Here is a 57,313-nt window from a genome sequence, read left to right on the forward strand (position 1 = left end):
GGTCGCGGTGGTCGGCGATCTTCGCCGGGTCGAGGGTCTGCGGGTCCTTCGCCTGCGGCCCGAACTTCGAGAACACCTCGGGGACCTGCGCGCCCTCCCGCACCGGGTAGACGAACATGTTCAGCGGCATGTCCTCCTGGAAGGTCTTGCTCAGCAGGAAGTCGAGGAGCGCCTTGCCGCCCTCGGGGTTCTTCGCGTTGCTGAGCAGACCCGCGTACTCGACCTGCCGGAAGCAGGTGCCGTCGGCGACGCCGGTGGGGGCGGCGGCCGGCTGCGGGTCGGCGTAGACGACCTCGACGGGCGGGGAGGAGGCGTAGGACACGACGAGCGGACGGTCGCCCTTGGCCTTCTTGCCGCCGGCCGAGCCGGAGAACTCCTCGTTGTACGCCTGCTCCCAGCTGTCGACGACCTTGACGCCGTTCGCCTTGAGCTTCTTCCAGTAGCCCTCCCAGCCGTCGTCGCCGTACTTGGCGGCGGTGCCGAGCAGGAAGCCGAGGCCCGGCGAGGAGCTGCCCGCGTTCTCGGTGACGAGGAGGTTCTTGTACGCGGGCTTGGCCAGGTCGTCGAAGGACTTGGGCGGGGTCAGCCGGTGCTGGTCGAAGTACCCCTTGTCGTAGTTGACGCAGATGTCGCCGGTGTCGATCGGAGTGACCCGGTGCTGGTCCTGGTCGACGCGGTACTCCGGCCGGACCTTATCCGAGCCCTTGGCCTCGTACGGCTGGAACAGGCCGTTGTCGAGGGCGCGGGACAGCAGGGTGTTGTCGACGCCGAAGAAGACGTCGCCCTGCGGGTTGTCCTTGGTGAGGATGGCCTTGTTGACGGCCTGCCCCGCGTCGCCGTCCTCCAGGACCTTGACCTTGTAGCCCGACTTCTTCTCGAAGGCGGCGATGACGTCCTTGGACGCGGCCCACGAGTCGTGGCTGACCAGGGTCACGGTCTTGGAGCCGCCGGAACCGCTGCCGCCGGAGTCGTCGGACGACGATCCGCAGGCGGCGAGCGTGCCGACCATGCCGAGTCCGACGGCCAGGACACTGACCTTCTTGGTGATGCTCACTGAATTCCTCCTGGGTGACCAGGAGAAGACGCGGCCCCGCCCGGAACCCGTGACGAGGGTCCCGGGCAGGGCGCAACAGCTCGAGTGGTGACCGATCTCCCTACCCAGAATGACCTGGGCCAGGTTCGGAGGGTCTGCGGCCGGTGCCGCACTCTCAGCGCTGTGGCGCTCCCCTGTCGGAATATGAAGATGTGACTGTGCTGACGTACTTCCGCCGGTCAGGTTACCGCTCGCTCGCGGCGAGCTGACCACACGCCCCGTCGATCTCCTGACCACGGGTGTCCCGGATCGTCACCGGCACACCGTGCGCCGCGATCGCCTCCACGAACGCCTTCTCGTCCTCGGGCCGGGACGCGGTCCACTTGGAGCCGGGCGTGGGGTTGAGCGGAATGAGGTTGACGTGCACGGGCCTGCCCTTGAGCAGCCGCCCGAGCCGGTCGCCGCGCCACGCCTGGTCGTTGATGTCCCGGATCAGCGCGTACTCGATGGAGAGCCGGCGTCCGGACTTCGCCGCGTACTCGAACCCGGCGTCCAGCACCTCGCGCACCTTCCACCGCGTGTTGACGGGGACGAGGGTGTCGCGCAGCTCGTCGTCGGGGGCGTGCAGGGAGATGGCGAGGCGGCACTTGAAGCCCTCACCGGTGAAGCGGTGGATCGCGGGGACGAGACCGACCGTGGAGACGGTGATCCCGCGCTGGGAGAGTCCCAGCCCGTCGGGTTCGGGGTCGGTGAGCCGGCGGATGGCGCCCACGACCCGGTTGTAGTTGGCGAGGGGCTCGCCCATGCCCATGAACACGATGTTGCTGAGCCGCGCGGGACCTCCGGGGACCTCGCCGTCCCTGAGCGCCCGCATGCCGTCCACGATCTGGTGCACGATCTCGGCGGTCGACAGGTTCCGGTCCAGGCCGGCCTGGCCGGTGGCGCAGAACGGGCAGTTCATGCCGCAGCCCGCCTGCGAGCTGATGCACATGGTCACCCGGTCCGGGTAGCGCATGAGCACCGACTCGACGAGCGTCCCGTCGAACAGCTTCCACAGCGTCTTGCGCGTGGTCCCCTGGTCGGTGGAAAGGTGCCGCACGACCGTCATCAGCTCGGGCAGCAACGCCTCCCGCAGCCCCTCGCGCGAACCGGCGGGGATGTCGGTCCACTGCTCGGGGGCGTGCGCGTACCGCGCGAAGTAGTGCTGCGAGAGCTGCTTCGCGCGGAACGGCTTCTCACCGATCGCGGCGACAGCCTCCTTGCGCTCGGCAGGCGTGAGATCGGCAAGGTGCCGCGGCGGCTTCTTGACTCCGCGCGGCGCGACGAATGTGAGTTCTCCGGGCTTAGGCATGGCTGTACCAGTGTCGCAGACATACGGAGAAGGACCCGCCGCCCTGTGGACAACGGGTCCCCTTCCGAAGAACCAGCAGGTCAGACCCGTCCTGAAGGGGTCTTCGACCGGGTCAGCCCGAGCCGACGAAGATCACCAGCAGCAGCCACACCACCGGCGCCGTGGGCAGCAGCGAGTCCAGCCGGTCCATGATGCCGCCGTGGCCCGGCAGGAGGGTGCCCATGTCCTTGATGCCGAGGTCCCGCTTGATCATGGACTCGCCGAGGTCGCCCAGCGTGGCGCTGACCGCGACCACGAGGCCGAGCAGCAGTCCCTGCCACCAGGTGCCGTCGTCGATCAGGAACTGCATGCACAGCGCGCCCGCCACCATCGCGAACGCCACCGCTCCCAGCAGCCCCTCGCGGGTCTTGCCGGGGCTGATGCGCGGGGCGAGCTTCTTCCTGCCGAAGCGCCAGCCGACGGCGTAGGCCCCGGTGTCGCTGACGACCGTCAGTATCAGGAAGACCAGCACGCGCCAGGCGCCGTCGTCGGCCGCCAGCATCATGGCGACGAACGTGGCCAGGAACGGCACGTAGAACGCGGCGAACAGGCCCGCGGTGACGTCCTTGAGGTAACCCTCGGGCGGCTCCGTCATCCGCCAGACCAGGACCGCGAGTGCCGTGAGCGCCATGGCGACCCACGCTCCCTCGGCGCCGCGCGCGTAGCCGGCGACGACCATCGCGGCTCCGCCGATCGCGAGCGGCACCAGGGGCGCCTTGATGCCCTTGCGCTCCTCCAGCCGCTTGGTCAGCTCCCACAGGCCCACCACGACCGCGACCGCGATGACGCCGACGAAGACCGCCTTGACGACGAACAGCGACGCGATGATCACCACGCCGAGCCCGACGCCGACCCCTATCGCGGCACCCAGGTCGCGCCCCGCGCTCTTCTTCTGCGGAGACGGCTGGGGCTGCGCCGGCTGCGGGGCGTCGGGCATGGGCTCCGGATTCCGCGGCACCGCCGCATACGGCTGCGCCGACGTGCTCGGGTCGCGATACGGCTCGTCGCGAACGGACTGGTCGTGGAACGGCTCGTCCCGGAACAAGGGACCGCTCAGCCGAGCGGTCCCCTGGTCGTCGTCCTGGTCTCCGCCGTGTTCGGGTACGTCGGGCACGATGGGCATGGGGCGAGTCTGCTGCGCGTAGTGCGCATCGTACGCGGGACCCGCCGGGCCGGCGCCCTGGACGGGTCCCTGGTCGGACGGCCCCCAGTACCCGGCTTGTGGCGGCGCTCCCCAGGAAGAGTCGTTCATCAGACCTCGAGCAGCTCCGCTTCCTTGTGCTTCAGGAGCTCGTCCACCTGCGCGACGTACTTGGCGGTGGTGTCGTCGAGCTCCTTCTCCGCACGGCGGCCCTCGTCCTCGCCGACCTCGCCGTCCTTGACCATCTTGTCGATGGCGTCCTTGGCCTTGCGGCGCACGGAGCGGATCGAGACCTTGGCGTCCTCGCCCTTGGCCTTGGCCACCTTGATGTACTCCCGGCGGCGCTCCTCGGTCAGCTCGGGGAACACCACCCGGATGATGTTGCCGTCGTTGCTCGGGTTGACGCCCAGGTCCGAGTCGCGGATCGCCTGCTCGATGTTGCGCAGGGCCGTCTTGTCGAAGGGCGTCACCACGGCCATGCGCGGCTCGGGCACGGAGAACGAGGCCAGCTGGTTGATCGGCGTCGGCGCGCCGTAGTACTCCGCCACGATCTTGTTGAACATCGCCGGGTGCGCACGGCCGGTGCGGATCGCGGCGAAGTCCTCCTTGGCGACCACGACGGCCTTCTCCATCTTCTCCTCGGCCTCGAGGAGGGTCTCTTCGATCACCACTTGCTCCTGCGTGTCTTGAGTAGGCCCGGCTGCGGTTCCCCTGCGGGCGGCGGCCGGCTGCGTCGCGTTCTTCCTGCACGGTTCCCGACCGGCGGGACATTGTCCATCCCCCGGCCCGGTCCCGTCCCGTCCGTCCCCCGGACAGGTGGCGTCCGCGGACGGGGGGTGTTCTCCGGTCAGTCCCGGCTGCCCTGGTCACCCACGAGCGTGCCGATCTTCTCACCCTTGACGGCGCGGGCGATATTGCCCTCCTTCAACAGCTCGAAGACCACGATCGGGAGGCTGTTGTCGCGGCAGAGCGTGACGGCCGTGGCGTCGGCGACCTTCAGGTCCCGGGTGATGACCTCGCCGTAGCCGAGCGCGTCGAACTTCACGGCGTCCGGGTTGGTCTTCGGGTCGGAGTCGTAGACCCCGTCCACGCCGTTCTTGCCCATGAGCAGGGCCTCGGCGTCGATCTCGAGGGCGCGCTGGGCGGCGGTGGTGTCGGTGGAGAAGTACGGCATGCCCATGCCGGCGCCGAAGATGACCACGCGGCCCTTCTCCAGATGGCGCACGGCGCGCAGCGGGATGTAGGGCTCGGCGACCTGGCCCATGGTGATGGCGGTCTGCACACGGCAGTCGACGCCCTCCTTCTCCAGGAAGTCCTGGAGGGCCAGGCAGTTCATCACGGTGCCGAGCATGCCCATGTAGTCGGAGCGGGCGCGGTCCATGCCGCGCTGCTGCAGCTCGGCGCCGCGGAAGAAGTTGCCGCCGCCGATGACGATCGCGATCTGCGCGCCGTCCCGGACGACGGCCGCGATCTCACGGGCGATGGCGTGCACCACGTCGGGGTCGACGCCCAGGCCCCCACCGCCGGAGAAGGCCTCTCCAGACAGCTTCAGCATGAAGCGGCCGCGTACTTTGCCGTCGTCGCTCTTCTCGGCCTTGGTGGTCATGGAGATCTCGCCTCTTTTACGTGGGTCACACACACGAAGAAGGCCACTGCCGGTGGGGGCGTGTTTCGCATCCCATTCGCGGCAATGGCCTCCTCGTCAGATCTGCTGTCGTCCGCCGCCACGCGCGTGTACGCAACGGCATACGCGAACGGCGCCGACGACTGCTGTCGACCCTACCGGGGTCGCACGTCCGTCGCGGTACGGACTCAGATGCCGACCTTGATGCGCGAGAAGCGCTTCAGGCTGACACCGGCCTCTTCCAGCACCTTCTGGACGGACTTCTTGTTGTCCAGGGCGTAGGGCTGGCCGAGCAGGGTGGCGTCCTTGAAGAAGCCGTTGAGGCGACCCTCGACGATCTTCGGCAGGGCGGCCTCGGGCTTGCCCTCGGCGCGGGTGGTCTCCTCGGCGACGCGGCGCTCGGACTCGACGACCTCGGCCGGGACGTCCTCCTTGGAGAGGTACTTCGGCGCGAAGGCGGCGATGTGCTGGGCGACGCCCTTGGCGATCTCGGCGTTGGGCTTGTCCAGCTCGACGAGGACACCGATCTGCGGGGGCAGGTCGGGCATCGTGCGGTGCATGTACGCGGTCACGAAGCCGCCGGAGAACTGCGCGAAGCGGTCCAGGACGATCTTCTCGCCGAGGTTGGCGTTGGCCTCGTCCACGTACGCCTGGACGGTCTTGCCAGGCTCGATCTCGGAGGCGAGCAGGGCCTCGAGGTCGGCCGGGGCGGCCTTGGCGACGTGCTCGGCGATGGTCTTGGCGACGGTCTGGAACTTCTCGCCCTTGGCGACGAAGTCCGTCTCGCACTTCAGCTCGACGAGGACACCCGAGGTGTTGTCGTCGGCGATGATCGAGACGACGGCGCCGTTCTCGGCAGAGCGGCCCTCGCGCTTGGCGACGCCCTTCTGGCCCTTGATACGGAGCGCCTCGACGGCCTTCTCGACGTTGCCCTCGGCCTCGTCCAGCGCCTTCTTGCAGTCCATCATGCCGGCGCCGGTGAGCTCGCGGAGCTTCTTGACGTCGGCGGCGGTGTAGTTCGCCATGATTCCGGAATCTCTCTCGAAGTCTGAAGATCTACGGGCCGGACGGCGGGGGCTGTGCGGCCCCCGCCGTCCGGCACCCGAAGGTGGTGAGGGGTCAGGCCTGCTCGGCGTCCGCGGCCGGGGCGGCCGGGGTCTCGGCGGGCGCCTCGGCGGCCGGGGCCTCCTCGGCAGCGGGAGCCTCGGCGGGGGCGGCCTCGGCAGCCGGCTCCTCGGCGGGCTTCTCGGCAGCCTCGGCGTCGTCCTTCTTCTCGGCCTTCTCGCCCTCGAGCAGGTCGCGCTCCCACTCGGCGAGCGGCTCGCCGGCGGCCTTCTCGCCCTTGGCACCGCCGGCGGCACCGGAGCGGGCGATGAGGCCCTCGGCGACGGCGTCGGCGATCACGCGGGTGAGCAGGGTGACGGAGCGGATCGCGTCGTCGTTGCCCGGGATCTTGTAGTCGACCTCGTCGGGGTCGCAGTTGGTGTCGAGGATGGCGACGACCGGGATGTTGAGCTTCCGGGCCTCGCCGACCGCGATGTGCTCCTTCTTGGTGTCCACGATCCAGACGGCGCTGGGCACCTTGGACATCTCGCGGATACCGCCGAGGGTCTTCTCCAGCTTGGCCTTCTCGCGGGAGAGGACCAGCAGCTCCTTCTTGGTGAGGCCGGAGGCGGCCACGTCCTCGAAGTCGATCTGCTCGAGCTCCTTCAGGCGCTGCAGGCGCTTGTAGACGGTCGAGAAGTTGGTGAGCATGCCGCCCAGCCAGCGCTGGTTGACGTAGGGCATGCCGACGCGGGTGGCCTGCTCGGCGATGGCCTCCTGCGCCTGCTTCTTCGTGCCGACGAACATGACCGTGCCGCCGTGGGCGACGGTCTCCTTGACGAACTCGTAGGCGCGGTCGATGTACGACAGCGACTGGAGCAGGTCGATGATGTAGATGCCGTTGCGCTCGGTGAAGATGAAGCGCTTCATCTTCGGGTTCCAACGGCGGGTCTGGTGACCGAAGTGGACGCCGCTTTCCAGCAGCTCCCGCATCGTGACGACGGCCATGGCCGTATCTCCTTGGTTTCTCGGTTGTGCCGCGCGAGCCGGGACGGCTCCCGCGCCTGACGCCCGCGATGCGCCGTGCCGCAAGGGACCGAGGGGCGCTGACACCGACCTTGGGAGGCCTCGTGTCGGGGCGTGCGAAGTCGACCCGGTGACCCGGATCGCCACCAGAAGTGTACGGGACCCGCGGGGCACCGGGTGACGCGGCTGTCCACAACCGGAGCGCGGTCCACAGGGCCGGGCGGCGAGGGGTCCTGGTGCGGGACGGTGCTCGCATGCGAACGAGGCGATGGGTGCGGGCGGGTGCCCGGGTGGCAGTGCTGTCGGCCGTCCTGGCCGTGCTGGCCGTGCTGGCCGTGCAGGGCGCGGGGCCGCCGCGCCCGGCGCCGGCGACGGCGGTGTGGGCCCTGCCGGACAAGGTGGACCCAGTGGACGCGGTGGACCCAGTGGACGCGGTGGATCCGGTGGTGCCGGCCGTGGCCCGGCACTGGCCGGTCGGCACGCGGCCTCTGGTCCTGCGGGGCTGGGAGCCCCCGGCGACCCCGTACGGACCGGGGCACCGCGGCGTGGACCTGTCCGCGGACGGCGGTGCGCCGGTACGGGCGGTGGCCGCGGGGCGGGTGTCGTTCGCGGGGCCGGTCGCGGGCCGGGGTGTGGTCTCGGTGGAACTGACGGGGACGGGTGAACCACCCCTGCGGACGACGTATGCCCCCGTCGAGGCGGCCGTGAGGAAGGGTGACGAGGTCGCGGCCGGGGAGCTGCTCGGCACGGTGGAGCCGGCGGGCCCGCACTGCACGGCCTGCCTGCACTGGGGTCTGCTGCGGGGCGAGGTCTATCTGAACCCGCTGTCCCTGCTTCCGCCGTGGCTGCTGAACGCGGGCCCGTCGAGGCTGCTGCCGGTCCTGGGCGTACCGCTGCCCGGCCGTGCGGAGATCAGCCCCGCACGCCGCGCAGCGCCATGGAGACCGCCGCCTCCGTGATCGCGGTCGGCTCCTCCGCCGCGCCCAGTTCGATCCGCCGTACGGCCGCGTCGACGACGCCCTGGAGGAGCATCGCCGCCAGCCGCGGCTGGGCGTGCCCCATCTCGCCGAGCGCCTCGACGATCATCGCGACCAGTCCGCCGTGTGCCGCGCGGATCTTCTCCCGGGCGCCGGCGTCCAGCTCGCTCGCGGAGATGGCCACGACGGCCCGGTGCCGCCGGTCTCCGACCAGGTCGAGCTGCTTGCGCACATACGCCTCGACCTTGGCCTCGGGGGCCGTCTCGCGCTCCATCGCGGTCTCGACCTCCGCGGCCCAGACGGGGAAGTCGACGGCGCACAGCTCCTCGACCACCGCCGCTCGCGACCGGAAGTACTCGTAGACGGACGACCGGGCGAGGCCCGTCCGTTCGGCGAGGGCGGGGAAGGTCAGCGCCTCCGTTCCGCCGTCGGACAGCAGGGAGCGTGCCGCGTCCAGCAGGGCGGCACGCTGCATCGACCGGTGCTCGGCCACAGAGGCCGCTCGAATCCTTGGCACGTCACCACTTTACGGACGCGGCACCCCGTACGGGAGTCGTCCGCCCGGCCGCACGTCCTCCGACCGGGTCACCGGCGAGGTCGTTTCCCTGCCGCAGGTCCAGGTCAGCGGCCGAAACCCGCCAGCTTGGCGCGCAGCTGCAGCACCGACTTGGTGTGGATCTGGCTGACCCTGCTCTCGGTCACCCCCAGCACGTTCCCGATCTCGGCGAGCGTGAGGCCCTCGTAGTAGTACAGCGTGACCACGGTCTTCTCCCGCTCCGGAAGTGTGTTGATCGCCCGGGCCAGAAGTCGTCGCAGCTCCCGGTCCTCGGCCACCTCCACCGGATTGTCGGCGGCGGTGTCCTCCAGCGTGTCCATCAGACTCAGCCGGTCGCCGCCCTCGCTCCCCGCGTGCAGCAGCTCCTCCAGGGCCACCACGTTGGCCAGCGACAGCTGGCTGAAGACCGCGTGGAGGTCCTCCACCGCGATCCCCATCTCCACGGCGACCTCGCTCTCGGAGGGGGTGCGGCGCAGTCGCGCCTCCAGCGTCGCGTAGGCGCGCTCGACGTTGCGCGCCTTCTGCCGCACCGAACGCGGGATCCAGTCCAGGGCGCGCAGTTCGTCGATCATCGCGCCCCGGATCCGGGTGATCGCGTACGTCTCGAACTTGATCTCCCGGTCGACGTCGAACTTCTCGATGGCGTCGATCAGCCCGAACACCCCGGAGGAGACGAAGTCGGCCTGCTCGACGTTGGACGGCAGTCCCACGCTGACGCGGCCCGCCACGTACTTCACCAGGGGCGAGTAGTGCAGGATCAGCTGTTCCCGCAGCCGCTCGTCGCCGGTCGCCTTGTACGACCGCCACAACTCGTCGAGCGTCGAGGGGGCGGACGGTCGCACGCTGCCACCGTCGCGGGCGGCTGGGGGGATGGCCGCCCGGTCGGACCCGGAGGTGTGCTGGGGCATTCGTCGCCTAGTGCCGTTCTGCCGTGATGTGGATCTGCCTGAGGCCGCCGGTCTGCTCTCTGGTTGTCGCCTGCTGTCGGCCGTCTGCGTGGGGGTCCTCGTGAGCGTAGCGTGACTGGACCGTCGCGGTGTGCGAAGGAGCGGGTGGTGACCCTACGCAGATACGTTCCGCCGAACGCTCTACAGGGGGGACGATGATCGCTCTGGGTGATCACTCGAATACCTCAACTGCCAGAATCCCCACGGGCGTCGGGGTTCCCCCGGACGGCCGAACACGGTGCGTCAGCACGGGCTGCGACCGCCGCGAACCGAGATCATCGCCTGGCGTGTCAACTTCCAGCCGTCGCCGTGTCGTTCGACGTAACCGAGTGCTCGAAGCTCGTACAGCCTCGCGACCGCGTCGTCCTCGGTGGTCTGGGCGCGGCGTGCCACCTCCGCCGCCGTCGCCGTTCCCCGCCCGGGCAGGCCCGCCAGCACCTGTCGGGTCCGGGGCTCCAGGAGATCGGTGGGCAGGACGGGTCCGCGCCGCTCCGGGGGCAGCTCTCCCATGTCGCCCACCAGTTCGACGACCTCCGCGGCGTCGCCGACGAGCACCGCGTCACCGCGCAGCAGCTCGTGCACCCCGGCGGAGAGGGCGCTGGTCGCCGGCCCGGGCACGCCCATCACGTGCCGCCCGAGCCGCCGGGCCGCTCGGGCGGTCACCAGCGAGCCGCTGCGGTAGGCGGCCTCGACGACCACGGTGCCCCGGGTGAGGGCGGCGATGACCCGGTTGCGCAGGATGAATCTGCTCGGCGTCGGATGGTCGCCGGGTGGCAGCTCTCCGACGACCAGGCCCTGCTCGGCGATCCTGGTGATCAGCGCGGTATGCCCGGGAGGGTAGGGGCGGTCGACGCCGCAGGCGAGGACCGCCGCGGTGGCGCCGCCGGCACCGAGGGCGCCGCGGTGGGCGGCGCCGTCGATCCCGTAGGCGCCGCCGGACACCACGACCCAGCCGCGCTCGGCCAGGCCGGCGGCGAGGGTGGCGGCCATGTGGGCGCCGTACTCGGTGCAGGCGCGGGCGCCGACGACGGCGACCGACCTGAGCGCCCACATGCGCAGACTGGGTCCGCCCCGCACCCAGAGCCCGAGCGGCCGGGCGTCACCGAGGTCGTCGAGCTGACCCGGCCACTCCGCGGTCCCCGGGACCACGAACCGCGTCCCCGTGGACCGGGCGACGGCCAGGTCACGGCGGGGGTCGGCCCGGCCCGCCCGAGCGCACAGCCCGGCCCAGCGCTTCTCGCTCACCCCCGGCAGAGCGCGCCCGCCCTCGCGCAGGCGCCGCACCACCTCCAGGACCCCGCGCTCCCGCACCCACCGACCGCCCGCCTCGTCACCGGGCTCGAGCACCCGGGCGAGGAAGACCCGCCCGAGCAACTCACCGTCCACCGGGCGGTCACCCCGCGCCCCGCTCCCGCCGGCACCCTCGCCCACGGCACCGGCGTCGCCCCCAGCCGCGGCACGTGTCCCCGCGTCCCCCTCGGGCGGACCACCGTGACCGAGGGAGACGCCCTCGGGCGGACCACCGTGACCGAAGGAGACGGCGTCGTCGCGGAAGAGGGCGGCGTCCGTCGGCGGCGGCGCATGCCCACTCAGGGCGGCGCCCTCCAAGGGCCCGGTCTCCCGGCTCACGGCGGCGTCTCCCTCAGGCGTGGCCTGCCCGCTCACCGCGCTTCCCGGCAGCGGCACGGTCCCCTCGCCCGCAGCGGCGTCCCCCGTCGGCGTGGTCTCCCCGTTCACGTCAGCACTCCCAAGGCCATCGGCACGCCCCGCGGGACTCCCGTGCGCAGTTGCAGGGCCAGGGCGACGTCCCGTGCGTCGGGGCGGTCGTGGCCGACGAGGTCCGCGACGGTCCAGGCGACGCGCAGGACCCGGTCGAGTCCGCGGGCGGTGAGCACACCGCGCTCCAGGCTGCGCTCCGCCGCCTCCAGGGCACCGGGCGCGGCGCGCCAGCGGCTGCGCAGCTCTCGTCCTGGCACCTCGCTGTTCGACCGCCACGGGCTGCCCGCGAGGCGCGTGGCCGCCCGCTCCCGAGCCGCGCGCACCCGGTCGGCGACGGTCGCGGTGGCGTCGCCCCGGGGACCGTCCCCGGCCAGCTGGCTGCGCGTGACCCGGTCCACCTCGACCCGCAGGTCGACCCGGTCGAGCAGCGGCCCGGACAGCCTGGCCTGGTAGCGGCGGATCGCCGAGGGCGGGCACTCGCACAGCTCGTCGGTCCGGGAGAACCGCCCGCAGGGGCAGGGATTGGCCGCCAGCACCATCAGGAACCGCGCCGGGAAGCGCACCACACCCGCGCTGCGTGCGATGACGACGTGCCCCGCCTCCAGCGGCTGGCGCAGGGCGTCCAGCGCGTGGCTGCTGAACTCGGGTGTCTCGTCCAGGAACAGGACGCCTCGGTGCGCCAGCGACACCGCTCCCGGCCGGGCGATGCCGGGGCCGCCCCCGACGAGGGCCTGCATCGTGGCGGAGTGGTGCGGGGCGCAGTAGGGAGCCACGTCGATCAGGGGCTTGCCCGGCGGCAGCAGACCCGCCACCGAGTGCACGGCGGTGACCTCGAGGGACTCCGCCCGGCAGAGCGGGGGCAGGATGGCGGGCAGCCGTTCGGCGAGCATGGTCTTGCCCGCGCCGGGCGGCCCCTCCAGGAACAGGTGGTGGCGGCCGGCCGCGGCGACCTCCACGGCCGTGCGTGCCGACTCCTGGCCGACGACGTCGGCGAGGTCGTGGCCGTGGTCGTGCTGGGCCGCTCCCACGCTGTGCATTCCGGTGGCCGCGCCCGTGCCGGGCATGCGCAGACCGGCCAGCAGCGGGTCGGGGCGGCCCTGCTGGTCCTGCTGCTCCTCCTCCGGCACGGGTTCGTCGGCGAGGACGGCGATCAGCTGGCGCAGGCTGCGCACGCCGAGCACCGACACGCCCGGCACCAGCGACGCCTCGGCGGCGGCACATTCCGGCACGACCACCTGTTCGTACCCGGCGTCGGCCGCGGCCAGTACCGCGGGCAGGATGCCGCGCACCGGCCGCACCCGGCCGTCCAGGCCCAGCTCCCCGATCATCACGATGTCGGCGAGCACCCGTGGGTCGATCCGCTCCGCCGCGCCCAGCACGGCCGCGGCGACCGCCAGGTCGAAGCCGCTGCCGCTCTTGGGCACCGAGGCCGGGCTGAGGCCCACCGTCAGCTTCTTCTGCGGCCACTCCGCGCCGGAGTTCACCACCGCGGCCCGCACCCGGTCGCGGCTTTCGATGAGGCTCTTGTCCGGCAGTCCCACCAGCGTGAACGCCGCCACGCCCGGTTCCAGATCGGCCTGGACCTCGACCACCACGCCCTCGACGCCGACGAGCGCCACCGAGCACGTACGCGCGAACCCCATCACGCCACCCCCCGGGCGTGCTCGACCACGGGGGCGCCGCGCTGCGGGAGGAGCACGCCGACCAGGTCGATGCGGACGCCGCCGGGCGGGGCTCCTCCGTGGGTCTGGATCCAGCGCTCCGCGAGCCGCCGCAGACGTTCGGCCTTGTCCGGAGTCACGGCGGCCATCGGGTGCTGGAAGGAGCCGCCGCGGCGCGTCTTGACCTCGCAGACGACCAGGACGTCCCCGTCCCTGGCCACGATGTCGATCTCGCCGGTCCTGCCACAGCGCCAGTTGCGCTCCAGGACGGTCAGCCCGGCCCCGGTCAGCCGGCGGACGGCGAGTGTCTCGCCGTACTTGCCCATCGCACCTCGTGCGTTCATGTCGGCACCACCTCCGGCACCAACGATCACGCAGACGAGTCGATTCCGTCACTCACGGTGAACTACTCACCGGTTGTGGAAAACTCCGTCACCCGCCGGGCAGCTCCAGGTCGCTCTTGTTCAGCTCCTCGATGTTCACGTCCTTGAACGTGAGCACCCTCACCTGCTTGACGAACCGGGCCGGCCTGTACATGTCCCACACCCAGGCATCGGCCATGGAGACCTCGAAGAACACCTCGCCCTGGACCGAGTGCACCTGCATCTCGTAGTCGTTGGTGAGGTAGAAACGCCGTTCGGTCTCGATCACGTATTTGAACAGACCGACGACATCGCGGTACTCCCGGTAGAGCTTGAGCTCCATCTCGGTCTCGTACTTCTCGAGGTCCTCGGCGCTCATGGCATGTTCCCCTTCAGCCGTGCGGTCCCCCCATTGTGCGCCAGTGCCGTGCGCCCCTAGACGATTTCGGTGTCCAGGGTCACCGGACCGGCCGGGGGACCTTCGTCGAGCAGCGTGCGCAGCAGCTCGGCGAGTCTGGTCGGATACACCGTCTCACGTGCCCGGGTCAGTTCCTCACACGTCCACCAGCGCGCTCCGGCGACGCTGCGCCGCTCCAGTTCGGTGAGGCCGGCGGCCTCGGTGGCGGTCTGGGCGGTGCGGGCCAGGTAGTACCACTCGTCCTGGTCCCAGCGGCGGCCCGCGAAGGGGAAGGAGCACCTGCGCCGCCACAGCACCGGGCCGAGTTCGACGTCGGTGATGCCGGTCTCCTCCAGCAGCTCGCGCCGGGCGGCCTGGGCACGGGTCTCGTCGCCCTCCACGCCGCCGCCGGGAGTGAACCACCAGTCGTCGGCCGGGTCGTCCGGTTCGTGGCCGTGCAGCAGCAGGATGCGGTCCTCGGGGTCGAGCAGCACGACCCGGGCGACCCGGCGCAGTCCGCCCTCGTAGGTGTCCGGTCCCGCCGGGGTCGCCTCAGCGGCCACCGGTCGGCTCCGCTCCCTTTCGGGCCCGGGACGCCCCGGCCCGCTTGGCGAGCGGACCGTAGGCCGCGCCGCCCAGGATCAGCACGGCTCCGGCGATCACCACCGCGACGACGGTCCGCAGCGGCCCCGGCGAGGAGAGGTCGCCCAGCGCCCCGAAGCCGGTGGGCCGCTCCAGCATGCCGTTCATCGGCCAGGCCACGGCGTCCACGCGGGCGTTCACGGCGCCGCGCGACACGGTGCCGCCGGCCGTGTCGGTGAGGTGGGCGGTGGAGTCCACGGAGTTGTCGCGCTCGTCGCCCAGCAGGAACAGGCGGCCATCCGGGACGGTCACGGTCCGGAAGTCGCTGATCTCGGCCGGGGTGCCGGCGGGCAGGTACGGCTCGTCGATCACCTTGCCGTTGACGGTCAGCTTGCCCTTCTGGCAGCAGGAGACGGTGTCCCCGCCGACGGCGACGACCCGCTTGACCATCGGGGCGTTGGCCCAGGTCGCGTCCTTGAACACGACGACGTCGCCCCGGCGGACGTCGGCGCCGTCGATGCGCTGCGCCAGGACCCGGTCACCGGCGTCGATCGTCGGCGTCATCGAACTGGTCGGCACGGTGTAGGGCCGGTAGACCACCGCTCCCCAGCCGAATCCGCCGAGGAACAGCACCAGTCCCAGCGCCACCGCGATGCCGGACAGCCGCTGTCCGGTCCGGCTGCCCACCGGACTCCTGTTCGCTCCGCCGCCGCGCGGGACCGTACGTGTCGTGCTCTCGCCACCCATGGAGCGGCACCTTACCCGGCGGTACGCCAACGGGGCAGCCCCCTCCCGGGGGCCGGAAGGGGGCTCTTCGAACGTCGGCGGGAACCGGCGGGCTTCAGCGGGTCTCGGCCGGAGCGGTGCGGCGACGACGCCACCAGACGACCGGGACCACACCGGCGACGGCCAGGCCCTGCGGGGCGACCGACAGCGCGGCGGCGGCCGAGGGCTGGTCCTGAAGCCCGTCCTGGCCGAAGGTGTCGGGGACCGGCAGGGTGCTCCAGCGGTTCATCGGCCAGGCGACCACGATGGCGCGGCCGACGACCTCGTCCACCGGGACCATGCCGCCGTTCTTGTCCGACTGGTTGTAGCGGGAGTCCCGGGAGTTCTGCCGGTGGTCGCCCATGACCCAGAGCTTGCCCTCGGGGACCGTGACCTTGAACCGCCCGCCCTGGTCGTCGTCCGAGCACGGCGTGTTGCCCGGGTAGACGTACGGCTCGTTCAGCGCCTTGCCGTTGACCTTGAGCGGGCCCGTCTTGTTGCACTCGACCGTGTCACCCGCGACGCCGATGACCCGCTTGATCAGGTCCTTCTCGTCGGCGGACGGCATCAGGCCGATCCAGCTGAGGACCGTCTGCAGCGCGTTCGGGTCGGGGGTCGGCTCGCCCGCCAGCCAGTCGTCCGGATCGTGGAAGACGACGACCTCGCCGCGCTCGGGCTCCGAGCCGAACCAGGGGGTCAGCTTGTCGACCAGGACCCGGTCACCGATCTGAAGGGTGTTCTCCATCGAGGACGAGGGGATGGAGAACGCCTGCACCAAGAACGTCTTGATCAGCAGGGCGAGCACCAGCGCGATGCCGATCAGGATCGGCAGTTCCTTCCAGAAGGAGCGCTGCTTCTTGGCCGCGGGAGGGGTCGCGGGCGGCGTCCCGCCGACTCCCTCGTCCTCCGTCCCGCCGTTGTGTCCGCCCTGGCCGTGCTGTCCGTTCGTCACCCTGCCGTCCTCGGTCCCGGAGCCGTACCCGGAGTCCGGGGCGCCGACCGCGGTCGGACCGGAGCTCTCCTCGGGGCGTCCGCGGTTCTCCTCGCCGTCGTGACCGGACCGTGCGCCAACCGCCACATCCCCCACGCCAACTCCTTACTCTCTGCCGCCGCCTGCCCCGGAAACGGCGCAGGCCCACCACTCCCATAACGAGCGGGAGTTCCGCAGGGGTCGGGAGTTCAATCATCGCGTTCGGATCGTAGGGGGCAACCCTATGCGACAGCTCGGGAGCGGCGGTCGAACCGGAGGCCGCGTCGGACACGGAGGCGTACGTTTCCGGTTCGTCCAGGGTGGTCCAGTGGCCGAACGGCCACGCGATCACCATGGCCCGTCCCACCACCTCGTCCTGGGACACCGTGCCGAAGTCGGTCTCCTGGTGGAAGCGGGAGTCGGCGGAGTTGGACCGGTGGTCGCCCATCACCCACAGCCGCCCCTCGGGGACGGTGACGTCGAACGGCGTGCGGGACGGGCTGTCCCCGGGGTACAGGTAGTCCTCGTTCAGGGGAACGCCGTTGACGGTGACGCGCCCCTGTTTGTCGCAGCACTTGACGTGGTCCCCGCCCACCGCGACGACCCGCTTGATGAGGTCCTTCTCGTCGTCGGACGGCAGCAGTCCGATGAAGGCGAGGCCCTCCTTGACCTGTTTGACGACGACGGGGTCGTCCTTCTTGGTGGTCTGCTCCCCCTGGAGCCAGCCGCCCGGGTCCCTGAAGACGACGACGTCCCCGCGCTGCGGCTCGGAGCCGAACCAGGGGGTGAGCTTGTCCACCAGGACCCGGTCGCCGATCCGGATGGTCTGCTCCATGGAGCCCGAGGGGATCACGAAGGCCTGCACGAGGAAGGTCTTGAGCACCAGCGCGATGAGGACCGCGACGCCGATGAGGAGCGGGATCTCCTTGACGGCGCCGCGTCTGCGCCGCCGTTTGACCTTGCGCTGGAGCTTGCGGCGTTCGGCGCGGGAGCGGCCGCCGGACGGTGCGGCGGTGCGCCGCGACCCGGTGGGCAGCAGGTTCTCCGTGGGGCTGCTGGGCGCTCCTCGCGGCTTGCCCCGGCTACCCATCGGCGTCCTTGCCGCGCGAGGCCCCCGCCCCCGCGCCGGATGCGGCCCCGGCGCCCGCCTCCGCGTCCGGCACGCGCGCGTAGCCGTCGGGACGGTCGAGCCGGGTGGCGTGGCCGAAGGGCCAGACGATCCAGTCGGCACGGCCGATCACGTCGTCCAGCGGCACCATCCCGCCTCCCGGGGAGCCCAGGTGGTCGCGGGAGTCGCTGGAGTCGGCCCGGTGGTCGCCGAGGACGAAGAGGGTGCCGTCGGGGACGACGACGTCGAAGGGGACCGTGGACGGGCGGTCGCCGGGGTACAGGAACGCCGACTCGTCGACCGACTGGCCGTTCACCCGGACCCTCCCCTCCTCGTCGCAGCACACCACGTGGTCCCCGCCCACACCGACAACGCGTTTGATGTAGTCGCCGTGCCCGAAGGTCCCGGTGCCGTCGAAGACGACGATGTCTCCCCGCTGCGGCCGGCCATCGAAACGGTACGCCAACTTGTTTACGAGAACGCGGTCGCCGATCCTCAATCCGCGCTCCATCGATCCGCTGGGGATCTGGAACGGCTTCAGCACGAAGGTGCTGACCAGCAGCAGGAGCAGCAGGAGGGCCAGCAGGACCACGGTGATCCGGCCGCCCGGCACCCAGTCCGTGATCCGCCCCGGCAACGCGGAACGCGACCGTCCCTCCGGGCCCTCCGGGTCCGAGGGCTGCTCGGAGTCGGAAGGGCGGGAGGAGCGGTCGCGCTCCGTGTGCTGTGTTTCGATGTCCATCGGGGCCAGATGCTATCCGGCCCCGGCGCGGACCTCGGAGGGCGCTCAGCTGTCGCGCTTCTCCTTGATCTTCGCGGCCTTGCCGCGCAGCTCGCGCAGGTAGTACAGCTTGGCGCGGCGGACGTCACCGCGGGTGACGAGCTCGATCTTCTCCACGATCGGGGTGTGCACCGGGAAGGTGCGCTCGACGCCGACGGAGAAGGAGACCTTGCGGACCGTGAAGGTCTCGCGCACGCCGGCGCCCTGGCGGCGGATGACCACGCCCTTGAACTGCTGCACACGGGAGCGGTTGCCCTCGATGACGCGCACGTGGACGTTGACGGTGTCGCCGGGGCGGAAGGCCGGGACGTCGCTGCGCAGCGACGCGGCGTCGACGGAGTCGAGCAGGTGAGACATTTCGTCTGCTTTCTTCGCTGATGCCACAGGTCATCAACGGAAACTAGGTGTTTCGGAATCAGGGTCGTGCGGGTCGGGACGGGCGTCGTCTCCCCCTGTGGCAGGGGCGCGCTCCGGACGGACGCACAACAGCCGCCTATTCTTCCATGCCCGGGGTCCTGCGCCAAAATCGGCCGTACGGTTCCCCGTCCGGGTCGGGCTGCCAGCCCAGGATGGAGAGCATCTCGCGGTCCTTCTTGTCGAAGGCGGCGGGATCGCACCGTTCGATCAGGTCGGGCCGGTTGGCCGTGGTGCGGCGCAGGGCCTCGTCGCGGCGCCAGCGGGCGATCTTCCCGTGGTGGCCGCTGAGCAGCACGTCCGGGATGCCGCGCCCGCGCCACAGCGGCGGCTTGGTGTGGACGGGGCCTTCCAGCAGGCCGGCCATGGCGCCGGGGGCGAAGGAGTCGTCCCGGTGGGACTCGGCGTTGCCGAGCACGCCGGGCAGCAGCCGGGCCACAGCCTCGGTGACGACGAGTACGGCTGCCTCGCCGCCGGCCAGGACGTAGTCGCCGATGGACACCTCGTACACGGGCATCCGGGTCGCGTACTCGTCGACGACGCGGCGGTCGATGCCCTCGTAGCGGGCGGGGGTGAAGATCAGCCAGGGCCGTTCGGAGAGGTGGACGGCGAGTTCCTGGGTGAAGGGCCGGCCGCTGGGCGTGGGCACGATCAGGGCGGGCTCGCCGGACCCCGTCTCGTAGCCGTCGGCCAGCACGGAGTCCAGCGCGTCGCCCCACGGCTCGGTCTTCATGACCATGCCGGGGCCGCCGCCGTAGGGGGTGTCGTCGACCGTGTTGTGACGGTCGTACGTCCACTCGCGCAGGTCGTGCACGTGGACGCCGAGCTGTCCGCGCGCGCGTGCCTTGCCGACGAGGGAGACGTTCAGCGGTTCCAGGTACTCGGGGAAGATCGTGACGACGTCGAGCCGCATTACGCCTCGTCCCCGGCGGTGTCCTCGGCGTCCGCGGCCACGTCCCCGGCGGCGTCCCGCGCGGAGGCGATCTCGGCCCGGTCGTCGATCAGTCCGGGCGGCGGGTCGATGACCGCGCGCTGCTCGTCCAGGTCGATCGCGGTGACGATCTCGGAGACGAACGGCACGTAGACCTCGCTGCCGTCGGGGCGCTCCACCACGAAGAGGTCCTGCGTGGGCAGGTGGGAGATCTCGGAGATGCGGCCCACCTCGGTGCCGTCGGCGGTCACCACGTCGAGGTCGATCAGCTGGTGGTCGTAGTACTCGTCCTCGTCCTCGGGCCGCTCGTCCGGGTCCACGTCGGCGATCAGGAGGGTGTTGCGCAGCGCCTCGGCGCCGGTGCGGTCGTGGACGCCGACGAAGCGCAGCAGCAGGCGGCCGCTGTGCACCCGGCCGGTCTCGATGGTGAGCGGCCCGGTGGAGGCGGGATCGGTGGCCAGGACGGCTCCGGGCCCGAGCCTCAGCTCCGGCTCGTCCGTGCGGACCTCGACGGTCACCTCGCCCTTGATTCCGTGGGCGCGGCCGATGCGCGCGACTACCAGCTGCACTGTGCTTGATCTCCTGTCGGTACTGCGACGAGCCGGTCGGGCTCATACGACTGCGGGCCGGGGACGGCCCAGTGGCCTTCCCCGGCCCGAGCCGGTGCTGCGATTGGCGTCAGCGGACGTGGTCCACGTCGACGAGGTCGACACGGACACCGCGCCCTCCGATGGCGCCCACGACGGTGCGCAGGGCGCGTGCGGTGCGGCCGTTGCGACCGATCACCTTTCCGAGGTCGTCCGGGTGGACCCGGACCTCGAGCACCCGTCCGCGGCGCAGGTTGCGCGAGGCGACCTGCACATCGTCAGGATTGTCGACGATGCCCTTCACGAGGTGCTCGAGAGCCTCCTCGAGCATGCTCAGGCCTCGGACGCGGAGGACTCGGCAGCGGCCTCGTCCTTCTTGTCGGCCTTCTTCTTCTGGGTGATCGCCTCACCCTTGCCCTCGTCCTCGCCACCGATCGCCTCGAAGGACGGGCGGGCCGCCTTCTCGGCCGGCTGCAGCAGCGGAGCCGGGGCGGGCTCGCCCTTGAACTTCTGCCAGTCGCCGGTCTTCTTCAGGATGGCGAGCACGGGCTCGGTCGGCTGGGCGCCGACACCGAGCCAGTACGCGACACGCTCGGCGTCGACCTCCATCACCGACGGGTTGTACGTCGGGTGGTACTTGCCGATCTCCTCGATGGCCCGGCCGTCACGGCGGGTACGGGAGTCGGCGACGACGATGCGGTAGTGAGGCGAACGGATCTTGCCCAGACGCTTCAGCTTGATCTTGACTGCCACGGGAGTGGGTTCTCCTGGTTTTGACGTGGTTGGGCACGGCGAGAGAGCCGCGTGGGGTTGCGGTACCCGAGTGCCCGATGGACGCGTCAGCCGGAGGAGAGAGGGGTCCTGTGCGACTGTCGAGTACAGCTAGCCATTGTGCCACACGCGGGCAGGCCCGTCGGACCGAGGGCACCGGGCCCGCCCGTGGGGCGGGCCGCTCGGCTCCCGACGGAACCCGGCCCCGGTCCGGCTGCCACGAGCAGCCGGACCGTCAGCTCACTCCCGCGCCGACCACCTCCGGGATCCGGAACGGCTTGCCGCAGCCGCCGCACATGATCGGGGCCTGGGCCAGCACCGACGGGACGACGCGGACGTTGCGCCCGCAGTCGCAGACCGCCTTCACGCGCACCCCTCCCCCGGAGGAGCCGTGGCGGGCGGCCGGACCGCGGAAGCTGCGGGCCGTGTCGGTCGCGGTGGCGACGGTGTGGGCCTTCAGCGCGCGCTGCAGGCGTTCGATCGTCGGGCGGTAGCGGCGCTTCGCCTCGGGGGTGAGCGTGACCAGCGAGAAGCCGCTGCTGGGATGCGGCTCCTCGGGATGGTCCAGGCCCAGCTCCTCGGCGATCGCGAGGAACCGACGGTTGTGATAGCGCCCCGCGCGGGAGGTGTCGCGTACTCCGCGCGCGGCGGCGATGCCGTGGACTGCCTCGTGAAGCAGTCGCTCGAAGGAGAGTTCGTGTCCGCAGGCGGACGACGACTCTCCGATCAGGGACTCGGGCGCGGCAAGATCGGGCAGCTCGGTGTGGTGCCGCTGAATGTCGGCCCACGCCTGCGCCAGCTCTGCGGCGAGAACAGGTGGTGTCGTGCTCACGTAATGACAACGAGCCGGGGGGCCGCTGTGTTCCTATTCCGGGGCATCCCAAATAATTTGCACGTACCAGTCAGTTGCCGCTGATGCGTCCCGACGAGGGCGGGTGCGCTGATCTGCGGAGAAGCCTCACAGCTCGTACCAAGCTGGTGCGTAGTCCGACGTACGCGCCGGCGCGTAGCCGCCGTCCAGGCGCCGGAGTGCGGGACCCGCGCGGGCGCAAGGGCCGTTTCGGCCGCTGTCGCGCCGGAGGGACGCGGTCCGAGTGGACGCGGCGACGGACGTGACGACGGACGCGACGTTACCGGGTACGCCGCCGGCGTGCGGCACCGCCCCGCCTCCCGGCCCGTCCGGGTCCCGCGCGGGCGCCGTTGACCTGGTCGACCTTGGCCGGAACCGTGCCGTCCGTGCGGCGGCCACCCTCGGTCATCGCCCAGCGACACGATCCGGCCAACCGGTCGAGGGGGCGCGACGGGGTCGCCCCGGGTACCGCGCGGTCAGACCCATGTTGCCGGGAAGTGAAATCTCGCCACGCTGCCGGGGATCGGGCAAACCGGGCCCCGCTACCACTGGACGCCGGGGCGAGCCCGGAGTTACCTGGCATACGGGGGGAGTTGCGAGCGCACTGCACGGGGGCCATGGAATCGGGCACGGCGGCAACACTCGGCGATTGGGGCACTTTCCTATGACACCTACGCTCGTGCGGCAGCACCCATCTCACGCGAGGGCGACGCCTCACGTGGACCTGCGGGCACGCGCGCGTGACTGGTCCGAGATACAGGAGCGGATGCTCGTACCGCTCTACGAGGCCGTCTACGAGCGACTGGACGTGGGCGGCGACACCCGGATGCTGGGCCTGGGCTGCGGTTCCGGTCTCGCGCTGCTGATGGCCGCCGCGCGCGGTGCCACGGTGACCGGGGTCGACTCCCGCTCCCCTGACCTCCTGGCATTGGCCCGCCGGCGCCTGCTGTCCGGGGCGTCCGAGGAGCCTGGGACGACCGCGGGACCCGGGGCGGGCGGCGCGGTGAGCACGCGCGCGCGTGCCGACGCGCCACGGATCGTCGAGGGCTCGCCCGAGGACGCGGCGGACCCCACGGCACCGGCGTTCACCCTGGTGACCGCCTTCGAACCCACCGGATGCCGCGCGGGCGACGCGGAGGAGCTCGGCGAGCTGCTCGCCCGGGCGACGCCGCTCGCCGCCCGCGGCGCGGCCGTGGTGCTGGCCGGCTGGGGCCCGCCCGAGCGGTGCGCCACGACCTCGGTGCTGCGGGTGGCCGCCAAGCTCACCGACCCGATGCGCGGCCCGGGCGGCTGGCGCCCCGCCCTGCGCGACGACCTGGAGGAGGTCGCCCAGCGGGCCGGGCTCAGGCCGGACGGCTCGGGGCGGGTGGCGTGCCCGTTCGGCTACGCCGACCCGGGCAGCGCGGTGCGCGGACTGCTGTCCACCGGGCTGTTCGACGCGGCGGTCGCGGCGACCGACCGGGAACAGGTCGACAAGGAGCTGACGGAGGCCCTGCACCCGCACCAGCGGCCGGACGGCACCGTGTGGATGCCGAACGTGTTCCGCTACCTGATCGCACGAGTCCCCTGACGATTGACTCCGACCGTTTCCGGCCGAGTATGTGCGGCGCCTGACGTGCTTCTTCCGATGCAGAGGTGAATGGTGTGAAGAAGCCGGTCCGGGGCGCGGGCGGATTCCCCCGGTGGATCATGGACCTCTCCCCTGATCCACCGTTCGGGGGAACAGACACACCTGCGTACAGGAGCCCGTAGGCGAAGAGCGGGGCGTCCGCCGCGCCCCCGCCGTCGCCCTCCCGGCCGGCCTCGGGCGGCGACCTGGCGCAGGGCGGGAGCCGCGTCTTCCGCGAGACCTACGTGATCCCGGCGGGCGCGACCAGCGTCGAGGTCCACTGGTCGGAGGAGGACGGCGAACCCTGCGTGTCTGGAAGTTCCCGCAGAAGCAGTGACCGCGCGCGGGCCCGGACGGCCGCTCACATCTCCGGGTCGTCCTTCGTCAGCCGGGTGATCCCCGCGATGCGGTACGCCTCCGCCTCGTCCAGCGTCTCGCTCGCCAGCAGCGACTCGGCGAGCGCGTCGAGCTGCCCCCGGTGGTCGCGCAGCTTGCGCACGGCCTCCTCGTAGCAGGAGTCCACGACCCGTCGCATCTCGCCGTCGATCGCGTCGAGCGTCTGCGGCGCGGCGGCGAGGCCGTATGCCTGCTGGGCGTCGCCGGGGAGGGCGGAGAGCCGTCCGACCCGCTCACTCATGCCCCAGCGGGCGACCATGCCGCGGGCGATGTTGGTGACCTGTTCCAGGTCACTCTCCGAACCCGTCGTGATCATCCCGTACACGACGTGCTCGGCCGCCATGCCGCCGAGCGCGCCGATGATCCGCCCGCGCAGGTACTCCTCCGTGTACGCGTACTTGTCCGCGTCCGGCGTCGACAGCGTCACCCCGAGGGCCCGGCCGCGCGGCACGATGGTGATCTTGCGAACGGGGTCGGCGCCCGGCTGCAACATGCCCAGCAGGGCGTGTCCGCTCTCGTGGTACGCGGTGCGCCGGCGTTCCTCCTCGGGCATCACCAGGGGGCGCTCGGCCCCCAGCTGGACCTTCTCCAGTGCCTCGGAGAGGTTCGCCTGCGTCACCCGGTCCTGCTTCCGCTTGACCGCGAGCAGCGCCGCCTCGTTGGCGAGGTTGGCGAGTTCCGCGCCGGTCATGCCCGGTGTCGTACGGGCGACCTGGGCGAGGTCGACGTCCGGGGCGAGCGGGATCTCGCGGGTGTGGATCTCCAGGATCGCCTTCCGGCCGCTTCTGTCCGGCGGCGAGACGCTGACCACCCGGTCGAAGCGGCCGGGGCGGGTCAGGGCGGCGTCCAGGATGTCGGCACGGTTGGTGGCGGCGATGACGATCACGCCCTCCGAGCCGGAGAAGCCGTCCATCTCGGTCAGGATCTGGTTCAGGGTCTGCTCGCGCTCGTCGTGGCCGCCCATGCCGGAGCCGCCGCCGCGGGCGCGGCCGATGGTGTCGATCTCGTCGATGAAGATGATCGAGGGCGCCACCTTGCGGGCCTCGGCGAACAGCTCCCGCACCCGGGAGGCGCCCACGCCCACGATCATCTCGATGAACTCGGACGCCGACGCGGAGAAGAACGGCACGCCCGCCTCTCCGGCCACCGCGCGCGCGAGGAGCGTCTTCCCGGTGCCGGGCGGGCCGGTCAGCAGGACACCCCGGGGCATCTTGGCACCCATGCGGCGATAGGCGTCCGGGTTCTTCAGGAAGTCGACGACGTCGCTCAGCTCGCCCTCCACCTCGTCGATCCCGGCGACGTCGGCGAAGGTGGTGCGCGGCTTCCCGGCCTCCAGCTCGACCGGCTTGGGCGGCGCCTTGCGGCCGAGCATGCCGCCCGCCCCGCCGCCCAGGGCACCCCGCATGCGCCGCGCGACGAAGATCCACAACACCACCAGGAGCAGCATCGGGGCCAGCGCGATCAGCAGGTTGGCCAGGAGGCTGCGGTGCTGCACGACGGGCTCGGCGGTGACCGTGACCTTGTTCTCGGTCAGGTCGGCCCAGAGCCGGTCGTCCGCGAAGGTCGGCCGCTCGGTCGTGAACTTGGTGTACGTCCCGTCGCCCTCGGGATTGTCCCGGGCCTTCTTCAGCTGGCCCTGGATCGCGTCGCCCTTGGCGTAGATCTTGCTGACGTTGCCCTCGTCGACCTGCTTGCTGAACTCCGTGTAGGAGATGGTCGGCTCGTCGCCCTCGTTGAAGAAGGAGAGCACGAGGTTGGCGATGAGGTAGACGATCAGCGCGGCCAGGACCAGGTTCCACCAGCCGCCGCGCATCCTCCTGCCCCCGGGTGGCGGCTTGGGCGGCTCGTCGGGCGTGCCCTCGGTCCGCCAGGGCGGCTCGGGTGCCTTGCGCGGCGGGGACGGATTGGTCATATCCGGACGCTACGACAGGAAAGCCGCGCGGGCATGTGGGTGTACGACGCCGGGGCGCCCCTCGGTCTCGTCGAGGGGCGCCCCGGTGCGGTGCCGCGTACGGAACGGGCGGTCAGCCCATGAACTTCTTGAACTCGTCCGGCAGCTCGAAGTCCTGCCCGCCCTGCTGGGGCAGTCCCAGCGCGCCGCCGCTCTGGGCGGCGGCGGCACGACGGGCGGCCTCCTCCTGCTCCTGCTGCTTGCGCTTCATCGGGTTGCCCGAGCGCTGCTTGCCCTTGGCCTTCTTCTGCTGCTTCTTCTGCCGCCCCGGCCCGCCGCCCATGCCCGGCATCCCCGGCATCCCGGGCATGCCGCCGCCCTGGGCCATGCGGGACATCATCTTGCGGGCCTCGAAGAACCGCTCGACCAGGTTCTTCACCGCGCTGACCTCGACGCCGGAACCCTTGGCGATACGGGCGCGGCGCGAGCCGTTGATGATCGTCGGCTCCTGGCGCTCGGCCGGGGTCATCGACTTGATGATGGCGGCCGTGCGGTCGACGTCGCGCTCGTCGAGGTTGTTGATCTGGTCCTTCATCTGGCCCATGCCGGGCAGCATGCCGAGCAGCTTGCTGATGCTGCCCATCTTCCTGACCTGCTCCATCTGGGCCAGGAAGTCGTCCAGGGTGAAGTCCTGGCCCTTCTTGGACGCCAGCTTGGAGGCCATCTTCTCGGCCTCTTCCTGACTGAACGTCTTCTCCGCCTGCTCGATCAGGGTGAGCAGGTCACCCATGTCGAGGATGCGGGAGGCCATCCGGTCCGGGTGGAAGGCGTCGAAGTCCTCGAGCTTCTCGCCGTTCGAGGCGAACATGATCGGCTTGCCGGTCACCGAGGCGATCGACAGGGCCGCGCCACCACGGGCGTCGCCGTCGAGCTTGGAGAGCACCACGCCGTCGAAGCCGACGCCGTCGCGGAAGGCCTCGGCGGTGTTGACCGCGTCCTGACCGATCATCGCGTCGACGACGAAGAGGATCTCGTCGGGGCTGACGGCGTCGCGGATGTCCGCGGCCTGCTGCATCAGCTCCTGGTCGATGCCCAGGCGGCCGGCGGTGTCGACGATGACCAGGTCGTGGACCTTGGACTTGGCGAACTCGATGGAGTCCTTGGCGACCTTGACCGGGTCGCCCACGCCGTTGCCCGGCTCGGGGGCGTAGACCGCGACACCGGCGCGCTCGGCGACGACGCTGAGCTGGTTGACGGCGTTGGGGCGCTGGAGGTCGCAGGCCACGAGCAGCGGCGAGTGGCCCTGCTCCTTGAGCCAGTGGCCGAGCTTGCCCGCGAGGGTGGTCTTACCGGCACCCTGGAGACCGGCCAGCATGATCACGGTCGGCGGCTGCTTGGCGAAGCGCAGACGGCGGGTCTCGCCGCCGAGGATGCCGACCAGTTCCTCGTTGACGATCTTGAGGACCTGCTGGGCCGGGTTCAGCGCCTTGGAGACCTCGGCGCCGAGGGAGCGCTCCTTGACCTTCTTGATGAAGGCGCGCACGACGGGCAGGGCCACGTCGGCCTCGAGGAGCGCGATGCGGATCTCGCGGGCCGTGGCGTCGATGTCCGCCTCGGACAGCCGTCCCTTGCCCCGGAGGGATTTGAAGGTGGCTGACAGGCGGTCGGAGAGAGTATCGAACACGGCGGCGTAGGTCCTCGCGTCGGCGTTGGTGTGGGTCGCCCTCCAGGGTATCCGGCCCGGCAAGCAATTCGTCCCTGCCCGCCGCACCTGCCCGCCGCAGCGAGCGGTACGACGCGCCCCCGAGGTCACGCCCGCAGCGACTCCTCCAGCTCCCGGGCCACCGATGCCGCCTCGTCACCCGGCAACGGCACCCCCTCGCCCCGCGTCACATAGAAGGCGTCCACCGCGTTCGACCCCAGCGTCGACACGTGCGCGCTGCGCACCCGCACGCCCGCCGCCTCCAGCGCCCGCCCGAGCCGGAACAGCAGCCCCGGCGCGTCCTGGGCGCGGACCTCGATCACCGTGGCCAGCCGGGACGCGGCCGGCGCGACGGCGACGCGGGGCGGCGGCGGCTCCACGCCCCGGCGCCTGGGGTGGGCGGCGTCCCGTTCGGCGAGCCGTCCGGCGATGTCCAGGGTGCCGTCCAGGGCCCGGACCAGGTCGGCGGGAGCCGGGCGGCCTGGGGCAGGGAGCCGTACTGGGCGGCGACCCGCCAGTCGAGGAGCAGGACGGAGCCGTCGACGCCGTCCGGCAGCGGCAGGGACCGCAGCTCGGCGGTGCGGACGGTCAGCCGGTGCAGGGCCAGGACCCCGGCCACCGCGGGCAGCACGCCCGCCTGGTCGGGTACGGCGATCAGCAGCTCGACGCCGAGCGGCTCGGGGCCGTCGGCCGTCGCCGCGTCGGGCGTCGCGGAACCGGCGGCCGGGGGCTCGGTCTGGGCCCGCAGCGCCAGTACCGGACCGCCCGTGCGGAAGGCCTCGACCGCGAGCCGCTCCTGCTCCGCGGTGGGCGCGGCGGCCGCGGGTTCGGCCTGCGGTTCACCGGCCAGCACCCCGGCGACCCGCTTCACCAGGTCGGCGACGAGGGAGCCGCGCCAGGACGACCAGGCGGCGGGCCCGGTGGCCAGCGCGTCCGCCTCGGTCAGGGCATGCAGCAGCTCCAGCGTGTGCTCCGTGCCGACCGCCTCCGCGACCGCGCGCACGGTGGCCGGGTCGTCGAGGTCGCGCCGGGTGGCCGTCTCCACCAGCAGGAGGTGGTGGCGTACGAGGGTGGCCAGCACCGCCGCGTCCGCGCGGTCGAAGCCGATGCGCGTGGCGACGTCCCGGGCGATGGTCTCGCCGGCCACCGAGTGGTCGCCGGGCCAGCCCTTGCCGATGTCGTGCAGCAGCGCGGCGACCAGCAGCAGGTCGGGGCGGTGCACCCGGCGGGTGAACCCGGCGGCGCGGACGGCGGTCTCGATCAGGTGCCGGTCGACGGTCCACAGGTGCACGGCGTTGCGCTGCGGGCGGCAGCGGACCCGTTCCCAGTCGGGCAGCAGCCGGGTGACCAGGCCCTCGGCCTCCAGCGCCTCCCAGACCTGCACCGTGGGCCGGCCCGAACCGAGCAGGGTCACCAGCTGTTCGCGGGCCTCGGCGGGCCAGGGCGCGGGCAGGGGGCGTGCGGTGGCCGCCAGGCGCCGTACGGCGTGCAGGGAGAGCGGGAGTCCGGCCTGTGCGGCGGCGGCCGCGGCACGCAGTGGGAGCACGGGGTCGCGTTCGGGGCGCGCGGTGCGGGCGAGCACCACCTCGCCGTCCTGCTCCACGACGCCCTCGGCGAGCGGGGAGCGCTCGGCGACCGGTTTCCCGCCGTTCATCATGGCGCGCAGCCGCGGCCGCACGGAGCGCGAGCGCAGTACGCGCCCCACTTCGCGCCAGGTGACGTCGCCCGCGTAGGAGATGACGCGGGCCGCCTCGTAGACCTGCCGCAGCAGGGCGTCGGCGTCCAGCAGGCCCAGCTCGGCCGCCACCTGGTCCTGTTCCTGCAGCGCCAGCCGGTCGGTCGCCCGGCCGGTGGCCAGGTGGAGGGCGTCGCGTACGTCGAGCAGGCGGCGCCGGGCGTCGGCGAGTCCCTCGCGCGGGGCGTCGGCGAGCCAGGAGGCGGCGACGGCACGCAGGGCGGTGGCGTCGCGCAGGCCGCCCCGGGCCTCCTTGAGGTCGGGTTCGAGCAGGAACTGCAGCTCGCCCTGGCGTTCGGCGCGCTCGGCGCACAGGTCACGGAGTTCGGGGAGGCGTTTGGGGGCCTGGTTGCGCCAGTCGGCGAGGACGGCGGTGCGCAGGGAGGCGGTCAGGCCGGGGTCTCCGGCGAGGTGGCGGGCGTCCAGGAGGCCGAGTTGGACCTTCAGGTCCTCGCCCGCGGTCTTCCGGGCCTGTTGCGGGGTGCGGACGGAGTGGTCGAGGTCGAGGCCGAGGTCCCAGACCGGGTACCAGAGGCGGTCGGCGAGTGCGGCGACGGCCTTGTCGTCGCGGCCGTCGTGCAGCAGGAGCAGGTCCAGGTCGCTGCGCGGGGACAGCTCGCCGCGCCCGTAGCCGCCGACCGCGACGAGCGAGACTCCCGCCTGTCCCCCGGTGCCCGCGCCGAAGAGGCCCGCCAGCCAGTCGTCGGTCAGTTCGGCGAGCGCCCCGCGGCGCGGCGGCCCGGACCGCGCCCCCTCGGTGAGGAGGCGCAGCCGGGCCGCCGCGTAGCCGCCGGGCCCCGAGTCCTCTGCTTCTGGCGTCACGTCCGTACTCGTCACCCGGCGGCTCCTGTTCGTTGGTCGTGTCAGAGCGCGTCGGGTCCGCGCTCGCCGGTCCTGACCCGTACGGCGGTGTCGACCGGGACCGCCCAGACCTTGCCGTCGCCGATCTTGCCGGTGCGGGCCGCCTTGACCACGACGTCGATCAGCTGCTCGGCGTCGTCGTCCTCGACCAGGACCTCGATACGGATCTTGGGCACCAGGTCGACGGTGTACTCGGCACCCCGGTAGACCTCGGTGTGTCCGCGCTGGCGGCCGTAGCCGCTGGCCTCGGTGACGGTCAGGCCGTGGACCCCGAAGGCCTGGAGGGCCTCCTTGATCTCGTCGAGCCGGTGCGGCTTGACGACGGCGGTGATGAGCTTCATGCGTCCACCTTCTTGCTCGGGGCCGACGCCGCCGCGGAGGCGGCCGGCGTGGCGGTCGTCCGGGCGGCACCGCCGCCGGCGCCGCTGAAGTCGTATGCGGTCTCGGCGTGCTCGGCCTGGTCGATGCCGGCCACCTCGACGTCCTCCGATACCCGCATGCCGATCGTCTTGTCCAGCAGGAAGGCGAGGACCGCGGAGACGACCAGGGAGTAGGCGAGGACACCGAAGACGCCCGCGCACTGCTTCCAGAACTGGTCGAGGCCGCCGCCGTAGAAGAGGCCCTCGACGTCGGACTGGCCCTTGCCGCTGGCGAAGAGGCCGATGAGCAGCGAGCCGAGGATGCCGCCGACGAGGTGGACGCCGACCACGTCGAGGGAGTCGTCGTAACCGAACCTGTACTTCAGGCCGACGGCCATGGCGCACACCACTCCGGCGATGAGGCCGACGGCGATCGCGCCGAGCGGGGAGACGGCGCCGCCCGCCGGGGTGATGGCGACCAGGCCGGAGACGGCGCCGGAGGCCGCGCCCAGGGTGGTGAAGGCACCGTGCCGGATCTTCTCGTAGGCGAGCCAGCCGAGGACGGCGGCGCCGGTGGCGACCTGGGTGTTGACGAACATCAGCGCGCCGACGCCGTCGTCGTTGCCGAGCCACGAGCCGGCGTTGAAGCCGAACCAGCCGAACCACAGCAGGCCGGCGCCGAGCATGACCAGCGGCAGGCTGTGCGGGCGCATCGGGTCCTTCTTGAAGCCGACCCGCTTGCCGATGACGAGGATCACGCCGAGCGCCGCGGCACCGGCGTTGATGTGCACGGCCGTGCCGCCGGCGAAGTCGATCACGCCCAGTTCGAAGGCCCAGCCGCCCGCGCCCCAGACCCAGTGGGCGACGGGGAAGTAGACGATCGTCGCCCACAGGGCGATGAACAGCGCCCAGGCCGTGAACTTCACGCGGTCCGCGAGGGCGCCGCTGATCAGGGCGGGGGTGATGATGGCGAACATCATCTGGAAGACCAGGAACACGAAGACGGGGATGGTGTAGCCGTCCCACAGCTCGGTCAGGCCGATGTTGCTGAGGCCCACCCAGTCGGAGTTCCAGCCGATGACGCTGCCGGAGTCGGTGCCGAACGCCATGGAGAAGCCGTACAGCACCCACAGGACGGTGACGATGCCGAGGCTGATGAAGCTCATCATCAGCATGTTCAGGGTGCTCTTGACCCGGACCATTCCTCCGTAGAAGAAGGCCAGGGCCGGCGTCATGAGCATCACCAGGGCGGAGCAGATGAGCATGAAGCCCGTGTTGGCGGCGGAGAGCTGTGTCTCCGCGGCGAGCGTGACGGCTGGAGCCATCGGCGTCTCCTCGTCGTTGGTACGGCCCCGTGCGGGCGAAGCCTGGGCGGGCGGGTGAGGGGTGGGCCGGTTATGCGCCATGAGATTGGCGCAGCGCGGTTTCGGTGGGTGCCCCTCGTTGTTTCGCCGCCGTGACGAAGGCGCGGTGCGTGTTACGCGTGGGTGAACGGCTGGTTCGCCGGCTGGGTCACCGCTATCGTGACGCGGCCTTACCGACGATCGGCGCAACCATCGACTGAGCCACCCCGACGGCGAGCGACCAGGTCCGCGAGAGCGGCGCCGGTTCAGGCGCAAAAAGGGGTGCCGGCCGCGGCGGCCTCCGAATGACCTGGCATGGGGGAGCCGAGTCGGGCAGTTCGGGAGAGCCGGCCGCGGCCGGGGCTGGTGGGGTTCAGACCGCTTCGGCGGTCTCCGGCAACTCGACGGCGAGCCGTTGGGTGAGGTCGACGACCTCACCGAGGTCGCCGAAATCGCGTACGGCCGTGTCGACGGTCTTGCGGATGCGGGTGTTGACGCGTTCGGAGCGGACCTTCTTGGCGATGCCCATGGCCTCGACGGCCAGGACCGCGCTCTCCTCCGGTTCGCGGCGCAGCAGGTGGACGGTGGCCATGCCGATCAGGTTCAGCGCGTAGGAGCGCTGGTGCTCCTCGTCCTTGGCGAAGAGCTCCACGGCCCGGCGCATCAGGGGGTCGGCGAGGGAGGCGTAGGCGGGACTGCGGCCGGCCACGTAGGCGAGGTCGCGGAAGGAATGGCTGTTCTCCCCGTACAGCTCGGCCTCGGAGAAGAAGCGGATCCAGTCGGGGTCCGGCTCGTCCCACTCGTCGGCCTCGGCGAAGATGTCCTCGGCCATGCGCACCGCGCGCTTGCAGCGGCCGGGCTGCCCCATGTTGGCGTAGGCGCGGGCCTCCATCGCGTACAGCATCGACTGGGTGCGGGGGCTGGCGCAGTCCCGGCTGCCGTACTGCGCGAGGTGGATCAGCTCCAGGGCGTCGTCGGGCCGGCCGAGGTGGATCATCTGGCGGCTCATGCTGGAGAGGATGTAGGAGCCGAGCGGCCGGTCCCCCGCCTCCTTGGCCGCGTGCAGGGCGAGTACGAAGTACTTCTGGGCGGTGGGCTGGAGCCCCACGTCGTACGACATCCAGCCGGCCAGCTCGGCCAGCTCGGCGGCGACCTTGAAGAGCTTGGCGCGGGTGGTCTCGGTCTGGGGTTCCTGGAGCAGGTCGGTGACCTCGTGCAGCTGGCCGACCACGGCCTTGCGGCGCAGACCGCCGCCGCACTGGGCGTCCCAGCGGCGGAACATCACGGCGGTGGACTCCAGGAGGTCCAGCTCCGGCCGGGACAGGCGCCCACGCGCGCGGGTGGTGGGCGCCGCGGGCTCGCGCCCGGCCCCCGGCGGGGCGGCGGAGGGCGTGGGGACGAGCCAGCGCTGCATGGGTTCGATGAGGGACGGGCCCGCGGAGAGGGCCAGCGAGCTCCCGAGGAAGCCGCGCCGCGCCAGCATGAGGTCGCTGCGCGAGAACTCGCTGAGCAGGGCCACGGTCTGCGGGCCCGTCCAGGGGAGGTCGACGCCGGTCGCGGAGGGCGTGGGGCGGGTGGAACGCAGGCCCAGGTCCTCGACGGAGACGACGACGCCGAAACGCTCGGAGAACAGCTCGGACAGGATGCGCGGGATCGGCTCGCGCGGGTTCTCCCCGTCGAGCCAGCGGCGCACGCGTGAGGTGTCGGTGGAGATGTGGTTGGCGCCCAACTGGCGGGCCCGGCGGTTGACCTGGCGGGCCAGCTCGCCCTTGGACCAGCCGCTGCGGGCGAACCAGGAGGTGAGCAGCTCGTTCGGGCGCTTGTCAGCGTGCGACGCGCTCACCGCGCCCGTACCGCTTCCGCCGTTGCCACTCACTGGAACGCCCCCATCCCTGAGACCACCTGTCGCCGAGTGCGCCAAGCCCTATCAGAATGCCGGTGGTTACGGCCCTCCGTCCGGCGGTTGACACCCTTCGAACGGAAAGCCCGGTTGCCCCCGGCATACCCACAAGTGCATGTGCCCCACGGCTCCATGCACACAAAGTAGTCCTGCGATCACTCACCCAGCCATGGCGATTGCGGAATCGCCACCATTCGCCACCCCTTCGAATGAACTCGCGGTGGCCGGGACGCGATTCACTTGACATAGGCCAACCGGGAGTCGGTGCAACGGTGCACACCGGGGCGTGCGCCGTCGGACGCACCACCCGGAGTGCTTCCGGACGCTGTCTGAACCGCGCCGGACTGGGGAGTGGGAAACAGAGAGTCACGCGTTACGTCCGCTGCGTAACCGCCGCTGCGTCGGACCCGTTGGAGGGGGCATGGGCTTCACGATCGGCATCGGCAGCAGTCGCGGCATGCGCGAGATCCGGGCCGGCGCGCGCCGTCGCGGCCGCGCCTCGGAGTGCACCGTCGTGGCCGAGTTCACGGGGCTGTGGGGCTGGGACGTGGTGCCGGGCGCCCGGACCGCCGGCGGCGCCTGCTCGTGCGGCCTGCCCGACTGTCCGGCGCCGGGCGCGCACCCCCTGGACTTCGCGCCCCGGGTGCCCGCCGGTGCGACCCTCGACGAGGCGACCGAGGCCTGGGCCCGGTTCCCCGGCGCGGCGGTGATGCTGGCGGTCGGGCGGACCTTCGACGTGATCGAGGTGGCCGAGTCCGCCGGGCTGCGGGCGCTGGCCCGGCTGGAGCGCATGGGCCTCCCGCTCGGTCCGGTCGCGGCCACCCCGCAGGGCCGCGCCCACTTCTTCGTCGCGCCGGGCGCCGCCGCCGAGCTGCCGCGGCTGCTGTACCGCATGGGCTGGGACGATCCGTCGGCGCTCGACCTCAGCGGTCTCGGCCCCGGTACGTACATCACGGCCCCGCCCTCCGACCGCGGCGGCCGGGGCCCGGTGCGCTGGCTGCGGCCCCCCGCCCTCGACTCGGCCACGAAGCCACCGGCGGCACGGCTGCTCCTGGGCACCCTGGCGTACGTGGCCCACCGGTCCCGGGCGTAGCCCGCGCTGTCCCCGTGCGCCCGTACGCCCGTACGCCGAAGCGCCCCCGACTCCGGCCGGGAGCATCGACCCCGCACCCGCGCGCCGCGCGTCCTGGCGCCCGCCACTCGGCGGACACGGGCGGCGGCACGGTTCGCCGCACCTCCAAGCGCGCCCAGGCCGTCGGCACTCCCCCGCCCACCCGGCACACGCCACCCGCCCGCGCCACACGGCGAAGCGCCCGTCTCCCGGTTCGGGAGGCGGGCGCTTCTCGCGCGGGCGCGGGGGCGCCGACAGACGGCGTCACTCGCCGATGAGGGCATCCACGAAGGCCGCCGGCTCGAACGGCGCCAGGTCGTCCGCACCCTCGCCCAGTCCGATCAGCTTGACCGGCACGCCCAGCTCGCGCTGGACGGCGACCACGATGCCGCCCTTGGCCGTGCCGTCCAGCTTGGTGAGCACGATGCCGGTGATGTTCACGACCTCGGCGAAGACCCGGGCCTGGATCAGACCGTTCTGGCCGGTGGTGGCGTCGAGCACGAGGAGCACCTCGTCCAGCGGCGCGTGCTTCTCCACGACGCGCTTGACCTTGCCCAGCTCGTCCATCAGGCCGGTCTTGGTGTGCAGGCGCCCGGCGGTGTCGATGAGCACGACGTCCGAGCCCATCTCCTTGCCCTCCTTGACCGCGTCGAAGGCCACGGAGGCCGGGTCGCCGCCCTCGGGCCCGCGCACGGTGTGGGCCCCGACCCGCTCGCCCCAGGTCTGGAGCTGGTCAGCGGCGGCGGCGCGGAAGGTGTCGGCGGCGCCGAGGACGACGCTGCGGCCGTCGGCCACCAGGACCCGGGCGAGCTTGCCGGTGGTGGTGGTCTTGCCGGTGCCGTTCACCCCGACGACCATCACGATGCCGGGCTTGCTCGTGGCGGGCTCGGTCTTGACCTCGCGGTCCATGTCGGGGCCGACGAGGGTGATCAGCTCCTCGCGCAGCAGGGTGCGCAGCTCCTCGGGCGTGCGGGTGCCGAGGACCTTCACCCGCTCACGCAGTCGCTCGACCAGCTCCTGGGTGGGCTGCACGCCGACGTCGGCGGTGAGCAGCGTGTCCTCGATCTCCTCCCAGGTGTCCTCGTCGAGGTGCTCCCGCGACAGCAGGGTCAGCAGGCCCTTGCCGAGGGCGTTCTGCGAGCGGGAGAGGCGGGCACGGAGCCGGACCAGTCGGCCGGCGGTGGGCTCGGGAACCTCGATCTGCGGGATCTCGAGCTCTTCGACGACGGGCGGCTCCTCGACGGTGGCGGTGCCGCCGTCCGGGAGGTCGACCTCCTCTATCGTCCGGCGCGTTTCGTCGCGCGGCGTCTCGGCCTCGTCGCCGACGTGCGGCTCGGCCGGAGGGGCGGTGATGTCGGGCGTGGCGGGGGGCGGCTCGGGCAGCTGCTTCTTGCGGCGGCTGCCGACGACCAGCCCGCCGAGCGCGCCGATCACGACCACGGCGATGACTACAGCAAGGATGACGATTTCCATAACGGGACCAGTATGCGCGACCCGCGTCACGGCTCACCGCTGGCGGCCGCTCGTGGTTTCCGACAAAGGACAAAGGCCCCTGGAGGGCAGGAGTCGGAGCAAAGTACGATGGAGAAGGCCGCATCAACGCGCGTAGAGTCCCGACCGCCCCCTCTTCCCCACGATCGAGGCACGGACCCCCCACATGAGCAAGACCGCCGAGAACGAAGGCGCCCTGGAGACCCGCGGCATCGAGCAGGTGCCCGACCACGAGCGCACCGCCCGGACCCGCGAGCTGTTCCCGACCTGGGTCGGCGCCAACATCAGCGTGCTGCTGCTCACGATGGGCGCGAGCCTCGTCGTGGCGTACCGGCTCAACTTCTGGCAGGCCCTGGTCGTCGCGGCCGCGGCGCCCGTCGTGTCGTACGGCCTGGTCGGTCTGATCGGCATCGCCGGCAAGCGGGGCGGCGCTCCCGGGATGGCACTGTCCCGGGCGGTGTTCGGGCAGCGGGGCAATCTGCTGCCGGGTTCGCTGATCTGGGTGGCCCGCTGGGGCTGGGAGACGATCAACGCGGTGACCGGTGCCTATGCCGTGCTCACCGTCCTGGACATCGTGTTCGGCATACGCGCCAACAGCGTGCTGGACCTGGTGACGCTGCTCGCCTTCGTCGTGGCGACGTTCGCGATCTCCGGGCTGGGCATCAACGCCGTGCAGAAGTGCAACAAGTACGCGGCGTACCTCTTCGGTGCCTTCTCGGTGCTGGTGCTGGGCTACCTGGTCGTCGACACCGACTGGTCCGCGGTGTTCGACCGGTCCGCCGGTTCGGTGGCCGCGATGATCACCGGCGTCGGCCTGATCGCGGCCGGCGGCGTCAGCTGGATCCCGTCCGCGCCGGACTTCACGCGGTACCTGCCGCGCACGGCCTCCTCGAAGGGGATCGTCGGGGTCACGGTCGGCGGTGCGGGGATCGTCGTGCTGCCGATGGTGCTGATGGGCGCGGTCATGGCGGTCTCCACGCCGGACCTGGCCTCGGCCGCCGACCCGGTCTCCTTCCTGGGCGAGATCCTGCCGACCTGGATCGCCGTGCCGTACCTGCTGATCGCGCTGATCGGCATGCTGCTGATCAACTCGATGTCGATGTACTCGGCGGGCTTCACCGCGCAGACCCTGGGCTTCAAGGTCCCGCGCCACTGGGCGGTCTCGGTGAACGCCGTGATCTCGCTGGTCTTCGGCGGCGTGCTGATGCTGGCGGCGACCAGTTTCATGGGCTCGTTCATCGCCTTCCTGTCGCTGCTCGCGGTGGCCTTCTCCGCCTGGGTCGGCGTGTTCGGCGCGGACATGCTGCGCCGCCGGGAGTACGACGGCGAGGCCCTGGCCGACACCGGCCGCACCAGCGCCTACTGGTACCGCGGCGGCTTCTCCCCCGCCGCCGTCGCCGCCTGGGCGGTGGGCCTGGTCGCCGGTCTGATGTTCACCACGTCCGACTGGTTCACCGGCCCGCTCGCGGCGAACAACGTGATCGGCGAGTACGGACTCGGCTGGGTGGCCACCGTGGTGATCTCCGGCCTGCTGTACGTCGTCCTGCCGAAGCCCGCGGTGGTCGTCCCGGCGGCGCCGGTGGAGCAGGCCGCGGAGCCCGAGACCGTGCGCGTCTGACAACGAGTTCCGCGGCGGCTGAGGCCGTGCGGACGCCCGAGACACCGCCGCCCCGCCCGGAGAGTGACCGGGCGGGGCGGCGGACGGTGCGGGGAGAGGGGCAGCGGGGACTTGGCCCTCCTCCCCGGGTTCGGGGCGGGCGGGTCAGCCCATTTCCTCCAGGGCCTTGCCCTTGGTCTCCTTCACGAACTTGAGCACGAAGGGGATGGAGAGGGCGGCGAAGACCGTGTAGATCACGTAGGTGCCGGAGAGGTTCCAGTCGGCCAGCGACGGGAAGCTCGCGGTGATGGCCCAGTTGGCGATCCACTGCGCGGAGGCGGCCACGCCCAGGGCGGCGGCGCGGATCCGGTTGGGGAACATCTCGCCCAGGAAGACCCAGACGACCACGCCCCAGGACAGGGCGAAGAAGAGGACGAAGATGTGGGCGGCGATCAGGGCGACCCAGCCCTGGGTGGCCGGGAGCTTGCCGTCGACCAGGTCGAAGGAGAAGGCCCAGGCCTCCAGCGCCAGTCCGATCACCATGCCGACGGAGCCGATCAGGGCGAGCGGCCTGCGGCCGACGCGGTCCACGAAGATCATCGCGATCACGGTGCCGATGATGTTGATGATCGACGTCGTGAACGAGTAGAAGAACGAGTCCGTCGGGTCGACGCCGACCGACTGCCACAGCGTCGAGGAGTAGTAGAACGCGACGTTGATGCCGACGAACTGCTGGAAGACCGACAGGCCGATACCGACCCAGACGATCGGCCTGAAGAAGAAGCTGCCGCCCAGGAGGTCCTTGAAGGAGGACTTCTCCTCGCGGTGCATGGCGTGTTCGATCTCGGTGACGCGGGCGTCGAAGTCCACGTCCCGGCCCTCGACCTCTTCGAGGATCTTCTTGGCGCGCTCGCGCTTGCCCACCGAGATCAGGAAGCGGGGCGACTCCGGGATGGCGAAGGACAGCAGGCCGTACAGGACGGCCGGGACCACCATGACCCCGAGCATGACCTGCCAGGCCTCCAGGCCCATCAGCTCGCCGCGCTGGTCACCGCCGGCGGCGTTCAGCAGGCCCCAGTTGACCAGCTGGGAGACGGCGATGCCGATGACGATCGCGGCCTGCTGGAAGGAGCCGAGCCGGCCGCGGTAGGCGGGCGGGGAGACCTCGGCGATGTAGGCGGGGCCGATCACCGAGGCCATGCCGATGGCGAACCCGCCGATGACCCGCCACATGGCCAGGTCCCACAGCGCGAAGGGCAGTGCGGAGCCGACGGCGCTGATGGTGAACAGGACCGCCGCGATCTGCATGCAGCGGATGCGGCCGATGCGGTCGGCGATCCGGCCGGCGGTCGCGGCACCGATGGCGCAGCCGATCAGCGCGACGGCGATGACCTGGGCCAGCACCGCGGAGCCGACGTCGTAGCGGTCCCGGATCGCCTCGACCGCGCCGTTGATCACGGAACTGTCGTAGCCGAACAGGAAACCGCCCATCGCGGCCGCCGCCGCGATGAAGATGACGTGCCCGAGATGATCGGGATGAGCCGTCCCGGCTCCTGAACTGGGCGCCTGCGATGTGCTGGCCACGTGTACTCCTCGGGCTACCGGCAACGCTGCCGGGGCGGTTCTCTCTTCGAGGTACCGACGAAGGGACCTGAAGGTAAAAGCAACGTTGCAGAGACTATGCCTTCAAGTTTCGAAGTCAATACGGCGAGAGGTGTGAGTTTGGTGATGCTGAGCGGGGTTACCCATTCAAGAGTTGAAGCTAACTGCTTGGTGGAGCTGTCGCAGCTACCGCAGCCGCTGGCTGATGACCTTCGACACACCGTCGCCCTGCATGGACACGCCGTAGAGCGCGTCGGCGACCTCCATCGTGCGCTTCTGGTGCGTGATGACGATCAGCTGCGAGGCCTCCTGCAGCTCCTGCATGATCCGGATCAGCCGCTGCAGGTTGGTGTCGTCGAGCGCCGCCTCGACCTCGTCCATCACATAGAACGGGCTCGGCCTGGCCTTGAAGATCGACACCAGCATCGCCACCGCGGTCAGCGAACGCTCCCCGCCGGAGAGCAACGAGAGCCGCTTGACCTTCTTGCCCGGCGGCCGGGCCTCGACGTCCACGCCGGTGGTGAGCATGTTGTCGGGGTCGGTCAGGATCAGTCGCCCCTCCCCGCCCGGGAAGAGCCGGCCGAAGACACCCTCGAACTCCCGGGCCGTGTCCCGGAAGGCCTCGGTGAAGACCTGCTCGACGCGCTCGTCGACCTCCTTGACGACCTGGAGCAGGTCGGCGCGGGTCTTCTTCAGGTCCTCCAGCTGCTCGCTGAGGAACTGGTGCCGCTCCTCCAGCGCCGCGAACTCCTCCAGGGCCAGCGGGTTGACCTTGCCGAGCTGCTGGTAGGCGCGTTCGGCGGCCTTCAGCCGCTTCTCCTGCTCGGAGCGGACGAACGGCCGCGGCCGGTTGCGCGGGTGGTCCGGATCCTCGGGGAGCACCTCGCCCTCGGCGGGGGGCGAGGGCGGCACCTCTTGATGGGGGCCGTACTCGGCCGCGAGCCCCGCCGGTTCCACACCGAGTTCCTCCAGCGCCTTGGTCTCCAGCTGCTCGATGCGCAGCCGCTTCTCGGCGCCGAGTACCTCGCCCCGGTGAACTGAATCCGTCAACTTGTCCAGCTCCGCCTTGAGGTCGCGCCCTGCGGTGCGCGCGGCGGTCAGTTCCTGCTCGCGCCGGGCCTTGGCCGCCTCGGCGAGGGTGCGCTCCTGGTCGGCGCGGGTCAGCGAGACCTCGACGTGGGCGAGCAGCTGCCGGGCGCCGGTGGCGACCGCCTCGGCGACGGCCGCCTCGTGCCGCAGCCTGGCCCGCCGCTGCTCGGCACGCGCGCGTGCCTCGCGTTCGGCACGGGCGGCCCGGTCCAGGGAGTCGGCCCGTCCGGCCAGTCCCTTGACCCGCTCCTCGTGGGTACGGACCTGGAGGCGGGCCTCCATCTCGGTCTGGCGGGCGTTGGCCCCGTCGGCGGCGAGCCGGTCGCGCGCCGAGGTGTCGGGCTCCTCCTCCCCTCCTTCCCCGAAGGGGGCACTCTCCTCGGCGACCGCGAGCCGCTCGGCCAGTTCCTCGACCTCCATGAGCGCCTTGTCCAGCGCCTCCTGCGCCCGCTCGGCCGCGGCGGCGGACCGTTCCGCCTCCCCGGCGGCGCCGCGTGCCTGTCCCGCGAGCCGGCCCAGCTGCTGGGCCACGGACGACTTCTCCCGGTCGGCCGCCCGGCGCCGCTCCCCCAGCTCCTCGACGAGCGCCGCGCACTCCCGGCGCCGTGCGGCGGCCGCGTCCTGCGCCGCGGCCAGCTCCTCGCACCGCACGCCCAGCTCCGTCAGCTCGGCGGCGGCCTGGTCCACGGACGCCTGCACCTCCAGGAGGCTGGGCGCCCCGGCGGACCCGCCCTGCGCGAAGTGGGCACCCAGCAGGTCGCCCTCGGCGGTGACCGCGGTCAGCCCGGGGCGGGCGTAGACGAGGTCCTCGGCGTCCTCCAGGGTGGCGACGACGGCGATCCCCCGCAGCAGCCGCCGTACGGCGGGCATGAGGTCCGCCGGTCCGCGGACCAGGTCGGCGGCGTACGGCGGTCCGTCGACGCGCGTCTCGTGCGGTACGTCGTCGGGGGCGCCGGCGAGCAGCAGGGCGGCCCGGCCCGCGTCCTGCTTGCGCAGCAGGCGGATGGCGTCGGCGGCGGCCGCCGGGGAGGTCACCGCGAGGGCGTCGGCGGCGGCGCCGAAGGCGGCGGCGAGGGCTGCCTCGTGGCCCGGCGTCACGGTGAGGAGTCCGGCGGCGGGGCCGAGCAGGCCGGTGAGCCGGTCCTTGGCGGCGAGCAGTGCGCCGGTGCCGTCCTTGCGGCGCAGCCCGAGCGCGAGGGCCTCGTGCCGGGCCTGCGTGGCGGCGCGTTCGCGTTCGGCCGCGGTGGCCGACTCGCGGGCGGCGCCGAGGGCGGCCTCCGCCTCGGTCAGCTGCCGCTTGGCGCTCTCGTGCCGCTCGGCGAGTTCCTGGTCGTCGGCGTCGAGTCCGTCGACCTCGGCCTGGAGGGTCTCGTACTCCTCCTGGGCGGCGGCGGCCCGCTCCCGCGACGCGTCGCGGGCTTCGGCCAGCCGCTCGATCTCCGCCTGGGCGGAGGCCGCGCGGGAACGGGCGGCGCCGACCTGGCCGTTCAGCCGGGCCAGGCCCTCGCGGCGGTCGGCGATGGCGCGGGCCGCGTCCTTGAGGCGGCGCTCCTCCACGGCCAGTTCGCGTTCGAGGTCGGCGCGGTGGGCGACCGTGTCCTCCAGGGCGTGTTCGGCCGCCTCCAGGGCCGCTTCCAGTTCGGCCTCCTGCTCGCGGACGCGGGCGGCCTCACGCTCCAGTTCCTCGGGGTCGCGGCCCCGGCGCTCCTCGGGCGGCGCGGAGGTGGCGCTCTTCACGCGCGCGTCGGCGAGCGAGATCGTGCCGCGCACGCGTTCGGCGAGCTGGGACAGCTCGTACCAGGTCTGCTGGGCGCGCTGGAGGCGCGGGGTGAGCCGGCGCACCTCGTCCTCCAGGGCCGCCTCGCGGCGCAGCGCCCGGCCCAGCTCCTGCTCGGCGGTCTCCTTGCGTTCCTTGAGCGCGGCCTCGTCGGCGACCTCGGCCTGGAGCGCCTCGCGCATCCGTACGAGGTCGTCGGCGAGGAGCCGGAGCCGGGCGTCCCGGAGGTCGGCCTGGATGACGGCGGCCCTGCGGGCGACCGCCGCCTGCCGGCCGAGAGGCTTGAGCTGGCGCCGCAGCTCGTCGGTGAGGTCCTGGACGCGGGCCAGGTTGGCCTGCATCGCGTCCAGTTTCCTGAGCGCCTTCTCCTTGCGCTTGCGGTGCTTGAGGACGCCGGCGGCCTCTTCGATGAAGGCCCGGCGGCCCATCGGGTCGGCGTGCAGTACGGAGTCGAGCTGGCCCTGCCCGACGATGACGTGCATCTCGCGGCCGATGCCGGAGTCGGAGAGGAGTTCCTGGATGTCGAGGAGGCGGCAGGTGTCGCCGTTGATCTGGTATTCGCTGCCGCCGTTGCGGAACATGATCCGCGTGATGGTGACCTCGGCGTACTCGATGGGCAGGGCCCCGTCGGAGTTGTCGATGGTCAGCGACACCTCGGCCCGGCCGAGCGGCGGGCGGCCGGTGGTGCCGGCGAAGATGACGTCCTCCATCTTGCCGCCGCGCAGCGACTTGGCGCCCTGTTCGCCCATGACCCAGCTGAGCGCGTCCACGACGTTGGACTTGCCCGAGCCGTTCGGGCCGACGACGCAGGTGATGCCCGGCTCGAACCGGAGCGTGGTCGCCGAGGCGAACGACTTGAACCCGCGGAGGGTCAGGGCCTTCAGGTGCACGCCGTCGGACTTTACCTCTCGGGTGTGTCTCACTCCACGAACCGGTGAACCGACGCGGTTTCACCAGTGAACGTGCAGGGCACATCAGACGTTGAAGAGGGTGAAAGGTTGCGCGGGGACGGACACGGCGGGCGAGACGGGGGGCGGGAAAGAAAGAAGGGACGCCGAAGCGTCCCTTGCAGACTCTGACACCTGAGCGGTTGTACGGGCGAGCCCGACCACTGCTGTGCCGTAGTGGAGCGATGCAGTGATCAGGTGAGCGCAGGCTCCGCCTGGTGTGCGTCAACGCTCTCCATGCTCTCCATGATCCTGTCGTGAGAAGCGGCAGCCGCCAGCGCGTCGTTCTCCGCCTGGATTCGTCCGAGCTCGGATTCCAGGTCCTGGACGCGCTGCTGGAGCCGTCGCATCTCGGCGAGGAGTCGAGGGTCGGAGCCGCCGACGTAACCGAGAAGCGCCTTTGCCATGATGGATGGTCCTCCACAATGAGTGACCGCCCGAAGCGGTGTGGGTCGTAGGGGAATCGCACCCGCGGTGCTTGGCACTATGGAGTTTTTGCTGCCGTTCAACCATGCCAAACAGCTAAGGTGCGCGGGGCTTTCAGCGTCTCACCAAAAAGTTTGACGGTCAACACGATCACGCCCCGTATTGGCGGGCGCCCGGGGGCATGCGGCCGGCGAACGGCGACGCTGCGACTCCTGCGGGCCCCTGGGGGCGTGGCGATCATTCTGCGTGCGGAGCCTGCCACGAGCGGCCGCCCTTGGCAACCACCTGCCCGTTTTCGCCTGGGCCGCCCTTGCGGGGAGGGTCGCTCCCGGCTCCCGGGGGTCCTCGCGCGGCGGGTCGTCAGCGGATGGCGAAGCCGTCGTAGCCCCCGCGGGGTGTGTCCCAGATCTCGGTGACTCCGTCCACGCGTCCGGGCGTGTCGTCACCGCGCAGCCACTCCAGCAGACCCTCGCAGCGCTCGCGCGGGCCCTCCGCAACGACCTGGACGCGACCGTCGCCCAAATTGAGAGCAAAACCACTCATCCCGCCGAGTTCCAGCGCCCTGGCCCGCGTGAACCAGCGGAAACCCACGCCCTGGACCTGTCCGCGCACCCACGCGACCAGCCGTACATCCTCGCTCATGACGGCAACCTAACCAGTCAATGTCTCACGGGACACTTCACCCCCTGGCGCCATGCGGTACCGTCCCGACCCAGTGAACCCCACTTGAAACTCACTCGAACGTGTGAGTTCGGTGTTGATCGTGAGCAGTCGACCGCAGGGCACGCCCGGCGCGAGGACGAGGAAGGCCAGGACATGGGACGCCACCGACGCTCCGCCGCCGGCCGCGCCGCCACGGGCCGCGCCGCGGGGGGCCATCAGACGGACGGTACGGCGGGACGGGGCCACGATCCGCTGGCGCCGGGCGCGGGCGAGGCCCCCACGATGGGAATCGCCCCCTATCTGAACCCCGAGGCCTACGCCGAGGTCCGCGCCAGGAGCGACGCCTACCTGTTCGCGGACGACCCGGAGGGCGAGGGCCCGCAGGCCGGCCGCACCGTGGCCTTCCCCAGTGACGGCTACACGCCCGACGGCGGCTCGGCGTCCGGCGGAGGGCGCCGGCGCCGTCGCAAGAGGGCGGCCACTCCGGTCCGTACCGGTCTGCTCGGCGTCTCCGCCGCGGTCGCCATCGGCACGGTGGCGGTGGCCACGGGCGTGGTGCCCGGCCTCGACAACTACCGGCTCGGCGGCGGCAGCGGCGGGGGCGACCGGGTGCACGCCCAGGACGTCCCGACGAACAGTCCGTCGCAGCAGGGCGGCACCTCGGGCAGCGCCGACACCGGCCGGGGCGACGGCACCGCCACGAGCCGCGGCACCGACCGTTCCTCCTCGCCCTCTCCGTCCTCCCCGTCGCCGTCGAAGGAGAAGGAGAAGGAGAAGTCCGCCGAGGACTCCCCGTCCTCCTCGCCGGCCTCGCCCTCCACCTCGGCGTCGGCCACGAAGCCCGCCGCCCCGGCCGGGACACCGTCGAAGACGAAGAAGCCGAAGACGACTCCCAGCGCGAAGCCCAAGCCCGCGCCCTCGCGCCCGGCCACCCAGGAGCCCGCGAAGCCCAGCGCGCCCGCCGCCGTCTCCGAGGCGGCCGTCGCCGAGGCGCAGGTGCTCAAGCTGGTCAACGACGAACGCGCCAAGGTGGGCTGCAGCCCGGTGGCCGCGAACAGCGCCCTGCGCGAACTGGCCGAGGACTTCAGCCAGGCCATGGCCGCCCAGGGTTTCTTCGACCACACCGACCCCAGCGGCGCGACCCCCTGGGACCGTGCGGCGGCAGCGGGCATATCCGGTCTCGGGGGCGAGAACATAGCCCGCGGCCAGGCCGACGCCCAGGCCGTGATGGACGCCTGGATGAACAGCCCCGCCCACCGGGCCAACATCCTGAACTGCGACTTCAAGACCCTGGGGGTCGGTGTCCACTTCGGCTCCGGCGGCCCCTGGTGGACACAGGACTTCGGCTACTGACCACCCCGGACGGCGGTCCTCGCGCTGTCCCGGCGCTGTCCCCCGCTCAGCGCGGTCTGCGGTGCAGCGCTGTGCTCACGTACGCTGGACGCATGTCGACCACGCAGGAGCGCACGGCGGAGCAGGACCTGCCGTACGACGTGTTCTCCCGGGCCTGTCCCTCGCGCGGGACCCTGGAGCACGTCACCGGGCGCTGGGGCGCGCTGACGCTCGGCGCGTTGTACGAGGGTTCCTTCCGGTTCAACGAGCTGCGGCGCCGGGTGGACGGCGTCAGCGAGAAGATGCTGGCCCAGACCCTGCACGCGCTGGAGCGCGACGGGCTGGTGCACCGCGAGGCGCAGCCGACCAACCCGCCCCGCGTGGACTACGAGCTCACGCCGCTCGGGCGCGAGGTGGCCGGGCGGCTGCTCGCGCTCATCGAGTGCGTCGAGGGGCGGATGGACGAGGTGCTGGCGTCGCGCGAGCGGTACGACGCACAGCGGACGCCTACTGCGTGACCCTCGGCGCCCGCTGGCACTTCGGGCAGAAGTAGCTGGAGCGGTTCATCCACGGCCGGCGGCGCATCGGTGTGGCGCAGCGGCGGCAGGGCAGGCCCTCGCGGCCGTACGCGTCGAGCGAGCGGTCGAAGTAGCCGGACTCTCCGTTGACGTTGACGTACAGGCTGTCGAAGCTGGTGCCGCCCACGGCGAGGGCGGCGTTCATCACGTCCCGGACGTGGCCGAGGAGTTCGGTGGTGCGGGGGCGGGTGAGGCTCGCCGTGGGGCGTTCGTAGTGCAGGCGGGCGCGCCACAGGGCCTCGTCCGCGTAGATGTTGCCGACGCCGCTGATCAGGGACTGGTCGAGCAGGGCCCGTTTGATCGTGGTGCGCCTGCGGCGCAGGGCGAGGTGGAACGCCTCGTCGTCGAAGAGGGGGTCCAGCGGGTCGCGGGCGATGTGCGCGATGACGTCGGGCAGTCCGTCGGGGGTGGTCTCGTGCAGGGAGAGGCCGCCGAAGGTGCGCTGGTCGACGAAGCGGAGTTCGGTGCCGAGGGCGTCGGCGAAGCGGACGCGGATGCGCAGGTGCTTCTCGGTGGGCGTCTCGTGCGGCTGGACCAGGAGCTGGCCGCTCATGCCGAGATGGGCGAGGACCGCCTGGTCGGTGTCCTCCAGGGGCAGCCACAGGTATTTGCCGCGGCGGCTGGGTGTGCCGACGCGGTGGCCCCCCAGGCGGTGGGCGAAGTCGTCGGGTCCCGCGAGGTGCCGACGTACCGCGCGCGGGTGCAGCACCTCGGCGTCGGCGACGGTCCGGTGGGCGACCCAGCGCTCCAGGCCGCGCCGTACGACCTCTACCTCGGGCAACTCGGGCATGGCTTCCCCTCGGGCGGGCCGGTGGACGGGTGACGGGCCGAACGCCCGCCCTCGGGCGGGGCGGGCGTTCGGGACCGTGCGATGGACGGGTCAGGCGGAGGCGGACGCCCCGTCGGGGTCCACGTCGACGGCGTCGGCCGTCGCCTTGGCGCGCTCGTCCGCCGCGGCCCGGATGGACCGCCACGCGGATTCCGCCGCCTGCTGCTCCGCCTCCTTCTTGCTGCGGCCGGTGCCGGTGCCGTACGAGACGCCTCCGACGCGGGCGGCAGCAGTGAAGGTCTTCTCGTGGTCGGGGCCGGTCTCCGTGACCAGGTACTCGGGGACGCCGAGCCCTTCGGTCGCGGTGAGTTCCTGGAGGCTGGTCTTCCAGTCCAGGCCGGCACCGAGGTTCGAGGACTTCTCGATCAGCGGGTCGAACAGGCGGTGCACCAGTTCGGAGGCCGCGTCGAGGCCCTGGTCGAGATAGACCGCGCCGATCACCGCTTCGAGGGTGTCGGCGAGGATGGACGCCTTGTCCCGGCCGCCCGTGCCCTCTTCACCGCGGCCGAGCCGGATGAAGGAGCCGAGTTCGAGCCCACGGCCCACCTCCGCCAGCGCACGCGAGTTGACCACCGCGGCCCGCAACTTGGCCAGCTGGCCTTCGGGCAGGTCGGGGTGGGTGCGGTACAGCGTGTCCGTGACGACGAGGCCGAGCACGGAGTCCCCGAGGAACTCCAGCCGCTCGTTCGTCGGCAGACCGCCGTTCTCGTACGCGTAGGAACGGTGGGTCAGTGCACGCACCAGAAGGGCGGACTCGAGCTGATAGCCGAGCCGCCCTTCCAGAAGCGTGTGGGACGAGGCCTGGGTGTCCGCCTTCTTCTTGGCGGGTGGGTCCGCCTTGGCGTCTTCCGCCTTCTTGGGGACTGACACAGTGCCTCTCACCAGCCGCTCAGACCTCGAGGACCTGGCGCTTGTTGTAAGTGCCGCAAGACGGGCACGCGATGTGCTGCTGCTTGGGCTCGTGGCAGCGCTCGCACGCAACCAGGGTGGGGACCGCAGCCTTCCACTGCGACCGGCGGTGGCGCGTGTTGCTGCGCGACATCTTCCGCTTCGGAACAGCCACGGCTACTTCTCCTGCTTCTCGGCGGCGTCCGCGGAGTCTGCCCCGTCGCCGCTCATCTCGTCCTTCTCGCCGTCTCCGAGTGAACCGGCGAGTCCCTGCAATGCCGCCCAACGGATGTCGACGGCGTCGTGGTGGTGGTCCGGGTCGTCCGACAGGCGCACTCCGCACTGGGAGCACAGACCCCGGCAGTCTTCCTGGCACACCGGCTGCATCGGCAGTGCGAGCACCACCGCGTCGCGCAGCACGGGTTCGAGGCCGATCAGTCCGTCCTCGACGAAGAACCTGTCCTCGTCGTCCTCGGCGTCGTCGCCCGGTTCCGCCACAGGGCGGCCACGGTCGTCGGCGTCAGGGTACGAGAACAGCTCCTGGAAGTCCGCTTCGAGCTGCTGCTCCAGCGGCTCCAGACACCTTACGCACTCCCCCTCGGCCCTGGCACGGGCGGTGCCTGTGACGAGCACCCCTTCCATGACCGACTCGAGCCGCAGATCGAGCTCCACGGGGGCGCCTTCCGGCACTCCGATGACTCCCTGGAGACCGAAGTCCTTGGGAGCGTCGACCGTGCGGGTCAGGCGCTGGAGCGCACCGGGCCGCCGTCCCAGCTCGTGTGTGTCGAACACGAGGGGGTCGCGGTGGTCGAGGCGCGCGTTCAGAACCATTCCTGCTTTCGGTCTTCGTGGGTTGGGGGTGCCGCCCTTCGGTGTTCCCGGGCAGCGGCGATCGCGGACGTACGCGCGACCGAAGAGCCAGGATACTGGACCATTCGCTCTCGGCCCAATCCGGGCCGGGGCGCCCCCCTGCCGCTAGTGGCCGCGGCCCTGTTCGTACGCCCGCAGCTGCTCGGCGCTGATCATGCTGGTGTCGAAGAGGCTGGTCTCGTCGAGCCCCTGCGGCTGGGCCTGCGGGGCGTGCGGGGGCTGCTGCGGGGGCTGGGGCTGGGCGTAGCCCTGCTGTGCGTCGTACCCGTGCTGCCCGCCGCCGTACTGGTAGGCGTACGGGTCGGCGCCCTGCTGCTGGTAGCCGTACGGATCCTGACCGGCGTCGTAGGTCTGCTGGTAGGCCGCGTACGGATCGGGCTGCTGCGGGGCGTAGCCGTACGCCGGGTCCTGGGCCGGCATCTCGGGCACGGCCTGCGCCGGCACCTGGGCGGCGGCGGGCTGCCGCTCGCCGTACTGGGGCTGGGGCTGTTCGGCGGCGGCCGGGGCGGGGGCGTCGGAGAGGCCGGCGAGGTAGTCGGCGTCGCTGGAGTGCTGGACGGTGGTCATGTCGTCCGCGAGGGCGCCCAGGTCGTCGCTGGCGATGCGGCCGTGCAGCTTCTGGCGGCCCTTGCCGACCGCGTCCAGCGTCTTGGCCAGCACGGCCTCGAAGGCGCCGAGCTTGGTGTCGACGTAGGCGTCGGCGTCGCGGCGCAGGGTCTCCGGGTCGTGGCTGCGCTCGGGGGCGTCCTCGTCCTCGTAGCCGTTCTCGTCGAGGCCGGGTCCGGTGCCGAGGAGCTTCTCGCGGCCCCGGCCGACGGAGCCGAGGGTCTTGGTGAGGACGACCTCGAAGTTGGCGAGCTTGGAGTCGACGTAGTCGTCGGCCTCGGCGCGGACCTCCTCGGCCTCCTGACGGGCCTCGGCGAGGATCCGGTCGGCCTCGGCCTGGGAGCGGCGGGCGACCTCGGTGTCGGCGATCAGGGAGCCGCGCTCGGCGTGCGCGCTCTCGATGATCCGGTCGGCCTCCTGGCGGGCCTGCGCGACCATCTGCTCGCGGTCGCCGATCAGCTCCTGGGCCTGGGCGAGGGAACCGGGCAGTTGCGCGCGCAGCTCTTCCAGCATCGAGAGCAGTTCGGCCCGGTTGACCACGCACGAGGCCGACATGGGCATGGCGCGGGCGCCGGAGACCATCGCGGTGATCTCGTCGAGCTTGTTCTGCACGTCCACCGTGTGCTCGCCACTCTCTACAGCTGTGTTGGAGACGGACGGGACGACTGTACGACCCTGGGGTGTCCCGGGGACACCGGGTGACGGGTTGTCAGTCTCCGTGGGCTGTGCGACGGGGCGGTCAGCGGTTGCGCAGACGCTCCGTGAGGGCTTCCAGGACCAGCGGCGGCACCAGGTGGGCGACGTCGCCGCCCCAGGTCGCGACCTCCTTGACCAGGGAGGACGACAGGAAGCTGTAGGTGGGGTTGGTGGGGATGAAGAGGGTCTCCACACCGGAGAGGCCGTTGTTCATCTGGGCCATCTGCAACTCGTAGTCGAAGTCGCTGACCGCGCGCAGGCCCTTGACGATGGCCGGAATCTCGCGCTGCTTGCAGAAGTCGACGAGCAGGCCGTGGAAGGACTCGACGCGAACGTTCCCGTACTCGGCGGTGACCTGGCGGATGAGGTCGATCCGCTCCTCGATCTCGAACAGGCCCTTCTTCGCCTGGTTGATCATCACGGCGACGTAGACCTCGTCATAGAGGCTGGAGGCACGGGCGATGATGTCGAGGTGTCCGTTGGTGATCGGGTCGAACGACCCGGGACAGACGGCACGGCGCACTTGTGTTCCCTCGCTCTCCGGTCCGGTCATCGTGCGTCTTCGCACGTAGAGGCGGCGCGACCGTACCAAAACGTTCCCTCGCCGTAGCGACGGGCCCGGATCGCTTCGAAGCCGTGCGGCCAGCGGAATTCGCCGCCCCTGGTGCTGCGCTCCACGGTGACGAGCGCTTCGGTCGTGAGCCACCCCTCCGTACGGAGTGTGAGCAGGATCTCCCGAAGATCGTCGTCCGAGACGGCGTACGGCGGGTCCAGGAAGACGACGTCGTACGGCTCGTCCGGGGCCGGGGTGCGGATGATCTGTTCCGCTTTGCCCGCCCTGACCTCGGCGCCGGGCAGACCGAGGGACCTGACGTTCTCCCGGACCGTGCGGGCGGCCCGGGCGTCGGCCTCGACGAGCAGGACGTGCCCCGCGCCGCGCGAGAGCGCCTCCAGGCCGACGGCGCCGGACCCCGCGTACAGGTCGAGGACCCGCTCGCCGTCCAGCGGGCCGCCGAGCAGGGACTGCCAGGTGGAGAACAGGCCCTCGCGCGCGCGGTCGGAGGTGGGGCGGGTACCGGTCCCCGGCGGGACGGCCAGGCGACGTCCGCCGGCCTTGCCGGCGATCACGCGGGTCATTTCTGCGTCCTTGTCGGTGTACTCGGGTGGACGGACGGTGTCCGTTGCCAGTCTGTCAGCCCTTCTCCAGGTACTGCTCCCGGTCCTCGTCCAGCAGCGCCTCCAGGGCCGTGCGCAGCCCCGGCAGGCCGGTCAGCTCCGGGTCGGCGGCGACGACGGCCGCGGCCTCCTGTCTCGCCTCCGCGATGATCTCCTCGTCCTCGATGACGGCGAGGACGCGCAGGGAGGTGCGGGCGCCGGACTGGGCCTGGCCGAGGACATCGCCCTCACGGCGCTGTTCGAGGTCGATGCGGGAGAGCTCGAAGCCGTCGCGGGTGCTCGCGACAGCGTTCAGCCGCTGTCGGGCCGCACTCGCCTCGGGCAGCTCGCTGACCAGCAGGCACAGGCCGGGGGCGGAACCGCGCCCGACCCGGCCGCGCAGCTGGTGCAGCTGGGAGACGCCGAAACGGTCGGCATCCATGATCACCATCGCGGTGGCGTTGGGGACGTTCACGCCGACCTCGATGACGGTGGTGGCGACCAGGACGTCGGTCTCCCCGGCGGCGAAGCGGCGCATCACCGCGTCCTTGTCGTCGGGCTGCATCCTGCCGTGCAGGACCTCCACCCTGAGCCCTTGCAGAGGCCCCTTGGCCAGTTGCTCGGCGACGTCGAGGACGGCGAGCGGAGGCCGTTTCTCGGCGTCGTCCTCGGGCGACGTGCGCGGCGCGGCCTTCTTCTTCGGGTCGTCGTCCTCGTCGCCGATGCGGGGGCAGACGACGTACGCCTGGTGGCCGTTCGAGACCTCCTCGCGGACCCGTTCCCAGGCGCGGGCGAGGAAGTGGGGTTTGTCGGCGGCCGGGACGACATGGCTGGCGATCGGGGACCGGCCGGCCGGGAGCTGGTCCAGGACGGAGGTCTCCAGGTCGCCGAAGACCGTCATCGCGACGGTGCGCGGGATGGGCGTGGCGGTCATGACGAGCAGGTGCGGGGGCTGCTTGCCCTTGCCGCGCAGGGCGTCGCGCTGCTCGACGCCGAAGCGGTGCTGCTCGTCGACGACGACCAGGCCGAGGTCGTGGAACTGGACCTTGTCCTCGATCAGGGCGTGGGTGCCGATGACGATGCCCGCCTCGCCGGTGGCCAGGTCGAGCAGGGCGTGGCGGCGGGCGGCGGCGCCCATGGAGCCGGTGAGCAGCACCACCTTGGTGGCGTGCTCGGCGCCGCCCAGCATCCCGCCCTCGGCCAGCTCGCCCATCATCTCGACGACCGACCGGTGGTGCTGCTGGGCGAGCACCTCGGTGGGCGCCAGCATGACGGCCTGTCCGCCCGCGTCGACGACGGCGAGCATGGCGCGCAGGGCGACCATCGTCTTGCCGGAGCCGACCTCTCCCTGGAGCAGCCGGTGCATCGGGTGGTCGGTGGCGAGGTCGTCGAAGATCTCCCGGGAGACCCTCTGCTGGCCGTCGGTGAGGGTGAAGGGGAGGCGGTCGTCGAAGGCGGTGAGCAGGCCGTCCGGGCCGGGCTTCCTGGGCACGGCGGGGAGTTGGGTCTCGGCGTGGCGGCGGCGGGCGAGGGCGACCTGGAGGACGAAGGCCTCGTCCCACTTCAGACGGGCCCGGGCGTCCTCGATGTCGGCCTTGGTGTGCGGGCGGTGGATCTTGAGGAGCGCCTCGGGCAGGGAGACCAGGCCCCGGCCCTCGCGCAGGGAGTCCGGCAGGGGGTCGACGGCTTCCTGGGCGCTGGGCAGCACCGTCTGGATCGCCTTGGCGAGCTTCCAGGACTCCAGCTTGGCGGTGGCCGGGTAGAGCGGGATGAGGGCGCCCGCCCAGGACTCGACGGTCTCCTCGCCCTCCGTGTCACCGCGCAGCAACTCGTATGCCGGGTGGGCCAGTTGCAGTCGGCGGTTGAAGACGGAGACCTTGCCGGCGAACATCGCGCGGGTGCCCGGCAGGAGTTCCTTGTGGGGCTTGTGCACGCCGTTGCCGAAGAAGACCAGTTGGAGGCGGCCGCTGCCGTCCGTGATGGTCACTTCGAGGCGCTGCCCCTTGCCGCGCGGGGCCTTCGAGGAGGCGAAGGTGTGCAGCCGGGCGTCGGCGACCTGGGCGACCACGGTGACGTGCTCGTCCATGGGCAGGTCGGCGAGGTGGGTGAGCTGACCGCGCTCCTCGTATCTCCTGGGGTAGTGGTGGAGGAGGTCGCCGACGGTGTGCAGGCCGAGGTGCTCGGCCATCACCTTCGCGGTGGCGGGGCCGAGCACCTTCTTCAGGGGTTCTTGCAGTGCGGGCACGAGATCCATTGCACACCACGGCACTGACAACGGCCCAGGGGAGCGCCGTACCGGTCTCCCGCCGTTCCGCCTACTCCACGCCGACGAGCAGCAGGGCGCCCTGCCGACCGCCCCGGTAGACCACCGTGTCGACGGCGAGGTAGGCCTCCCGGACGCGGGCCTCCAGCTGGTCGGCGACGGCCGGGGGCGCCTCGTCGCCGAGGACCAGGGTGACCAGCTCGCCGCCGGCCGACAGCATGCGGTCCAGGACGGTCGCGGCGACCTGGGAGACGTCCGCGCCGATCACGGCCACGTCGCCGTCGATGAGGCCGAGCACGTCACCGGCCTGGCAGATGCCGGCCGTGGTCCAGGACTGGCGTTCGGCGACGGTGACCTCGGCGTGGCGGGTGGCGCCGGCCGCCGAGGTCATCGCCACCACGTCCTCGTCGAAGCGGCGCTCGGGCTCGTGCACGGCGAGCGCGGCGATGCCCTGGACGGCGGAGCGGGTCGGGATGAGGGCGACGCGGACGCCCTCGGTGCGGGCCTGCTCGGCCGCCGCGGCCGCGGTGTGGCGCAGCTCCGCGTCGTTGGGCAGCAGCACCACCTCGCGCGCGTGGGCCCGCCGCACGGCCTGGACCAGCTCACCGCTCGCGGGCGGCTCCCCGGGGCGGGCGAGGAGAGTGGTCGCGCCGGCCTCGGCGTACAGCGCCGCCAGCCCCTCCCCCGGTACGACGGCCACCACGGCCCGCTGGGTGCGCTCCCGGGGCGGGCGCTCGGTCCCGGTGGTGTGCGCGTCGCCGCGCCCGAAGTGGGTGATGCGGATCCGGTACGGCCGCCCGGCCTCGACGCCCGCTTCCACGGCGGCGCCGGCGTCGTCGACGTGCACGTGGACGTTCCACAGTCCGTCGCCGCCGACCACGACGAGCGAGTCCCCGAGGGCGTCGAGCCGCCGCCGCAGGCGGGCCACGGCCGCGTCCTCGGCCTCCAGCAGGTAGATCACCTCGAACGCGGGACCGTTCTCGTCCTCGTCGGCGGGGTGCTCCTCCTGCGTGGCGTGCTCCGCGCGCGCGTGCGGCGCCGCGACCGGACCCGGCACCCGGCCCGTGAACGTCTCCACCAGGGCCGCGAGGACCGTCACCAGTCCGTGCCCGCCCGCATCGACCACTCCGGCGCGCTCCAGGACGGGCAGCTGCCCCGGGGTGGCGGCGAGCGCCGCGCGGGCACCCTCGTAGGCGGCGCGGGCCACCTCGGCGCAGTCGCCCTCGGTGCCGTCGGCCGCGTCCGCGGCGGCCGAGGCGACGGTCAGGACGGTGCCCTCGACCGGGTGGGCCACGGCCTGCCGGGCGGAGGCGGCGGCGTGCCGCAGGGCCAGCCGCAGTCCGGGGCCCTCGGTGTGGGCGGAGTCACCCCGCGCGGCGAGCACCTGGGCCATGCCGCGCAGCAGCTGCGCGAGGATGGTGCCGGAGTTGCCCCGCGCACCGATCAGCGCGCCGTGTGCCATGGCGCCCACGGCGTCGGCCAGCGAGGGCCCCTCGTACGCGTCCAGGGGCGCCTTGCCCGCGTCCCGGGGGCCCTCGTCCACCTCGTGCGCCGAGAAGACGGCCTCCACGGCGGCGACGGCGGACTCGACGGTCAGGTAGAGGTTCGTGCCGGTGTCCCCGTCGGCGACGGGATAGACGTTGATCGCGTCGATCTCCTCGCGCGCCCGTCCCAGCGCGCGCAGCGACAGACCGCACCAGGTACGCACCGCCAGAGCGTCGAAGAACCTCTGCGGTACCTGCGCCACCTGCGCCTCCCTGAGCTGCGGACGTGGCTGGCAGCGTAGACCTTGGGAACCCGGCCCATCGGGAGAGGGCCGGGACGAGCCCCTGAGCTGCCGTGGTAGTTTCGTTGTACGGGAGCAGCCGTTGTATGCTGCTCCGGTTGCCCGATCCCGATCGGGCTCTCCCCCTGGCACCGCCACTCAGATCCCGGACCGTTCGCGACTCCGAGAGCTTGATCCCGGCATGCCGGGATCAACCGTAAGTGCATCTGAAGTCTTTGGAGTGACCCGTGGCTGCCAACTGCGACGTCTGCGGCAAGGGGCCGGGCTTCGGCAACAACATCTCGCACTCGCACCGCCGTACGTCCCGTCGCTGGAACCCGAACATCCAGCGTGTGCGTACCGTGGTGAGCGGGACGCCGAAGCGCGTGAACGCTTGCACCTCGTGCATCAAGGCCGGCAAGGTCTCGCGCTGACGCATCAGCTGAGCGCGCGGCCACTGCCTGGTCCGCTGCATGGAGCCGGTCCACCTCGTGTGGGCCGGCTTTCTGCCGTGCCAGAATCCCGGGAATGCGCTTCGGGATCCTCGGCCCCCTGGACATCCGCACCGACGACGGCACCCCCGTCGACCCCGGCGGCCCCCGCCCCCGAGCGCTGCTGACGCTCCTGCTCCTCGACGCCGGTCGCACGGTCCCCGCGGCCCGGCTGATCGACGGCCTGTACGGCCCCGAGCCGCCCGCCGGTGCCGCGAACGCCCTCCAGTCGCAGATCTCGCGCCTTCGCGGGCGGCTGGCCCCGCACACATCCATCGAGGGCGGCGGCGCGGGATACCGCATCGTCACGCCGCCCGCGTCCGTCGACAGTCACGTATTCGAACGTCTGTGCAAGGCGGGGCGCGCCGCTCTCGCCGCCGGTGACCACGCGCGCGCGGCGGCCGGACTGCGTGAGGCGCTCGCGCTGTGGCGCGGTCCCGCGCTGCCCGACCTGCCGGAGGCGCCCGCCGAGGCGGCCCGGCTCACGGAGCTGCGGCTGACCGCCGTACAGGACCGGGTCGAGGCGGATCTGGCGCTCGGGGGTGGCGCCGAGCTGGTGCCCGAGCTGCGGGGACTGCTGTCCGGGCATCCCTTGAGCGAGCGGCTGTACGGGCAGCTGATGCGGGCCCTGCACGCGGGCGGACGGTCCGCCGAGGCGCTGACCGTGTACGAGGAGGCGCGGCGCACGCTGGCCGAGCAGCTCGGCACCGACCCCTCGCCCGAGCTGGCCGCCCTCCACGGTGAACTGCTGCGGGGCCCCACCGCCGCCCCGCGCCGCCCCCGGCTGCCCGCCCAGCTGACCCGCTGTGTCGGCCGGGACGCGGAGCTGGACCGCATCACGGCCCTGTTCGCCGACGCACGCCTGGTCACGCTCACCGGTCCCGGCGGCACCGGCAAGACCCGGCTCGCGATCGAGGCGGCGAGCCGGTGCGAGACGTCGGTCTCCCCGGCGGACGTCTGCTTCGTCGAGCTGGCGCCCCTGACCGACGGCGGACAGATCCCGTACGCCGTGCTCACCGCGCTCGGGGTGCGCGAGGGCTTCCGCACCGCGGGCGTGGACGCCACCGAGCGGCTGCTGACCGCCCTGGAGGACCGCGAGGCGCTGCTCGTGCTCGACAACTGCGAGCACCTGGTCGACGCCGCCGCCGCACTGGCGGCACTGCTGCTGGGCACCTGCCGGGGCGTACGGATCCTCGCCACCGGCCGGGAGAGCCTCGGGATCACCGGCGAGGCCCTGGTGCCGGTTCCGCCGCTGTCGCCGCGCCCGTCGGTCGAGCTGTTCCTGGAACGCGCCCGCGCGGTGCGCCCCGGCTTCGACGGCCACGCGCGCGTGCCGGAGATCTGCGCGGCCCTGGACGGGCTGCCCCTGGCCATCGAGCTGGCCGCGGCCCGGCTGCGCACCCTCGGCCCGGACGAGCTGGCCGACCGCCTGGACGACCGTTTCCGTCTGCTCAGCCGGGGCGACCGTTCCAAGGCGCCCCGCCACCGCACGCTGCGCGCCGTCGTCGAGTGGAGCTGGGAGCTGCTGGCCGAGGAGGAGCGGGAGCTGGCCCGGCGGCTGACGGTGTTCACCGGGGGCGCCACGCTGGAGGCCGTGGAGGCGGTGTGCGGGGTGCCGCACCCGGAGGACCTGCTGGCCTCGCTGGTGGAGAAGTCCCTCCTGGAGCACCTGCCCGAGGGCCGCTACCGGATGCTGGAGACCCTC

Annotated in this window: 50 protein-coding genes, 2 pseudogenes and 1 riboswitch (2 of these 53 only partly in view); of the genes and pseudogenes, 8 read left to right on the top strand and 44 right to left on the bottom strand. The window is 71.9% G+C overall.

Features of this window, described 5'->3' with window-relative positions; all coding sequences use genetic code 11:
* The 7 genes from BZZ08_RS14005 to rpsB form a co-directional block, all read right to left on the bottom strand.
* Positions 1-1,054: the 5' portion of a thiamine ABC transporter substrate-binding protein gene (locus tag BZZ08_RS14005; protein ID WP_104632531.1), read on the bottom strand. 38 nt of this gene lie to the left of the window's left edge; only the first 1,054 of its 1,092 coding nucleotides appear in the window; its start codon is at positions 1,052-1,054; its stop codon lies off the left edge, out of view.
* Between the two features lie 79 nt (positions 1,055-1,133).
* A riboswitch (TPP riboswitch) is annotated at positions 1,134-1,239 on the bottom strand.
* A 38-nt stretch (positions 1,240-1,277) separates the two neighbouring features.
* Positions 1,278-2,384: a 23S rRNA (adenine(2503)-C(2))-methyltransferase RlmN gene (gene rlmN, locus BZZ08_RS14010; protein ID WP_104632532.1), complete on the bottom strand. Its 1,107-nt coding sequence runs from the start codon at positions 2,382-2,384 to the stop codon at positions 1,278-1,280.
* Positions 2,385-2,496: 112 nt separating this feature from the next.
* Complete coding sequence (locus BZZ08_RS14015) at positions 2,497-3,675, bottom strand: phosphatidate cytidylyltransferase (RefSeq protein ID WP_104632533.1); 1,179 nt, start codon at positions 3,673-3,675, stop codon at positions 2,497-2,499.
* Complete coding sequence (frr, locus tag BZZ08_RS14020) at positions 3,675-4,232, bottom strand: ribosome recycling factor (protein ID WP_104632573.1); 558 nt, start codon at positions 4,230-4,232, stop codon at positions 3,675-3,677. The genes BZZ08_RS14015 and frr overlap by 1 nt, the downstream gene beginning before the upstream one ends.
* Positions 4,233-4,411: 179 nt before the next feature.
* Positions 4,412-5,170: a UMP kinase gene (gene pyrH / locus BZZ08_RS14025; protein ID WP_104632534.1), complete on the bottom strand. Its 759-nt coding sequence runs from the start codon at positions 5,168-5,170 to the stop codon at positions 4,412-4,414.
* Positions 5,171-5,376: 206 nt separating this feature from the next.
* The gene (gene tsf / locus BZZ08_RS14030) at positions 5,377-6,213 is read right to left on the bottom strand and encodes a translation elongation factor Ts (protein WP_104632535.1); all 837 of its coding nucleotides are present in this window, start codon (positions 6,211-6,213) and stop codon (positions 5,377-5,379) included.
* 94 nt (positions 6,214-6,307) lie between these two features.
* Positions 6,308-7,240 carry a 30S ribosomal protein S2 gene (rpsB, locus tag BZZ08_RS14035; RefSeq protein ID WP_104632536.1) on the bottom strand — a complete coding sequence of 311 codons (933 nt, stop codon included), beginning with the start codon at positions 7,238-7,240 and terminating at the stop codon, positions 6,308-6,310.
* Positions 7,241-7,512: 272 nt separating this feature from the next.
* On the opposite strand from rpsB, the gene BZZ08_RS14040 reads away from it, so the two are divergent.
* The gene (locus BZZ08_RS14040) at positions 7,513-8,217 is read left to right on the top strand and encodes a murein hydrolase activator EnvC family protein (RefSeq protein ID WP_198601461.1); all 705 of its coding nucleotides are present in this window, start codon (positions 7,513-7,515) and stop codon (positions 8,215-8,217) included.
* On the opposite strand, the gene BZZ08_RS14045 is transcribed toward BZZ08_RS14040, so the two are convergent.
* The 17 genes and pseudogenes from BZZ08_RS14045 to BZZ08_RS14125 form a co-directional block, all read right to left on the bottom strand.
* Positions 8,171-8,728, bottom strand: coding sequence for a TetR/AcrR family transcriptional regulator (locus tag BZZ08_RS14045; protein ID WP_104632538.1), 558 nt, complete (start codon positions 8,726-8,728; stop codon positions 8,171-8,173). The genes BZZ08_RS14040 and BZZ08_RS14045 overlap by 47 nt on opposite strands.
* Before the next feature lie 128 nt (positions 8,729-8,856).
* Positions 8,857-9,699: an RNA polymerase sigma factor WhiG gene (whiG, locus tag BZZ08_RS14050; protein WP_104632539.1), complete on the bottom strand. Its 843-nt coding sequence runs from the start codon at positions 9,697-9,699 to the stop codon at positions 8,857-8,859.
* A gap of 282 nt (positions 9,700-9,981) precedes the next feature.
* Positions 9,982-11,169 carry a DNA-processing protein DprA gene (gene dprA / locus BZZ08_RS14055; RefSeq protein WP_446750257.1) on the bottom strand — a complete coding sequence of 396 codons (1,188 nt, stop codon included), beginning with the start codon at positions 11,167-11,169 and terminating at the stop codon, positions 9,982-9,984.
* Positions 11,170-11,471: 302 nt separating this feature from the next.
* Complete coding sequence (locus tag BZZ08_RS14060) at positions 11,472-13,100, bottom strand: YifB family Mg chelatase-like AAA ATPase (protein ID WP_104632540.1); 1,629 nt, start codon at positions 13,098-13,100, stop codon at positions 11,472-11,474.
* Complete coding sequence (locus BZZ08_RS14065; protein ID WP_198601462.1) at positions 13,100-13,462, bottom strand: YraN family protein; 363 nt, start codon at positions 13,460-13,462, stop codon at positions 13,100-13,102. The genes BZZ08_RS14060 and BZZ08_RS14065 overlap by 1 nt, the downstream gene beginning before the upstream one ends.
* 88 nt (positions 13,463-13,550) lie before the next feature.
* The gene (locus BZZ08_RS14070) at positions 13,551-13,859 is read right to left on the bottom strand and encodes a DUF2469 domain-containing protein (protein ID WP_003965949.1); all 309 of its coding nucleotides are present in this window, start codon (positions 13,857-13,859) and stop codon (positions 13,551-13,553) included.
* Between the two features lie 56 nt (positions 13,860-13,915).
* Positions 13,916-14,440, bottom strand: a complete 525-nt coding sequence (locus BZZ08_RS14075; RefSeq protein ID WP_104632542.1) for an NUDIX hydrolase — start codon at positions 14,438-14,440, stop codon at positions 13,916-13,918.
* Entirely contained in the window at positions 14,430-15,206 is a 777-nt protein-coding gene (gene lepB, locus BZZ08_RS14080; RefSeq protein WP_104632543.1) for a signal peptidase I, read from the bottom strand. The genes BZZ08_RS14075 and lepB (BZZ08_RS14080) overlap by 11 nt, the downstream gene beginning before the upstream one ends.
* Before the next feature lie 94 nt (positions 15,207-15,300).
* Positions 15,301-16,311, bottom strand: a complete 1,011-nt coding sequence (lepB, locus tag BZZ08_RS14085) for a signal peptidase I (RefSeq protein ID WP_241965476.1) — start codon at positions 16,309-16,311, stop codon at positions 15,301-15,303.
* A pseudogene (gene lepB / locus BZZ08_RS14090) lies at positions 16,202-17,284 on the bottom strand (signal peptidase I); the annotation flags it as partial. The gene lepB (BZZ08_RS14085) and the pseudogene lepB (BZZ08_RS14090), both read right to left, overlap by 110 nt.
* On the bottom strand, positions 17,277-18,044 hold the full coding sequence (lepB, locus tag BZZ08_RS14095; RefSeq protein WP_104632546.1) for a signal peptidase I: 768 nt from the start codon (positions 18,042-18,044) through the stop codon (positions 17,277-17,279). The pseudogene lepB (BZZ08_RS14090) and the gene lepB (BZZ08_RS14095), both read right to left, overlap by 8 nt.
* A gap of 45 nt (positions 18,045-18,089) precedes the next feature.
* Positions 18,090-18,440 (bottom strand): 50S ribosomal protein L19, encoded by a 351-nt coding sequence (rplS, locus tag BZZ08_RS14100; RefSeq protein ID WP_003973398.1) that lies wholly within the window; start codon positions 18,438-18,440, stop codon positions 18,090-18,092.
* A 136-nt stretch (positions 18,441-18,576) separates the two neighbouring features.
* On the bottom strand, positions 18,577-19,410 hold the full coding sequence (gene trmD / locus BZZ08_RS14105; protein ID WP_104632547.1) for a tRNA (guanosine(37)-N1)-methyltransferase TrmD: 834 nt from the start codon (positions 19,408-19,410) through the stop codon (positions 18,577-18,579).
* The gene (gene rimM, locus BZZ08_RS14110; protein ID WP_104632548.1) at positions 19,410-19,997 is read right to left on the bottom strand and encodes a ribosome maturation factor RimM; all 588 of its coding nucleotides are present in this window, start codon (positions 19,995-19,997) and stop codon (positions 19,410-19,412) included. Before rimM ends, trmD begins: the two co-directional genes overlap by 1 nt.
* A gap of 109 nt (positions 19,998-20,106) precedes the next feature.
* Positions 20,107-20,346 carry an RNA-binding protein gene (locus BZZ08_RS14115; RefSeq protein ID WP_003973401.1) on the bottom strand — a complete coding sequence of 80 codons (240 nt, stop codon included), beginning with the start codon at positions 20,344-20,346 and terminating at the stop codon, positions 20,107-20,109.
* A gap of 2 nt (positions 20,347-20,348) precedes the next feature.
* Positions 20,349-20,768, bottom strand: a complete 420-nt coding sequence (rpsP, locus tag BZZ08_RS14120; protein WP_007444852.1) for a 30S ribosomal protein S16 — start codon at positions 20,766-20,768, stop codon at positions 20,349-20,351.
* 253 nt (positions 20,769-21,021) lie between these two features.
* Positions 21,022-21,618 carry a hypothetical protein gene (locus BZZ08_RS14125; RefSeq protein ID WP_052838381.1) on the bottom strand — a complete coding sequence of 199 codons (597 nt, stop codon included), beginning with the start codon at positions 21,616-21,618 and terminating at the stop codon, positions 21,022-21,024.
* 682 nt (positions 21,619-22,300) lie between these two features.
* On the opposite strand from BZZ08_RS14125, the gene BZZ08_RS14130 reads away from it, so the two are divergent.
* Positions 22,301-23,206 carry an SAM-dependent methyltransferase gene (locus BZZ08_RS14130; RefSeq protein WP_104632549.1) on the top strand — a complete coding sequence of 302 codons (906 nt, stop codon included), beginning with the start codon at positions 22,301-22,303 and terminating at the stop codon, positions 23,204-23,206.
* 400 nt (positions 23,207-23,606) lie between these two features.
* Here the strand turns inward: BZZ08_RS14130 and ftsH are convergent, their stop codons facing one another.
* From ftsH to nsdA, 6 genes and pseudogenes are all read right to left on the bottom strand, one after another.
* Complete coding sequence (gene ftsH / locus BZZ08_RS14135) at positions 23,607-25,553, bottom strand: ATP-dependent zinc metalloprotease FtsH (RefSeq protein ID WP_104632550.1); 1,947 nt, start codon at positions 25,551-25,553, stop codon at positions 23,607-23,609.
* A gap of 112 nt (positions 25,554-25,665) precedes the next feature.
* Positions 25,666-27,216, bottom strand: coding sequence for a signal recognition particle protein (gene ffh, locus BZZ08_RS14140; RefSeq protein ID WP_104632575.1), 1,551 nt, complete (start codon positions 27,214-27,216; stop codon positions 25,666-25,668).
* 125 nt (positions 27,217-27,341) lie between these two features.
* Positions 27,342-29,806, bottom strand: a pseudogene (locus BZZ08_RS14145) ([protein-PII] uridylyltransferase).
* 26 nt (positions 29,807-29,832) lie between these two features.
* The gene (locus BZZ08_RS14150) at positions 29,833-30,171 is read right to left on the bottom strand and encodes a P-II family nitrogen regulator (protein WP_003973409.1); all 339 of its coding nucleotides are present in this window, start codon (positions 30,169-30,171) and stop codon (positions 29,833-29,835) included.
* Entirely contained in the window at positions 30,168-31,514 is a 1,347-nt protein-coding gene (locus BZZ08_RS14155; RefSeq protein WP_104632551.1) for an ammonium transporter, read from the bottom strand. The genes BZZ08_RS14150 and BZZ08_RS14155 overlap by 4 nt, the downstream gene beginning before the upstream one ends.
* A 391-nt stretch (positions 31,515-31,905) precedes the next feature.
* Entirely contained in the window at positions 31,906-33,408 is a 1,503-nt protein-coding gene (gene nsdA, locus BZZ08_RS14160) for a transcriptional repressor NsdA (RefSeq protein WP_104632552.1), read from the bottom strand.
* A 445-nt stretch (positions 33,409-33,853) separates the two neighbouring features.
* On the opposite strand from nsdA, the gene BZZ08_RS14165 reads away from it, so the two are divergent.
* Positions 33,854-34,525, top strand: coding sequence for a bifunctional DNA primase/polymerase (locus BZZ08_RS14165; RefSeq protein WP_104632553.1), 672 nt, complete (start codon positions 33,854-33,856; stop codon positions 34,523-34,525).
* A 282-nt stretch (positions 34,526-34,807) separates the two neighbouring features.
* Here BZZ08_RS14165 and ftsY read toward each other — a convergent pair whose 3' ends face one another.
* Positions 34,808-36,016 carry a signal recognition particle-docking protein FtsY gene (gene ftsY / locus BZZ08_RS14170; protein WP_104632554.1) on the bottom strand — a complete coding sequence of 403 codons (1,209 nt, stop codon included), beginning with the start codon at positions 36,014-36,016 and terminating at the stop codon, positions 34,808-34,810.
* Positions 36,017-36,200: 184 nt separating this feature from the next.
* Between ftsY and BZZ08_RS14175 the strand changes: the two genes are divergently transcribed.
* The gene (locus BZZ08_RS14175) at positions 36,201-37,652 is read left to right on the top strand and encodes a cytosine permease (protein ID WP_104632555.1); all 1,452 of its coding nucleotides are present in this window, start codon (positions 36,201-36,203) and stop codon (positions 37,650-37,652) included.
* 144 nt (positions 37,653-37,796) lie between these two features.
* Here BZZ08_RS14175 and BZZ08_RS14180 read toward each other — a convergent pair whose 3' ends face one another.
* The 4 genes from BZZ08_RS14180 to BZZ08_RS14195 form a co-directional block, all read right to left on the bottom strand.
* A complete protein-coding gene (locus BZZ08_RS14180) occupies positions 37,797-39,215 on the bottom strand; it encodes a sugar porter family MFS transporter (protein WP_104632556.1) in 1,419 nt (472 codons plus the stop codon).
* Positions 39,216-39,419: 204 nt separating this feature from the next.
* Entirely contained in the window at positions 39,420-42,989 is a 3,570-nt protein-coding gene (gene smc, locus BZZ08_RS14185) for a chromosome segregation protein SMC (RefSeq protein ID WP_104632557.1), read from the bottom strand.
* A 251-nt stretch (positions 42,990-43,240) separates the two neighbouring features.
* Complete coding sequence (locus tag BZZ08_RS14190; RefSeq protein ID WP_003973418.1) at positions 43,241-43,453, bottom strand: hypothetical protein; 213 nt, start codon at positions 43,451-43,453, stop codon at positions 43,241-43,243.
* 379 nt (positions 43,454-43,832) lie between these two features.
* A complete protein-coding gene (locus BZZ08_RS14195; RefSeq protein ID WP_076976505.1) occupies positions 43,833-44,114 on the bottom strand; it encodes an acylphosphatase in 282 nt (93 codons plus the stop codon).
* 174 nt (positions 44,115-44,288) lie between these two features.
* Here BZZ08_RS14195 and BZZ08_RS14200 point away from each other — a divergent pair, with 174 nt between their 5' ends.
* Positions 44,289-45,488: a CAP domain-containing protein gene (locus BZZ08_RS14200; RefSeq protein WP_104632558.1), complete on the top strand. Its 1,200-nt coding sequence runs from the start codon at positions 44,289-44,291 to the stop codon at positions 45,486-45,488.
* 92 nt (positions 45,489-45,580) lie between these two features.
* Positions 45,581-45,985, top strand: a complete 405-nt coding sequence (locus BZZ08_RS14205; protein WP_198601464.1) for a winged helix-turn-helix transcriptional regulator — start codon at positions 45,581-45,583, stop codon at positions 45,983-45,985.
* Here the strand turns inward: BZZ08_RS14205 and mutM are convergent.
* The 9 genes from mutM to BZZ08_RS14250 form a co-directional block, all read right to left on the bottom strand.
* Positions 45,975-46,835, bottom strand: a complete 861-nt coding sequence (gene mutM, locus BZZ08_RS14210) for a bifunctional DNA-formamidopyrimidine glycosylase/DNA-(apurinic or apyrimidinic site) lyase (RefSeq protein ID WP_104632560.1) — start codon at positions 46,833-46,835, stop codon at positions 45,975-45,977. The two genes, BZZ08_RS14205 and mutM, sit on opposite strands and share 11 nt — an antisense overlap.
* A gap of 90 nt (positions 46,836-46,925) precedes the next feature.
* Positions 46,926-47,756 (bottom strand): ribonuclease III, encoded by an 831-nt coding sequence (rnc, locus tag BZZ08_RS14215; RefSeq protein ID WP_198601465.1) that lies wholly within the window; start codon positions 47,754-47,756, stop codon positions 46,926-46,928.
* A gap of 7 nt (positions 47,757-47,763) precedes the next feature.
* Positions 47,764-47,937, bottom strand: a complete 174-nt coding sequence (rpmF, locus tag BZZ08_RS14220; RefSeq protein ID WP_003951102.1) for a 50S ribosomal protein L32 — start codon at positions 47,935-47,937, stop codon at positions 47,764-47,766.
* Between the two features lie 2 nt (positions 47,938-47,939).
* Positions 47,940-48,593 (bottom strand): YceD family protein, encoded by a 654-nt coding sequence (locus BZZ08_RS14225; protein WP_104632562.1) that lies wholly within the window; start codon positions 48,591-48,593, stop codon positions 47,940-47,942.
* Positions 48,594-48,737: 144 nt separating this feature from the next.
* Positions 48,738-49,856 (bottom strand): cell division initiation protein, encoded by a 1,119-nt coding sequence (locus BZZ08_RS14230; RefSeq protein WP_104632563.1) that lies wholly within the window; start codon positions 49,854-49,856, stop codon positions 48,738-48,740.
* A 121-nt stretch (positions 49,857-49,977) separates the two neighbouring features.
* On the bottom strand, positions 49,978-50,457 hold the full coding sequence (gene coaD / locus BZZ08_RS14235; protein ID WP_104632564.1) for a pantetheine-phosphate adenylyltransferase: 480 nt from the start codon (positions 50,455-50,457) through the stop codon (positions 49,978-49,980).
* Between the two features lie 26 nt (positions 50,458-50,483).
* The gene (gene rsmD / locus BZZ08_RS14240) at positions 50,484-51,071 is read right to left on the bottom strand and encodes a 16S rRNA (guanine(966)-N(2))-methyltransferase RsmD (RefSeq protein WP_104632565.1); all 588 of its coding nucleotides are present in this window, start codon (positions 51,069-51,071) and stop codon (positions 50,484-50,486) included.
* A gap of 55 nt (positions 51,072-51,126) precedes the next feature.
* Positions 51,127-53,343 carry an ATP-dependent DNA helicase RecG gene (gene recG, locus BZZ08_RS14245; protein WP_104632566.1) on the bottom strand — a complete coding sequence of 739 codons (2,217 nt, stop codon included), beginning with the start codon at positions 53,341-53,343 and terminating at the stop codon, positions 51,127-51,129.
* Positions 53,344-53,404: 61 nt separating this feature from the next.
* Positions 53,405-55,099, bottom strand: a complete 1,695-nt coding sequence (locus BZZ08_RS14250) for a DAK2 domain-containing protein (protein ID WP_104632567.1) — start codon at positions 55,097-55,099, stop codon at positions 53,405-53,407.
* Positions 55,100-55,365: 266 nt separating this feature from the next.
* Between BZZ08_RS14250 and rpmB the strand changes: the two genes are divergently transcribed.
* Together rpmB and BZZ08_RS14260 are read left to right on the top strand one after the other, a co-directional pair.
* Positions 55,366-55,551 (top strand): 50S ribosomal protein L28, encoded by a 186-nt coding sequence (gene rpmB / locus BZZ08_RS14255; RefSeq protein WP_003973430.1) that lies wholly within the window; start codon positions 55,366-55,368, stop codon positions 55,549-55,551.
* Between the two features lie 94 nt (positions 55,552-55,645).
* Positions 55,646-57,313 carry part of the coding region annotated (locus BZZ08_RS14260) for an ATP-binding protein (RefSeq protein WP_104632568.1) on the top strand (this coding region is incomplete at its 3' end). 1,345 nt of the annotated region lie beyond the right edge of the window, so 1,668 of the 3,013 annotated nt are shown.

Source organism: Streptomyces sp. MH60 (assembly GCF_002939385.1).
In the GTDB taxonomy this organism is placed as follows: Bacteria; Actinomycetota; Actinomycetes; order Streptomycetales; family Streptomycetaceae; genus Streptomyces.

Coding starts and splice junctions, on each gene's coding strand:
- rlmN (WP_104632532.1), bottom strand. CDS start 2,384: ATGCCTAAGCCCGGAGAACTCACATTCGTCGCGCCGCGCGGAGTCAAG.
- BZZ08_RS14015 (WP_104632533.1), bottom strand. CDS start 3,675: ATGAACGACTCTTCCTGGGGAGCGCCGCCACAAGCCGGGTACTGGGGG.
- pyrH (WP_104632534.1), bottom strand. CDS start 5,170: ATGACCACCAAGGCCGAGAAGAGCGACGACGGCAAAGTACGCGGCCGC.
- tsf (WP_104632535.1), bottom strand. CDS start 6,213: ATGGCGAACTACACCGCCGCCGACGTCAAGAAGCTCCGCGAGCTCACC.
- rpsB (WP_104632536.1), bottom strand. CDS start 7,240: ATGGCCGTCGTCACGATGCGGGAGCTGCTGGAAAGCGGCGTCCACTTC.
- BZZ08_RS14040 (WP_198601461.1), top strand. CDS start 7,513: ATGCGAACGAGGCGATGGGTGCGGGCGGGTGCCCGGGTGGCAGTGCTG.
- whiG (WP_104632539.1), bottom strand. CDS start 9,699: ATGCCCCAGCACACCTCCGGGTCCGACCGGGCGGCCATCCCCCCAGCC.
- BZZ08_RS14060 (WP_104632540.1), bottom strand. CDS start 13,100: ATGGGGTTCGCGCGTACGTGCTCGGTGGCGCTCGTCGGCGTCGAGGGC.
- BZZ08_RS14065 (WP_198601462.1), bottom strand. CDS start 13,462: ATGAACGCACGAGGTGCGATGGGCAAGTACGGCGAGACACTCGCCGTC.
- BZZ08_RS14070 (WP_003965949.1), bottom strand. CDS start 13,859: ATGAGCGCCGAGGACCTCGAGAAGTACGAGACCGAGATGGAGCTCAAG.
- lepB (WP_104632543.1), bottom strand. CDS start 15,206: ATGGGTGGCGAGAGCACGACACGTACGGTCCCGCGCGGCGGCGGAGCG.
- lepB (WP_104632546.1), bottom strand. CDS start 18,044: ATGGACATCGAAACACAGCACACGGAGCGCGACCGCTCCTCCCGCCCT.
- rplS (WP_003973398.1), bottom strand. CDS start 18,440: ATGTCTCACCTGCTCGACTCCGTCGACGCCGCGTCGCTGCGCAGCGAC.
- trmD (WP_104632547.1), bottom strand. CDS start 19,410: ATGCGGCTCGACGTCGTCACGATCTTCCCCGAGTACCTGGAACCGCTG.
- BZZ08_RS14115 (WP_003973401.1), bottom strand. CDS start 20,346: ATGCTCGAGGAGGCTCTCGAGCACCTCGTGAAGGGCATCGTCGACAAT.
- BZZ08_RS14130 (WP_104632549.1), top strand. CDS start 22,301: ATGACACCTACGCTCGTGCGGCAGCACCCATCTCACGCGAGGGCGACG.
- ftsH (WP_104632550.1), bottom strand. CDS start 25,553: ATGACCAATCCGTCCCCGCCGCGCAAGGCACCCGAGCCGCCCTGGCGG.
- BZZ08_RS14150 (WP_003973409.1), bottom strand. CDS start 30,171: ATGAAGCTCATCACCGCCGTCGTCAAGCCGCACCGGCTCGACGAGATC.
- BZZ08_RS14155 (WP_104632551.1), bottom strand. CDS start 31,514: ATGGCTCCAGCCGTCACGCTCGCCGCGGAGACACAGCTCTCCGCCGCC.
- BZZ08_RS14165 (WP_104632553.1), top strand. CDS start 33,854: ATGGGCTTCACGATCGGCATCGGCAGCAGTCGCGGCATGCGCGAGATC.
- ftsY (WP_104632554.1), bottom strand. CDS start 36,016: ATGGAAATCGTCATCCTTGCTGTAGTCATCGCCGTGGTCGTGATCGGC.
- BZZ08_RS14175 (WP_104632555.1), top strand. CDS start 36,201: ATGAGCAAGACCGCCGAGAACGAAGGCGCCCTGGAGACCCGCGGCATC.
- BZZ08_RS14190 (WP_003973418.1), bottom strand. CDS start 43,453: ATGGCAAAGGCGCTTCTCGGTTACGTCGGCGGCTCCGACCCTCGACTC.
- BZZ08_RS14195 (WP_076976505.1), bottom strand. CDS start 44,114: ATGAGCGAGGATGTACGGCTGGTCGCGTGGGTGCGCGGACAGGTCCAG.
- BZZ08_RS14200 (WP_104632558.1), top strand. CDS start 44,289: ATGGGACGCCACCGACGCTCCGCCGCCGGCCGCGCCGCCACGGGCCGC.
- BZZ08_RS14205 (WP_198601464.1), top strand. CDS start 45,581: ATGTCGACCACGCAGGAGCGCACGGCGGAGCAGGACCTGCCGTACGAC.
- mutM (WP_104632560.1), bottom strand. CDS start 46,835: ATGCCCGAGTTGCCCGAGGTAGAGGTCGTACGGCGCGGCCTGGAGCGC.
- BZZ08_RS14225 (WP_104632562.1), bottom strand. CDS start 48,593: ATGGTTCTGAACGCGCGCCTCGACCACCGCGACCCCCTCGTGTTCGAC.
- rsmD (WP_104632565.1), bottom strand. CDS start 51,071: ATGACCCGCGTGATCGCCGGCAAGGCCGGCGGACGTCGCCTGGCCGTC.
- recG (WP_104632566.1), bottom strand. CDS start 53,343: ATGGATCTCGTGCCCGCACTGCAAGAACCCCTGAAGAAGGTGCTCGGC.